63 protein-coding genes and 2 tRNA genes (1 of these 65 only partly in view) are annotated in these 52,986 nt (G+C 68.7%); 24 read left to right on the top strand and 41 right to left on the bottom strand.

The features are described from left to right. Both HALOF300_RS12160 and HALOF300_RS12155 read right to left on the bottom strand, forming a co-directional pair. A protein-coding gene (locus HALOF300_RS12160; RefSeq protein WP_156741206.1) for a Gfo/Idh/MocA family protein crosses the window boundary here: on the bottom strand, positions 1-33 show its 5' end (the start). Its footprint begins 1,092 nt before the window's first position; 33 of the gene's 1,125 nt are visible here — the first part of the coding sequence; its start codon is at positions 31-33; the stop codon falls past the left edge of the window. Continuing rightward, the gene (locus HALOF300_RS12155; RefSeq protein WP_156741205.1) at positions 30-764 is read right to left on the bottom strand and encodes a sugar phosphate isomerase/epimerase family protein; all 735 of its coding nucleotides are present in this window, start codon (positions 762-764) and stop codon (positions 30-32) included. Before HALOF300_RS12155 ends, HALOF300_RS12160 begins: the two co-directional genes overlap by 4 nt. 266 nt (positions 765-1,030) lie before the next feature. On the opposite strand from HALOF300_RS12155, the gene HALOF300_RS12150 reads away from it, so the two are divergent. After that, a complete protein-coding gene (locus HALOF300_RS12150; protein ID WP_156741204.1) occupies positions 1,031-1,183 on the top strand; it encodes a hypothetical protein in 153 nt (50 codons plus the stop codon). Between the two features lie 52 nt (positions 1,184-1,235). Then, on the top strand, positions 1,236-1,502 hold the full coding sequence (locus HALOF300_RS12145) for a GlsB/YeaQ/YmgE family stress response membrane protein (protein ID WP_156741203.1): 267 nt from the start codon (positions 1,236-1,238) through the stop codon (positions 1,500-1,502). 58 nt (positions 1,503-1,560) lie between these two features. On the opposite strand, the gene HALOF300_RS12140 is transcribed toward HALOF300_RS12145, so the two are convergent. From HALOF300_RS12140 to HALOF300_RS12125, 4 genes are all read right to left on the bottom strand, one after another. Further along, entirely contained in the window at positions 1,561-1,728 is a 168-nt protein-coding gene (locus HALOF300_RS12140; RefSeq protein ID WP_156741202.1) for an NPXTG-anchored protein, read from the bottom strand. Beyond that, a complete protein-coding gene (locus HALOF300_RS12135; RefSeq protein WP_156741201.1) occupies positions 1,725-2,201 on the bottom strand; it encodes a hypothetical protein in 477 nt (158 codons plus the stop codon). Before HALOF300_RS12135 ends, HALOF300_RS12140 begins: the two co-directional genes overlap by 4 nt. 58 nt (positions 2,202-2,259) lie before the next feature. Continuing rightward, complete coding sequence (locus HALOF300_RS12130; RefSeq protein WP_156741200.1) at positions 2,260-3,171, bottom strand: GNAT family N-acetyltransferase; 912 nt, start codon at positions 3,169-3,171, stop codon at positions 2,260-2,262. A gap of 112 nt (positions 3,172-3,283) precedes the next feature. After that, positions 3,284-3,356, bottom strand: a tRNA-Arg gene (locus tag HALOF300_RS12125). 171 nt (positions 3,357-3,527) lie between these two features. On the opposite strand from HALOF300_RS12125, the gene HALOF300_RS12120 reads away from it, so the two are divergent. The 3 genes from HALOF300_RS12120 (at position 3,528) to HALOF300_RS12110 (ending at position 6,242) form a co-directional block, all read left to right on the top strand. Then, positions 3,528-4,418 (top strand): ABC transporter ATP-binding protein, encoded by an 891-nt coding sequence (locus tag HALOF300_RS12120; protein WP_197522510.1) that lies wholly within the window; start codon positions 3,528-3,530, stop codon positions 4,416-4,418. Further along, on the top strand, positions 4,415-5,740 hold the full coding sequence (locus HALOF300_RS12115) for an FtsX-like permease family protein (RefSeq protein ID WP_156741198.1): 1,326 nt from the start codon (positions 4,415-4,417) through the stop codon (positions 5,738-5,740). Before HALOF300_RS12120 ends, HALOF300_RS12115 begins: the two co-directional genes overlap by 4 nt. Positions 5,741-5,879: 139 nt before the next feature. Next, positions 5,880-6,242, top strand: coding sequence for a hypothetical protein (locus HALOF300_RS12110; protein ID WP_156741197.1), 363 nt, complete (start codon positions 5,880-5,882; stop codon positions 6,240-6,242). A gap of 7 nt (positions 6,243-6,249) precedes the next feature. On the opposite strand, the gene HALOF300_RS12105 is transcribed toward HALOF300_RS12110, so the two are convergent. The 3 genes from HALOF300_RS12105 to HALOF300_RS12095 form a co-directional block, all read right to left on the bottom strand. Continuing rightward, positions 6,250-7,236, bottom strand: a complete 987-nt coding sequence (locus HALOF300_RS12105) for a bile acid:sodium symporter family protein (RefSeq protein ID WP_156741196.1) — start codon at positions 7,234-7,236, stop codon at positions 6,250-6,252. A gap of 228 nt (positions 7,237-7,464) precedes the next feature. Further along, positions 7,465-8,427 carry a non-homologous end-joining DNA ligase gene (gene ligD, locus HALOF300_RS12100; protein WP_156741195.1) on the bottom strand — a complete coding sequence of 321 codons (963 nt, stop codon included), beginning with the start codon at positions 8,425-8,427 and terminating at the stop codon, positions 7,465-7,467. 41 nt (positions 8,428-8,468) lie between these two features. Then, the gene (locus tag HALOF300_RS12095) at positions 8,469-9,623 is read right to left on the bottom strand and encodes an FAD-dependent oxidoreductase (protein WP_156741194.1); all 1,155 of its coding nucleotides are present in this window, start codon (positions 9,621-9,623) and stop codon (positions 8,469-8,471) included. A 179-nt stretch (positions 9,624-9,802) separates the two neighbouring features. Between HALOF300_RS12095 and HALOF300_RS12090 the strand changes: the two genes are divergently transcribed. The 3 genes from HALOF300_RS12090 to HALOF300_RS12080 all read left to right on the top strand — a co-directional run bounded on the left by HALOF300_RS12090 (position 9,803) and on the right by HALOF300_RS12080 (position 11,951). Further along, complete coding sequence (locus HALOF300_RS12090; RefSeq protein ID WP_156741193.1) at positions 9,803-10,462, top strand: hypothetical protein; 660 nt, start codon at positions 9,803-9,805, stop codon at positions 10,460-10,462. Next, on the top strand, positions 10,459-11,421 hold the full coding sequence (locus HALOF300_RS12085; RefSeq protein WP_156741192.1) for a hypothetical protein: 963 nt from the start codon (positions 10,459-10,461) through the stop codon (positions 11,419-11,421). Before HALOF300_RS12090 ends, HALOF300_RS12085 begins: the two co-directional genes overlap by 4 nt. A 68-nt stretch (positions 11,422-11,489) precedes the next feature. Then, positions 11,490-11,951: a VOC family protein gene (locus tag HALOF300_RS12080; RefSeq protein ID WP_156741191.1), complete on the top strand. Its 462-nt coding sequence runs from the start codon at positions 11,490-11,492 to the stop codon at positions 11,949-11,951. Positions 11,952-11,984: 33 nt separating this feature from the next. Here the strand turns inward: HALOF300_RS12080 and HALOF300_RS12075 are convergent, their stop codons facing one another. Next, positions 11,985-12,692: a TetR/AcrR family transcriptional regulator gene (locus tag HALOF300_RS12075; protein ID WP_156741190.1), complete on the bottom strand. Its 708-nt coding sequence runs from the start codon at positions 12,690-12,692 to the stop codon at positions 11,985-11,987. A gap of 102 nt (positions 12,693-12,794) precedes the next feature. On the opposite strand from HALOF300_RS12075, the gene HALOF300_RS12070 reads away from it, so the two are divergent. From HALOF300_RS12070 to HALOF300_RS12060, 3 genes are all read left to right on the top strand, one after another. Continuing rightward, positions 12,795-13,817 carry an NAD(P)-dependent alcohol dehydrogenase gene (locus HALOF300_RS12070; RefSeq protein ID WP_231955283.1) on the top strand — a complete coding sequence of 341 codons (1,023 nt, stop codon included), beginning with the start codon at positions 12,795-12,797 and terminating at the stop codon, positions 13,815-13,817. Between the two features lie 84 nt (positions 13,818-13,901). After that, on the top strand, positions 13,902-14,825 hold the full coding sequence (locus tag HALOF300_RS12065; RefSeq protein ID WP_156741189.1) for an ABC transporter ATP-binding protein: 924 nt from the start codon (positions 13,902-13,904) through the stop codon (positions 14,823-14,825). Between the two features lie 13 nt (positions 14,826-14,838). Continuing rightward, positions 14,839-15,693: an ABC transporter permease subunit gene (locus HALOF300_RS12060; protein WP_156741188.1), complete on the top strand. Its 855-nt coding sequence runs from the start codon at positions 14,839-14,841 to the stop codon at positions 15,691-15,693. Positions 15,694-15,774: 81 nt separating this feature from the next. Here HALOF300_RS12060 and HALOF300_RS12055 read toward each other — a convergent pair whose 3' ends face one another. Both HALOF300_RS12055 and HALOF300_RS12050 read right to left on the bottom strand, forming a co-directional pair. Continuing rightward, positions 15,775-16,044 carry a hypothetical protein gene (locus HALOF300_RS12055; RefSeq protein ID WP_156741187.1) on the bottom strand — a complete coding sequence of 90 codons (270 nt, stop codon included), beginning with the start codon at positions 16,042-16,044 and terminating at the stop codon, positions 15,775-15,777. Beyond that, entirely contained in the window at positions 16,041-16,367 is a 327-nt protein-coding gene (locus HALOF300_RS12050) for a MerR family transcriptional regulator (protein WP_156741186.1), read from the bottom strand. The genes HALOF300_RS12055 and HALOF300_RS12050 overlap by 4 nt, the downstream gene beginning before the upstream one ends. 316 nt (positions 16,368-16,683) lie before the next feature. On the opposite strand from HALOF300_RS12050, the gene HALOF300_RS12045 reads away from it, so the two are divergent. Continuing rightward, a complete protein-coding gene (locus HALOF300_RS12045) occupies positions 16,684-17,112 on the top strand; it encodes an Hsp20/alpha crystallin family protein (RefSeq protein ID WP_154796536.1) in 429 nt (142 codons plus the stop codon). A 321-nt stretch (positions 17,113-17,433) separates the two neighbouring features. Beyond that, a complete protein-coding gene (locus HALOF300_RS27730) occupies positions 17,434-17,901 on the top strand; it encodes a J domain-containing protein (protein WP_156741185.1) in 468 nt (155 codons plus the stop codon). Between the two features lie 59 nt (positions 17,902-17,960). Here HALOF300_RS27730 and HALOF300_RS12035 read toward each other — a convergent pair whose 3' ends face one another. After that, on the bottom strand, positions 17,961-18,932 hold the full coding sequence (locus tag HALOF300_RS12035) for an aldo/keto reductase (protein ID WP_156741184.1): 972 nt from the start codon (positions 18,930-18,932) through the stop codon (positions 17,961-17,963). 116 nt (positions 18,933-19,048) lie between these two features. On the opposite strand from HALOF300_RS12035, the gene HALOF300_RS12030 reads away from it, so the two are divergent. From HALOF300_RS12030 to HALOF300_RS12005, 6 genes are all read left to right on the top strand, one after another. Next, complete coding sequence (locus HALOF300_RS12030; RefSeq protein WP_156741183.1) at positions 19,049-19,681, top strand: TetR/AcrR family transcriptional regulator; 633 nt, start codon at positions 19,049-19,051, stop codon at positions 19,679-19,681. Positions 19,682-19,718: 37 nt separating this feature from the next. After that, the gene (locus tag HALOF300_RS12025; RefSeq protein ID WP_197522508.1) at positions 19,719-20,756 is read left to right on the top strand and encodes a zinc-binding dehydrogenase; all 1,038 of its coding nucleotides are present in this window, start codon (positions 19,719-19,721) and stop codon (positions 20,754-20,756) included. Beyond that, positions 20,753-21,481 (top strand): SDR family NAD(P)-dependent oxidoreductase, encoded by a 729-nt coding sequence (locus HALOF300_RS12020; protein ID WP_156741182.1) that lies wholly within the window; start codon positions 20,753-20,755, stop codon positions 21,479-21,481. Before HALOF300_RS12025 ends, HALOF300_RS12020 begins: the two co-directional genes overlap by 4 nt. A 289-nt stretch (positions 21,482-21,770) precedes the next feature. Next, the gene (locus HALOF300_RS12015) at positions 21,771-22,166 is read left to right on the top strand and encodes a hypothetical protein (RefSeq protein ID WP_156741181.1); all 396 of its coding nucleotides are present in this window, start codon (positions 21,771-21,773) and stop codon (positions 22,164-22,166) included. 66 nt (positions 22,167-22,232) lie between these two features. Then, positions 22,233-22,598 (top strand): sensor histidine kinase, encoded by a 366-nt coding sequence (locus HALOF300_RS12010; protein ID WP_156741180.1) that lies wholly within the window; start codon positions 22,233-22,235, stop codon positions 22,596-22,598. Positions 22,599-22,821: 223 nt separating this feature from the next. Further along, positions 22,822-23,832, top strand: a complete 1,011-nt coding sequence (locus HALOF300_RS12005; protein WP_156741179.1) for an NAD-dependent epimerase/dehydratase family protein — start codon at positions 22,822-22,824, stop codon at positions 23,830-23,832. 96 nt (positions 23,833-23,928) lie between these two features. Here HALOF300_RS12005 and HALOF300_RS12000 read toward each other — a convergent pair whose 3' ends face one another. Beyond that, the gene (locus tag HALOF300_RS12000; RefSeq protein ID WP_231955282.1) at positions 23,929-24,627 is read right to left on the bottom strand and encodes an alpha/beta fold hydrolase; all 699 of its coding nucleotides are present in this window, start codon (positions 24,625-24,627) and stop codon (positions 23,929-23,931) included. 54 nt (positions 24,628-24,681) lie between these two features. Continuing rightward, complete coding sequence (locus HALOF300_RS11995; protein ID WP_156741178.1) at positions 24,682-25,074, bottom strand: DUF7144 family membrane protein; 393 nt, start codon at positions 25,072-25,074, stop codon at positions 24,682-24,684. 390 nt (positions 25,075-25,464) lie between these two features. Between HALOF300_RS11995 and HALOF300_RS11990 the strand changes: the two genes are divergently transcribed. Further along, positions 25,465-25,824: a carboxymuconolactone decarboxylase gene (locus HALOF300_RS11990; RefSeq protein WP_156741177.1), complete on the top strand. Its 360-nt coding sequence runs from the start codon at positions 25,465-25,467 to the stop codon at positions 25,822-25,824. A gap of 70 nt (positions 25,825-25,894) precedes the next feature. On the opposite strand, the gene HALOF300_RS11985 is transcribed toward HALOF300_RS11990, so the two are convergent. From HALOF300_RS11985 to HALOF300_RS11975, 3 genes are read right to left on the bottom strand one after another with little or no spacing between them, the layout of a single operon-like run. Further along, the gene (locus HALOF300_RS11985; RefSeq protein ID WP_156741176.1) at positions 25,895-26,125 is read right to left on the bottom strand and encodes a hypothetical protein; all 231 of its coding nucleotides are present in this window, start codon (positions 26,123-26,125) and stop codon (positions 25,895-25,897) included. Positions 26,126-26,143: 18 nt separating this feature from the next. Continuing rightward, on the bottom strand, positions 26,144-26,803 hold the full coding sequence (locus HALOF300_RS11980) for a response regulator (protein WP_156741175.1): 660 nt from the start codon (positions 26,801-26,803) through the stop codon (positions 26,144-26,146). Continuing rightward, positions 26,800-27,939 carry a sensor histidine kinase gene (locus HALOF300_RS11975; RefSeq protein WP_156741174.1) on the bottom strand — a complete coding sequence of 380 codons (1,140 nt, stop codon included), beginning with the start codon at positions 27,937-27,939 and terminating at the stop codon, positions 26,800-26,802. Before HALOF300_RS11975 ends, HALOF300_RS11980 begins: the two co-directional genes overlap by 4 nt. Before the next feature lie 163 nt (positions 27,940-28,102). On the opposite strand from HALOF300_RS11975, the gene HALOF300_RS11970 reads away from it, so the two are divergent. Together HALOF300_RS11970 and HALOF300_RS11965 are read left to right on the top strand one after the other, a co-directional pair. Beyond that, entirely contained in the window at positions 28,103-28,591 is a 489-nt protein-coding gene (locus HALOF300_RS11970; protein ID WP_156741173.1) for a DUF6326 family protein, read from the top strand. A 92-nt stretch (positions 28,592-28,683) separates the two neighbouring features. Continuing rightward, positions 28,684-29,103 (top strand): cytidine deaminase family protein, encoded by a 420-nt coding sequence (locus tag HALOF300_RS11965; protein WP_156741172.1) that lies wholly within the window; start codon positions 28,684-28,686, stop codon positions 29,101-29,103. Between the two features lie 52 nt (positions 29,104-29,155). On the opposite strand, the gene HALOF300_RS11960 is transcribed toward HALOF300_RS11965, so the two are convergent. Both HALOF300_RS11960 and HALOF300_RS11955 read right to left on the bottom strand, forming a co-directional pair. Beyond that, the gene (locus HALOF300_RS11960; RefSeq protein WP_156741171.1) at positions 29,156-29,470 is read right to left on the bottom strand and encodes a hypothetical protein; all 315 of its coding nucleotides are present in this window, start codon (positions 29,468-29,470) and stop codon (positions 29,156-29,158) included. Positions 29,471-29,668: 198 nt separating this feature from the next. Further along, positions 29,669-29,757: transfer RNA gene (locus HALOF300_RS11955), tRNA-Ser, on the bottom strand. Between the two features lie 83 nt (positions 29,758-29,840). Here HALOF300_RS11955 and HALOF300_RS11950 point away from each other — a divergent pair. After that, the gene (locus HALOF300_RS11950; protein ID WP_156741170.1) at positions 29,841-30,461 is read left to right on the top strand and encodes a DUF4166 domain-containing protein; all 621 of its coding nucleotides are present in this window, start codon (positions 29,841-29,843) and stop codon (positions 30,459-30,461) included. 544 nt (positions 30,462-31,005) lie between these two features. Here HALOF300_RS11950 and HALOF300_RS11945 read toward each other — a convergent pair. The 4 genes from HALOF300_RS11945 to HALOF300_RS11930 all read right to left on the bottom strand — a co-directional run bounded on the left by HALOF300_RS11945 (position 31,006) and on the right by HALOF300_RS11930 (position 36,140). Further along, positions 31,006-32,553: an SEC-C domain-containing protein gene (locus HALOF300_RS11945; RefSeq protein WP_197522507.1), complete on the bottom strand. Its 1,548-nt coding sequence runs from the start codon at positions 32,551-32,553 to the stop codon at positions 31,006-31,008. 103 nt (positions 32,554-32,656) lie between these two features. Continuing rightward, the gene (locus tag HALOF300_RS11940) at positions 32,657-33,274 is read right to left on the bottom strand and encodes a hypothetical protein (RefSeq protein ID WP_156741168.1); all 618 of its coding nucleotides are present in this window, start codon (positions 33,272-33,274) and stop codon (positions 32,657-32,659) included. Between the two features lie 135 nt (positions 33,275-33,409). Next, positions 33,410-35,974 (bottom strand): AAA family ATPase, encoded by a 2,565-nt coding sequence (locus tag HALOF300_RS11935; RefSeq protein WP_197522506.1) that lies wholly within the window; start codon positions 35,972-35,974, stop codon positions 33,410-33,412. After that, positions 35,961-36,140 carry a hypothetical protein gene (locus tag HALOF300_RS11930; RefSeq protein ID WP_156741166.1) on the bottom strand — a complete coding sequence of 60 codons (180 nt, stop codon included), beginning with the start codon at positions 36,138-36,140 and terminating at the stop codon, positions 35,961-35,963. Before HALOF300_RS11930 ends, HALOF300_RS11935 begins: the two co-directional genes overlap by 14 nt. A gap of 651 nt (positions 36,141-36,791) precedes the next feature. On the opposite strand from HALOF300_RS11930, the gene HALOF300_RS11925 reads away from it, so the two are divergent. Further along, positions 36,792-37,412, top strand: coding sequence for a ribonuclease D (locus tag HALOF300_RS11925; RefSeq protein WP_197522505.1), 621 nt, complete (start codon positions 36,792-36,794; stop codon positions 37,410-37,412). Between the two features lie 11 nt (positions 37,413-37,423). Here the strand turns inward: HALOF300_RS11925 and HALOF300_RS11920 are convergent, their stop codons facing one another. The 17 genes from HALOF300_RS11920 to HALOF300_RS11840 all read right to left on the bottom strand — a co-directional run bounded on the left by HALOF300_RS11920 (position 37,424) and on the right by HALOF300_RS11840 (position 52,720). Continuing rightward, on the bottom strand, positions 37,424-38,242 hold the full coding sequence (locus tag HALOF300_RS11920; RefSeq protein ID WP_156741164.1) for a hypothetical protein: 819 nt from the start codon (positions 38,240-38,242) through the stop codon (positions 37,424-37,426). Next, the gene (locus HALOF300_RS11915; protein ID WP_156741163.1) at positions 38,220-39,203 is read right to left on the bottom strand and encodes a HipA domain-containing protein; all 984 of its coding nucleotides are present in this window, start codon (positions 39,201-39,203) and stop codon (positions 38,220-38,222) included. Before HALOF300_RS11915 ends, HALOF300_RS11920 begins: the two co-directional genes overlap by 23 nt. 613 nt (positions 39,204-39,816) lie before the next feature. Continuing rightward, positions 39,817-40,779, bottom strand: coding sequence for a hypothetical protein (locus HALOF300_RS11910; protein ID WP_156741162.1), 963 nt, complete (start codon positions 40,777-40,779; stop codon positions 39,817-39,819). 29 nt (positions 40,780-40,808) lie between these two features. Further along, positions 40,809-41,435 carry a hypothetical protein gene (locus HALOF300_RS11905; RefSeq protein ID WP_156741161.1) on the bottom strand — a complete coding sequence of 209 codons (627 nt, stop codon included), beginning with the start codon at positions 41,433-41,435 and terminating at the stop codon, positions 40,809-40,811. Positions 41,436-41,454: 19 nt separating this feature from the next. After that, the gene (locus HALOF300_RS11900; RefSeq protein WP_156741160.1) at positions 41,455-44,541 is read right to left on the bottom strand and encodes a LysM peptidoglycan-binding domain-containing protein; all 3,087 of its coding nucleotides are present in this window, start codon (positions 44,539-44,541) and stop codon (positions 41,455-41,457) included. Beyond that, the gene (locus HALOF300_RS11895) at positions 44,538-44,960 is read right to left on the bottom strand and encodes a pilus assembly protein TadG-related protein (RefSeq protein WP_156741159.1); all 423 of its coding nucleotides are present in this window, start codon (positions 44,958-44,960) and stop codon (positions 44,538-44,540) included. Before HALOF300_RS11895 ends, HALOF300_RS11900 begins: the two co-directional genes overlap by 4 nt. After that, a complete protein-coding gene (locus tag HALOF300_RS11890; RefSeq protein WP_156741158.1) occupies positions 44,957-45,394 on the bottom strand; it encodes a TadE/TadG family type IV pilus assembly protein in 438 nt (145 codons plus the stop codon). The genes HALOF300_RS11895 and HALOF300_RS11890 overlap by 4 nt, the downstream gene beginning before the upstream one ends. Next, positions 45,391-45,735, bottom strand: coding sequence for a TadE family protein (locus tag HALOF300_RS11885; RefSeq protein ID WP_197522503.1), 345 nt, complete (start codon positions 45,733-45,735; stop codon positions 45,391-45,393). The genes HALOF300_RS11890 and HALOF300_RS11885 overlap by 4 nt, the downstream gene beginning before the upstream one ends. 71 nt (positions 45,736-45,806) lie before the next feature. Further along, positions 45,807-45,986 (bottom strand): hypothetical protein, encoded by a 180-nt coding sequence (locus tag HALOF300_RS11880; RefSeq protein ID WP_156741156.1) that lies wholly within the window; start codon positions 45,984-45,986, stop codon positions 45,807-45,809. Between the two features lie 66 nt (positions 45,987-46,052). Beyond that, complete coding sequence (locus HALOF300_RS11875) at positions 46,053-46,943, bottom strand: hypothetical protein (RefSeq protein ID WP_156741155.1); 891 nt, start codon at positions 46,941-46,943, stop codon at positions 46,053-46,055. Next, the gene (locus tag HALOF300_RS11870) at positions 46,940-47,809 is read right to left on the bottom strand and encodes a type II secretion system F family protein (RefSeq protein WP_156741154.1); all 870 of its coding nucleotides are present in this window, start codon (positions 47,807-47,809) and stop codon (positions 46,940-46,942) included. Before HALOF300_RS11870 ends, HALOF300_RS11875 begins: the two co-directional genes overlap by 4 nt. Next, entirely contained in the window at positions 47,806-49,371 is a 1,566-nt protein-coding gene (locus tag HALOF300_RS11865; RefSeq protein WP_156741153.1) for a CpaF family protein, read from the bottom strand. Before HALOF300_RS11865 ends, HALOF300_RS11870 begins: the two co-directional genes overlap by 4 nt. After that, positions 49,368-50,243: a hypothetical protein gene (locus HALOF300_RS11860; protein WP_156741152.1), complete on the bottom strand. Its 876-nt coding sequence runs from the start codon at positions 50,241-50,243 to the stop codon at positions 49,368-49,370. Before HALOF300_RS11860 ends, HALOF300_RS11865 begins: the two co-directional genes overlap by 4 nt. Before the next feature lie 4 nt (positions 50,244-50,247). Further along, positions 50,248-50,793, bottom strand: a complete 546-nt coding sequence (locus HALOF300_RS11855; protein WP_197522502.1) for an SAF domain-containing protein — start codon at positions 50,791-50,793, stop codon at positions 50,248-50,250. 205 nt (positions 50,794-50,998) lie between these two features. Continuing rightward, positions 50,999-51,634 (bottom strand): RNA polymerase sigma factor, encoded by a 636-nt coding sequence (locus HALOF300_RS11850; RefSeq protein WP_197522501.1) that lies wholly within the window; start codon positions 51,632-51,634, stop codon positions 50,999-51,001. Then, the gene (locus tag HALOF300_RS11845; protein WP_156741149.1) at positions 51,627-51,968 is read right to left on the bottom strand and encodes a hypothetical protein; all 342 of its coding nucleotides are present in this window, start codon (positions 51,966-51,968) and stop codon (positions 51,627-51,629) included. Before HALOF300_RS11845 ends, HALOF300_RS11850 begins: the two co-directional genes overlap by 8 nt. After that, positions 51,965-52,720 carry a hypothetical protein gene (locus HALOF300_RS11840; RefSeq protein WP_156741148.1) on the bottom strand — a complete coding sequence of 252 codons (756 nt, stop codon included), beginning with the start codon at positions 52,718-52,720 and terminating at the stop codon, positions 51,965-51,967. The genes HALOF300_RS11845 and HALOF300_RS11840 overlap by 4 nt, the downstream gene beginning before the upstream one ends. Positions 52,721-52,986: the final 266 nt, after the last annotated feature.

The following is a 52,986-nucleotide window of genomic DNA, read 5'->3' as shown; positions in this document are numbered from 1 at the left end:
GGTGCGCACGGCGCGCACGGCGGACTCGCTCATGCCTGCGCCTTCAGCCACGTGAGGCTCTGCGCGAGGCCGTCGAACACGTCACCGTCGAAGTCGTCGAACTCGATGACCCGCAGCGCGTCCGGGGCGGCGGCGAGGATCTCGGCGACCGGTACCACGCCCTGCCCGGCGGGCAGCTGGGCCTTGGTGTCGCGGGTGGCCGGGCCGTCCTTGACGTGGATGTGGGTGACCTTGTCACCGAGGCGGCGGAGCAGGTCCGGGGCGGCGACGCCACCGACCTCGGCCCAGTACGTGTCCACCTCGAGGGTCACGCCGTCGTCGAGCGCGGCGGCGAAGATCTCCAGACCCGGGGTGCCGCCGACGGAGGCGACCTCCCACCAGTGGTTGTGGTAGCCGACCTCGAGACCGCGATCGGCGGCCTGCTTGGCGATCTCGTTCAGCCGGGCGGCGCTGGCCTCGATGAGCTCGCGGGTGGCCCACTGCTCCTCGGGGATGGACGGATCGATCACGGTGGTCATGCCGAGCGCCGCGGACGCGTCCAGCACACCCGGGACGTCGTCGGAGACCACGAGGCGGGCGTGCCCGGACGGTGCTCGCAGGCCGGCGGCGGCGAGCGCGTCCCGGTGCGCGTCGACGCGGTCGACGTACCCGAAGAGTTCGACGTTCTCGAACCCGAGGTCGGCGATGCGCCGCAGCGCGGCGGGCATGTCTTCCGCCATGGCGTCGCGGATGGAATACAACTGAACGGAGATGGCTCCGGGCATGTGAAGGGGCTCCTCGATGAGTGTCCTGATGGATAGACCGCGCGGACAACCCTACACACGCGAAGGCGAAAGCGAAACGATTCGATCCAGGTTTGAGACAGCTGTGGCGTGGGGCCGGCGGTCCTCGTCGGACTCGCTGCATCCGCCCGCCGGAGCGGCTCCGCCAGCCTCCTCGAGCGCCCGCCCTCCGATGGCTGCCACGCTGACGGGACGCAACCACCTCCACGCCTCCCGGTTGCGGCTCCCGTCCGAGGCGGGCACGCTGGGTGCTGACAGGCACCGTGACCATCGACCCGCAGGCGGACCTGCGGGAGGCCATCGCCGCAGTGCAGGAGGGCGCGGCGCAACTCGGCGGCCTGCGCGGACGCCCGGACCTGACCGGCCGCCTCCGCTTGATCGCGGCTCGCCGGACCCCTTAACACCGGCGGGCCCACACCAACTTGTCCCAACCCCAACGAAAGGAACGACCACATGGGTTTCATCGGATGGATCGTCCTCGGCCTGATCGCCGGCGCCATCGCGAAGGCGATCCTCAAGGACCGCGCACCGGGCGGTCTGCTCGCCACGCTGATCGTCGGCGTCGTCGGCGCCGCCCTCGGAGGCTGGATCGGTAGCGCGATCTTCAACATCGGCCTTGAGGAGTTCTGGAGCATCCAGACCTGGATCGTCGCGATCCTGGGCTCCCTGCTGGTCCTGGTGATCTACGGCGCGGTCGCGGGTCGGGGCAGCAGCCGCTGACCCGTGCACCACGTGAGAAGCCGCCTCACCCACGTCGGGGAGGCGGCTTCTCACGTGTTCAGCGGCGTGCCAGGCGGCGGGAGAACACCATGAGCGCGGCGCCGAGGAGTGCCATCACGGCGGCGAGGCCGGCCGGGGCGGTCGGGTCTCCGGCTCCCGTGTCGGCGAGCGGCGGCGGGGGCGGTCCGGCCGACGGCGGCGGCTCGTTCGGTGGGGGCGCGGTCACACAGGTCGGTGTCCCCGGGGGTAGGCGACCGTGACCGGTTCCGTGGTCGGGTTCACCTGCACCGTGATCTGCACGTCCGGGCGTGCCCAGGCGTAGGGGTTGGCGGGGTTCTCGAACCAGTCGCCGGAAGCGTCCTGGTCCCAGCCGGGCCAGTCGATGCCGACCCCGTCGGGGCCGACCACGGCACCGGGCCAGAGCACCTCACCGGTGCCGACCGGCACGGTGACCGACTCGGAGCCGCCGTCACCGGTAAAGATGATGGTCGCCGTCGTCCCCGGAGCATTCGTCCGGATGTCGTACCCGAGGTGCGGGGCGTCCGCCTCACAGAACGGGGTGACGGTGCCCGTGATCACGTACATCTGGACCGCCGCGTCGTTCGTGTCGGTGACGGGCTCACCGCCATCCTCCGGGTAGCCGGTCACCGTCGCGGTGTTCAGCAGGTCCGCCGTGATGGTGGAGTCGTAGGAGTACACCAGCACAACGGACGTCGACGGACTGCCCGATCAGGCAGACCTTGGCTCGCTCGCGGCGCTATCGGGAACCCGCACCGCTGCCCTGGCCGGAGATGCTCAGGACGAAGTCGGTCCGTGCGGAGCGGACGGCGAAGCCCGCGCCGGTCAGGGTCGCCCGGATCGGCTCATTGCCGACGGCCACACTTGCGGTGGCGCTCGGTGTGCCGGCCGCGGCGGTGGCGGTGAGCATCGCGCTCGTGAGAGCGCTGCCCACTCCCCGGCGACGTGCGCTGGGCGCCACCCCGAGGTAGCCGAGGCACCAGTCCTCGGGGAAGGCCATGATGGCGACGACGCCGTCCAGCCCGTCCGGCCCACGATGGGCCAACCATGGTGGACCGCCGGGTCGCGCCATCATGTCCCGGTACGCCACGGCCGCCGCGGCAGGGCCGAGCGCGGCCACCTGATCGCGGTCGTAGCCGTCGAGGCTCTGCGCCATGGCGGCGGCCATGACCGCGACCACCTCGGGGTCCGACGGGTCGATCTCGACGATCCCGTCGCCGCGGAGCGAGGCAGACGGCGTCGCCTCCAGCTCCAGACGGTCCTCGTCGACCTCCCAACCGGCGGCCGCCAGGGCGGCACGCTTCGCGTGCGGCTCGCCCTCGTCGGCATCGACGACCGTGGCGAGCACCCGCCCGAGCCCAGTGGACCGCGCGGCGGCAGCGACGCCGTCGAACAGCACACCGTAGATCCGCTCCGCATCGGAGCGGCCGGGAACGACCTGGAACGCGTAGGCCAGGCTCGCGCCGTCCTCGTGGGTGAAGATGCCGACCCGGGCGACGTCCGTGCCGACGTCGGCGTCGGTGGCGACGAGCAGGTGCTCGGGGCGGACCGAGCCGCCGGCGAGGTTGCGCCGCAGGCGGTCCAGGTCGGCGGTCGGGTCCGGGGCGAGAGCGCTGAAGCGCTCCGGTGTGGCCATCTCGATGCGGATCATCCGAGCCACCCTCGGGGCGTCGAGCGTCCCCGTCAACGTGATTGATCCGGTCCGGCTGGTACGTGGAATGCAAGAGACCCGCTGGATTCCGTGGAATCCAGCGGGTCTGCTGCGCGCCCGGAGGGACTCGAACCCCCAACCTCCTGATCCGTAGTCAGGTGCTCTATCCATTAAGCTACGGGCGCTCACGGTCACTAGGACCGACGGTCACTCTACCCGCTCCTGCCCGCTGGTTTCCAATCGGGGCATCAGACTGTGGGCGGACTCACCCTGACGACCACCGGTGGACCCGGGCGCACCCGGGACTCCCCCGGGGACCGATGCCGTGGCCCGGACGCAGGCGTGAGGCTGGTTCCATGACCTCACGAACCCCTCTCACCGCGCACACCCTGGTGAAGACCTACGGCGCCGCCGGCACCGGAACCACCGCGCTCGCCGGCGTCGACCTGAGCATCGCTCCGGGCGAGTCGGTGGCCATCATGGGACCCTCCGGATCCGGCAAGACCACCCTGCTGCACTGCCTCGCCGGCGTCCTCCCGGCGACATCCGGGCAGGTCATCTGGGCCGGCCAGGATCTCTCCTCGATGTCCGAGGGTGCCCGCACCGGCCTGCGCCGCACGGACTTCGGCTTCGTGTTCCAGTCCGGGCAACTGCTCCCCGAGCTGCCGGCCGACGAGAACGCCGCGCTGCCGCTGATGCTTGCGGGCACCCCGCGGGCGCAGGCGACCGACACCGCCCGACGGTGGCTCGCCTATCTCGGCCTCGGCGGCATGGAGTCGCGCCGGCCCGGTGAACTCTCCGGTGGTCAGGCGCAGCGGGTCGCGATCGCCCGCGCGCTGGTCGGCTCCCCCGGTGTCGTGTTCGCTGACGAACCGACCGGTGCCCTTGACCAGCAGACCGGCCACGAGGTGCTCGGCGTGCTCACCGAGGCCACTCGCGCCACCGGCGCTGCGCTCGTCATCGTCACCCACGACCCGGGGGTCGCCCGGTGGTGCTCGCGCACCGTGCACATGCGGGACGGCCGGATCGTGTCCGAGGACCGGACTCCCGCGGCGCCGGCCGCGCAGCCGGTCGCACCCGCCGCACAGCCAGTCGCGCCGGCGCCGCAGGCCGGACCCACCGCCCAGCCCGGCGCCCCCGTGGCGCCCGGGCCGTGGCCCGCACCCACGGCACCGTACGGACCGAACGGCACCTCCGCCGTCGGCGGCTCGAACCTGCCCGACGGCGTCACGGTGGTGCCGCGATGAAGGCCGCCCTGGACCTGTGGCTGCTGCTGCGCGGGCGCAGCGCGGGCCGGTCCGACCCGCAACGGTTGACGAGCGTGCTCGCCGTTCTTGCGTTCGCGGTGACGACCGCCGTCCTCCTGCTCGTGGTCGGCGGCTTCGCCGCCTTCGCCGAGCGCGCCGGCGGGGACCCCGATCCGTACGGCGACGCCGGCTTCTATGTGACGCTGGCCGGAACCGCCACGATTCTGCTGATGGTGCCGCTCGTGACACTGGGTGGAGCGGCCGCCCGCCTTGCCGTCGCCCGACGGGACGAGCGCCTGGCCGCGCTACGGCTCGCCGGTGCCACCACCGGCCAGGTCTCCCTCATGACCATGCTCGACGCGGCCGCGCAGGCCCTGGCCGGCGCGCTGATCGGCGTAGCCGGCTCGTTCCTGCTGATCCTGACCGTGCTGCCGCTGCAGTTCCAGGGCCGGTCCTTCGGTTACGCCGAGCTCATCGCGCCGTGGTGGGTGTACCCGACGGCGGTGCTCGCCGTGACGCTGGTGGCGCTGCTGTCGGCCGGGGCGAGCCTGCGCAAGGTCGCCATCACCCCGCTCGGCGTCGCCGCGCGGACCACCCCGAACCCGCTGCACTGGTCCCGGCTGGTCCCGATCCTGTTGTTCGCGGCTGTGTTCGTGGTCCTCTGGAACACCGGTCTGGCCAGCATCGTCGTGATCGTCATGGTGGTCGCTGGTGGGTTCGCGATGCTGAACCTGCTCGGCCCGTGGGTGATGTCCGTGGTCGGGCGCATAGTGGTGCGCCGCGCCAAGGACGTGGCCACGCTGATCGCTGCCCGTCGGCTCGTGGACTCCCCGAAGACCGCGTGGCGAAGCGTCGGCGGGATCGCGCTGGCGACGTTCATCGCGGGCCTGGCGGCCGCCGTCGCCATGTACGACCCCGCGTCCGCGAGCGACAGCGCCGAGGCCACCCTGTACCGGGACATGGCCACGGGCGGTTTCCTCACCCTGGCGATCGCGGGCGTCGTGGCCGCCGTGTCCACCGGCGTGATGCAGGCCGGGCGGGTCATCGATCAGGGCGGCGAGTACCGGGCCCTGCACCTGGCCGGCACCGACCTGCGGGTCATGGACTCAGCCCGGCTGCGGGAGACGTCGATCCCGCTGGCCGTCGCCGTCGGCGTGGCTACAGCCGGTGCACTGCTGTTCATGGTCCCGGCGCTCGGGTACGCCTTTCTGACCGCGACGTCGGTGCTGCTGCAGTTCGTGCTCAGCGTGGCTGCCGCGTGCGCACTGGTCCTGCTCGGCACGCTCGCCTCGCGCCGGGTGGTTCGCACGGTGCTGGCCTGAGGGCCGCCGCTCGCTGAGATCGGACCCGCCACCTCGAGATCGTCCATCGCGAGGGGCGATCTCGATGGCGCAGGTGCGAGGTGCCGGGGAGCGGGTCTGTGGTCCGCCGGGAAGGTCAGCGGCCGATAGCGTGGCAGCGATGGAACGCCACGAACCGAACATGGCTGGCGATCGGCCCGACCCACCCAGCCGGGCAGCGGCGGCCTGGGTGATCGTTGCCGCGTCGCTCATCCTGCTCTGGTCATTGGTGGCTACGTGGCTCCTGGCGATCCCCGCCACGGCCCAGGCAGTCTGTCCGGCGGTCCACCCGGCCCCGGCCGGCTGCAGTCCGGCCCGGGTGCCCGTGGCCGCGCTGTGGTCCGGCATCCTGATCGCGGCGTACTCGACGGTGATGATCCTGGCGGTCAAGGCTCGCCACCGAGGGTTCGGTGCCCTGATCGGCGGTGTGGTGCTGCTGGCCGCGCTCGCCTTCGCGGCCCACCGGGTCACGCTGCAGGTGTAGGCACGGGCTACGCCTGGGTCGCCACGACCCCGGGGTCCTCGGAGTTGCGGGCGAGGCGTCGGGCCAGTGCCGCGCACACCACGAGTTGCAACTGGTGGAAGATGATCAGCGGCACGGCGATCGTTGCCGCGGTAGCCGCGGGGAACAGCACCACGGCCATCGGCAGGCCGGTCGCCAGGGATTTCTTGGACCCGCACATCAGCAGTGCGATCCGGTCGGCCCGGTTGAGCCGGATGCCGCGTCCTCCCCACCAGGTCGCGGCGAGCATGATCGCGAGTACCACGGCGCTGATCACCAGCAGTGCCGCGATCATCACCCAGGAGACGGAGGACCAGACCCCGTCGGCGGTGGCGGAGGCGACCGCCCCGAACACGATCAGGATGATCGTGCTCCGGTCGAGCAGGGTGGTCAGCCACTTGTGCGCGCGCAGCCAGGTCCCGACCAAGGGCTGCAGGAGCTGACCGACGACGAACGGCAGCAGCAGCTGCAGCAGCACCGATCGCAGTCCGCCGAGCCCGCCGGCACCCGAGGCCCCCATGAGCCAGAGCACGAGCAGCGGGGTCAGCACCATGCCGAGCAGGTTCGAGATCGTCGCGGCGCAGATCGCCCCGGCCACGTTCCCCCGCGCCACCGACACGAAGGCGACCGATGACTGCACCGTGGATGGCAGCAGGGACAGGAACAGGACCCCGGCCGCGAGCGCATCGCCGATGATCGGCGCGGCCACCCAGGACACGCTCAGCCCGAGCAACGGGAACAGCAGGTAGGTCGATCCGAGGATGCTGCTCTGCAGGCGCACATTCTTCAGTCCGCCGAGGACTTCACGGGTGGACAGCCGCGCCCCGTACACGAGGAACAGGAGGAAGACGGCGACGTCTCCGACACCCTCGATCGCCCCGCGCAGCGCGTCCGGTACCGGCAGCACCAGCCCGAGGACCAGGGCGATCAGGATCCCGACGACGAACGGGTCCACCCACCGGCGCAGGACCCTCATACGAGTTGCTCGAGCGTGGGTCGGACGGGGCAGGTGGAGTTCGGTGACACGAGAGGCAAGGGTAGCCCGGGACCGTTTCGACCTGGTTTCGCGCGCCCTGCCCCGCTCAGCCCAGGGTCACGGCATGCCCGACGCTGCGGTACAGGTGCACCCGAGGGCCGCCGCGCCGGCGGCCTTCACCATCACCACGAAAGGGGGACCCGCGGATCGACAACCGGGGCGGGGCAGTCAGTCAGGGCCACCCGGATCCGGCTCGTCACGGCCATCCCGGTCCGCCCACTGAAGCAACTGATCGAGCCGGTACGCCTTCGAGTCGATGTCGGCGTGCAGGTCCCCGAGCTCCGCGAACCGGGCCGGGACGGTCGCGATCGTGAACACGGTCGGGTCCACGTCGTCGATCTCGTCCCACCGGATCGGGGTGGAGACGGTGCCCTCGTCCTTGCCGCGCACCGAGTAGGCGCTGGCGATGGTGTGGTCGCGGGCGTTCTGGTTGTAGTCGACGAACACGGCGGCCGGGTCCCGGTCCTTGCGCCACCAGGCGGTGGTGACGTCCTTCGGCGCGCGGCGTTCCACCTCCCGCGCGAACGCGAGCGCGGCCCGGCGCACGTCGTCGAAGCCCCAGTTCGGTTCGATCCGGACGTAGATGTGCAGGCCGGATCCGCCGGAGGTCTTCGGGTAGCCGGTGATGCCGAGGTCATCGAGGACCTCGTGGGCCACGTGCGCAACGTGCCGGACCCGGTCGAACGGGCAGTCCGGCATCGGGTCGAGGTCGATGCGCCATTCGTCGGGCTTCTCGGTGTCCGAGCGTCGGGAGTTCCAGGGGTGGAACTCGACGGTGGACATCTGCACGGCCCAGATCACGCTCGCGAGCTCGGTCACGCAGAGCTCGTCGGCGGTTCGGTTGTACCGCGGGAAGTGCAGCTCCACGGTCTCGACCCAGTCCGGCGCACCCCGCGGCAGCCGCTTCTGGTGCACCTTCGTACCCGCGACGCCGTCGGGGAACCGGTGCAGCATGCACGGCCGCTCGCGCAGGGCGCGCACGATGCCGTCGCCGACGGCGAGGTAGTAGTTCGCGAGGTCGAGTTTCGTCTCCCCGCGTGCGGCGAACATGACCCGCTCGGGGTGGCTGATCCGCACGGTGCGTCCGCCGACGTCGAGTTCGACGGCGGTGTCGTCGGCCTTGGCTGCCATGTCGCCGAGCGTAGTGCCCGCCTCGGGCGGGCGCCCGAGCGTCAGCCGGTGTACTCCAGCGAGGTGTCCTCGCTGCGGGAGTGCTCGGTGACATCGTCGAAGCGGTGGAACTGCTCGGCCATGAGGTCGGCGAACAGGTCCACGCCCTTCATCCGGCTGGTCTCCTCGGGCCCGTGGAAGCACGGCACACCGGACTCGTCGAGCAGTTGGGAGGCACCGCCGTCGGGCCCCAGCGGGAGCACGATGCGTTCGGGTGGCGGCTCGTACACGGTCGACGGCGCGCGGCCGGCGATCAGGTCCGCGATGTTCGTGGCGACCACCCGGCCGTGGGCACGAGCGGCGTCGGCGCGCTTCGTCTCGGGTAGGTCCGCGATGTCCCCGACGGCGAACACGTGCTCGTGCCCGGCGACGTTCAGGTGCTCGGTGACCCGGAGGGTGCCGTCCGGGCGGCGCGCGTCGAGCAGGCCACCGGCCAGGTAGTCGGTCACGGCCCGGTTGCCGTAGCAGCGGAACCAGACCTGGGCGTCGATCTCCACACCGGCGTCGGTGCGGACGGTGAAGTCCTGCAGGCGGCCGACGTCCATCGGGGGCAGGAAGCCGAGCGGTGCACCGAGGACCAGGTCGACGCCCCGCTCGAGGAGCTGCGTCCGGATCGAGTCGCGTACCTGCGCGATCACGTCGATCGTGGTCAGGATGTCATCGGCCTGGTCCACGAGCGTGACGCCCAAGTCCGGGAAGGCGCTGGTGAGCTCGCCTGCGAGTTCCACCCCGACCGGGCCGGCGCCCACCAGGAGCACCCGCCGTGCCTGCCCGAGTGCGTCGCGCAGCCGCGCCATCCGCGAGCGCACCACCCTCTCCTCGGACTCCAGGAACTTCGCCGGGAACGGGTACCCGGTGCCGGTGGCGAGGACGAGGTAGTCGGCGTCGACGAACTCGGTCCGGCTGAAGCTGACCCGGGTGGGCGTGACGGCACGGGCCGTGTCGTGGATGACCCGCCCGCGGGTCAGCAGCCGGTCGTAGGGCAGGAACACACGGTCCTCGAAGGCCGGGTCCGCGACGGCTCGGAGCGTGCCGACCGCGTGCACGAACGCGTCCTTGGACTCCACCAGGATCACGTCCGCGACCGCATCGAGCTGCTGTGCCACGGCGACCCCGCCGTACCCGCCGCCGACCACGACCACTCGTGGGTGTGCCATCGTCTCCTCGTTCCGCTCGGAGGGCCTGCCTCTTCCTCTGGTCTACTCCGAACCGTGGGCAAAGTCTCTAGATCGTGCGCTGGATCACCGTGTCGGCGGTCACACCGGGCCTCGTCCGTCGGGGCCGATACGGCCGGCGGATCCCTGCCCGCGCACGGACCGTGGATGATGGTGTCCCGATGTCTGTCGTGGAGTGGTTCGCCCAGGTGTTCGCCGCCGTGGGCGACGTGCTGTCCTTCCGGGTGCCGCCTGTGCTGCTCGACTCACCCGGCCACGCACTGTCCCTCGGCGTCGGCATCGCGGTGCTGGCCGGCCTGTCGACCATGCTCGGGCATGCCGTCGTGTTCGTGATCAACCGGATCCGGCGCCTGCGCATGGTGGCCGCGATCGCACTCGGAGCCGTCTACACCGTGCTCCTGCGGGGCCTCACCGGCGTCGTCATCGCCCTGGTCGCGTGGCTCGTCACGCGCGGCAACGTCGACGGCGAGATGATCACCGCCGCCTACCTGTTCGCGATCGCGCCGCACGTGCTGGCCTTCCTGGTGTTCATCCCCTACCTCGGCCTGCTGTTCGGCCGGGTCCTGGAGGTGTGGTCGGCGGTCGCGCTCGCGGTCCTCCTGGGTCCGGTGCTCGGCGTCGGCCTGCTCCCGGCCATCGCGATCTCCGGTCTCGCGTGGGCCGGCGCCCACCTGGTCTCGGTCGTCCTCGCCGGACCGCTGGCGCGCGCGACCTCCCGGGGCTGGACGCTCGTGACCGGCCACGCGACCATCCTGACCTCGTCCGACATCCTCTCCGGCGCCCCGTTCGTGCCGCTCGAGCACCGGGAGCACCACGCATGATCGAGGTGCTGTTCCTGGGGCTCGTGGCGCTTGCTCTGACCTTCGCGCTGCTCGCCCCGCTGGAGTCGCTGCGGTGGTGGTCACGGCGCAAGGACGCGCCGGCTCTCGAAGGGCTCGCCCGACCGGAAGCCGGCGACGGCGTCCCTGCGGCCAGGCGGGACGCTCGCCTTTTCGTGGTGTACCTGTCCGGGATCGGAGCCGTGGACGGCACCACCGACTCCCGGCGGGAGCAGGCTGTGCTCGCGACGCTGTCACGAGAGCTGCCGGACGCCGTCGTCACCGCGGACGTGTTCCCCTACGCCGTCGAGAACCGGGGTCTGACGCAACGGGCGACGAACTGGTTCTGGAAGCGGCTGCAGCGCCTGCAACGGGTGCCGGTCGCGAACACCGCATCCAAACTGATCAACCTGCGCAACGCGTTGCGGGTGCTGGTCTCGGCCGACCCGCGCTACGGCCCGACGTTCAATCTCGCGGTCGCACAGGAGATCGCGGAGTCGTTGTCGCGGCACGGCTACGACTGGGACGTCCGGCCACCGGTGACGGTGGTGGGGTACAGCGGCGGTGGCCAGATCGCGCTCGGCGCGAGCTGGTTCCTGGCCGCGCTCGACGTGCCGGTCTCGGTGTTCTCGATCGGTGGCGTTCTCGCCGCGGACCCGGCACTGGACCGGGTGCAGCACCTGTGGCACGTGTACGGGTCCAGGGACCGGATCCAGTCGCTCGGGCGTGTGGTGTTCCCGGGTCGGTGGCCCACGGCCCGGATCTCGCCCTGGGCTCGGGCGCTGCGGGAGGGGCGGATCACGATGCGGCGCATCGGCCCGATGCGGCACATGGGGAGCCGCGACTATTTCGACAGGCACAACAAGGACGCGGACGGCGTCGACTACCGCCGGCTCACGGTCGAGGCGCTCCTCGATGCGCTCCGGGCCGATCCGGATCTGCCGGACGCCGTCGGCCGATAGCGGACGGGATCTGTCCGGGGCTCGCGGCAGAGTGGGAGCCTGTACATCCTGAACCGAACGGAGATCTCATGAGCCGCACGATCCAGATCACCTTCGACGCCCACGACCCCGACGTCCTTTCGACGTTCTGGCGTGACGTGCTCGGCTACGTCCACCCCGGCCCGCCCGGAGTGGACCTGGCGCCCGGCGCGGACCCGCTCGCCGCCTGGGACGACTTCCTGGAGAAGGCCGGCGTGCCCGAGGACCAGCGCAACTCGGCCTCCGCCCTCGAGGATCCGGACGGCGTCGGTCCGCGCCTCTACTTCCAGCGCGTGCCCGAGGACAAGGTTGCCAAGAACCGCGTCCACCTCGACGTCCGGACCGCGTCCGACCTGCGCGGCGACGAGCGCATGGCCGCACTGGAGGTCGAGTGTTCGCGCCTCGTCGAGCTCGGCGGCACCCGCCTGAAGCGTTTCGAGCCCGAACCGCCGACGAGCATCGGTTTCATCGTGATGGCCGACCCCGAGGGCAACGAGTTCTGCCTGGACTGAGACCGGCTGCCGGCGGTCCCGGCCGGGCCGGTCTCAGGGATGGGGTCCTGAGCTTCCCGCTCCGGCGCCGTGGTCGCCGATCGCCCGCTGGAGACCGTCGAGGAGCAGGTCGAGCCCGTACTCGAACTCCGCGCCGTAGTCGTAACCGGGCGCCAGGACGTGTTCGGTCGTGAACTCGAGCAGGTGCGGATAGGCCGCCGGATCGAAGAGGTGCATCATCGAGTCCGCGACCTCGGTGACGGTCTCCGGCCCGTTGATCGGCAGCGAGGTCTCCGAGAGTGCGAACCCGTTGATGTAGCTGTCCAGCAGCGCGAAGGCGTGGGCTGTCATCACGACCGAGAAGCCGGCTTCACGCAGGCTCCGGATGACGGCGTTGTGGTGCCGTAGTGTGGCGGGACCGGGCGACGTGCGCGACTGCATCAGTGCCGTCGCCCATGGGTGGCGCCGCAGCACCTCACGCGCGGAGCGGGCTCGCTTGCGGTTCTCGGCCCGCCAGTCGCCGCCCGGCGTGGGCAGTTCTATCTCGCTGAAGACCGAGTCCACGATGCCGTCGAGGATGTCCTCCTTGCCGGCGACGTAGTGATACAGCGACATCGGCTTCACCCCGACGGACTCGGCGAGCGAGCGCATCGTGAGTGCGGCCAGACCAGCCGTATCGGCAACCTCGAGTGCGCCCTGGAGCACACGCTCCCGGCTGAGCGCAACGCGGACTTCGGACCTGGTGCTCGTTTCCTTCGACATGTTGGTGCCCGACCCTAGCACTTTCGTACTTAGTACGATACGGTTCCTTACTAAGTACGAAACGGCGATCCGAAGGGTCACCCCACCACGAGAGGCACCGACATGAGCACCGCCGACCACAGCACACGGGACCAAAGCACGACGCAGCGGGCGCCCAAGATGCGCGCCATCGTGCATCACGAGTACGGCACCGCCGACGTCATGCGGCTCGATCGGGTTCCCCGACCGGGAGCCAAGGGCAACGAGGTCCTCGTGCGAGTCCACGCGGCCGGGCTGGACCGGGGCGTGTGGCACGTCATGACCGGGTTGCCGTACCTCGGCAGGCTCGCGTTCGGGCCTCACCGACCGAAGCAACCCGTGCTCGGGTTCGACCTCGCGGGCACCGTCGTCGAGGTCGGGCCGGCCGTGACCAGGTTCTCCGCGGGCGACGAGGTATACGGGTTCGGGAAGGGAGCGTTCGCCGAGTACGCACTCGCGGGCGAGGACAAGCTGTCCCGCAAGCCCGCCAACCTCTCGTTCGAGCAGGCCGCCGTCGTGCCGGTATCGGCCGTGACCGCTCTGCAGGCTCTGACCGTCGGCCGCCTCGAGCGCGGCCAGACGGTCCTGGTGACCGGCGCATCCGGAGGTGTCGGCAGCTACGCCGTTCAGCTGGCGAAGGCACTCGGAGCCGAGGTCACCGGGGTGTGCAGTGCCGCGAAGGCGGACCTGGTCCGCTCGATCGGCGCCGACCGTGTCCTCGACTACTCCCGCGACGACTTCGCCGACGGCGCGCACCGCTACGACCTCATTATCGACATCGCGGGGAACCCGACGCTGTCCCAGTTGCGCCGGGCCCTCACGCCGCGAGGTACCGCCGTGATCGTCGGCGGAGAGCAGGGCGGCAACTTCTCCGGCGGGATGAACCGGCAGTTCCGTGCACTCCTGTGGTCACTTGTCCTGCGGCAGCGGTTCGCAATGGCCCTCGGCACGGTGCGCAGTGCTGGCCTCGAGCACCTCACCGACCTCATCGAGGCCGGCTCCGTCTCGCCGAGCCTGGAGGCGACCTACCCGCTCGAACGAGCCCCGGAGGCCATGCGCCGGTTCGAGCAGGGCCTGGTGCGGGGCAAGGTCGCGATCACTCTCTGAGCACGTCCAGCACGTCCAGCACGTCCAGCACGACGGCCGTTCCGCCCGGGACCGCCGACAGGCACGGACCAGAAGGACACCGTCATGATCGAGGCACACGACCTCACCAAGCGCTACGGCGACAAGTCCGCCGTCGACCACATCAGTTTCACCATCGCCCCCGGAACCGTCACCGGCTTCCTCGGCCCGAACGGGGCCGGCAAGTCGACCACGATGCGCATGATCGTCGGCCTGGACCGTCCCACGGCGGGCAGCGTGACCGTCAACGGCAAGCCCTACGCGCAGCACAGCTGGCCACTGCGCGAGGTGGGGGCGCTGCTGGACGCGAAGGCCGTGCACCCAGGCCGCAGCGCCCGGTCACATCTGCGGACCATGGCCGCCACCCACGGCATCTCGATCAAGCGCGTGGACGAGGTGATCGAGATGACCGGCCTGGCCGGGGTCGCGGGCAAACGGGTTGGCGGCTTCTCCCTGGGAATGGGCCAGCGCCTCGGCATCGCGTCGGCGATGCTCGGCGATCCGGGCACCCTGATCCTCGACGAACCGGTCAACGGCCTCGACCCCGACGGCGTCACGTGGGTCCGCCACCTCGTGCGTAGTCTGGCGGCGGAGGGTCGCACCGTGTTCCTGTCCTCCCATCTGATGAGCGAGATGGCGCAGACGGCGGACCAGCTGCTGGTCATCGGCCGCGGCAGGATCCTCACGGCCGGCCCCGTCCAGCAGGTCATCGACTCCGTCACCGGCACGACGGTCCGCGTCCGTTCCCCCCACGCAACCGAGCTCGCCGACCTCGTTCGCGCCGAGGGCGTCACCATCACCTCCGGCGAGGCCGGATCCCTCGAACTGCAGGGCATCACCGTCGAACAGGTCGGTGGGACTGCGGCTGCCCATGGCATCGTCCTGCACGAACTGTGTCTCCAGCGCGCCAGCCTCGAGGACGCGTACATGAACCTGACCAGGGATGCGGTCGAGTACCGCTCCGAACCCAGCCCCGCCCTCGCAAGCTAGGAGCACGAGACCGATGAGCACCCTCACCCTGCCCAGCACCGCCGTCGCCCACCATGCGGAACGAAGCCACGAACGCGCCCGATGGTCCTTCCCCGGCATCATCTGGGCGGAGTGCATCAAGTTGCTCTCCCTCCGCTCGACCTGGTGGTTCATGGCGCTCGCGGTGGTCCTCATGACGCTGTTCGCACTCGGCTCGGCGATGTCGCTGGACCTCACGGCGGCAACGGCCGAGTCCGCCGGCATGCTCGCCGTCATCCACGGTGCCGAGCTCATCTCATCCGGATACCCGATGGGGATGATCATGATCGCCGTCCTGGGGTCGCTCCTCATCACCGGCGAGTACTCGACCGGCATGATCCGGTCCACGTTCGCCGCCGTGCCGACGCGCGTACCCGTGCTCGCGGCCAAGGCGATCGTCCTCGTGGTGCTCACCGTCGCCGTGAGCGCGGTGAGCCTCGCCGCGTCGTCCGCCGTGACGTTCTCCGTCCTCAGCGACCTGGACCTGCTCCCCGCCCTGACCGACGCCCAGACCTGGCAGGTGTTCGGAGGGACCACGTTCTTCCTCGTCGCGGCCGCGCTGTTCGCCCTCGGCGTGGGTACGCTGCTGCGCTCGACCGCCGGCGCCGTGACGGTGTCCCTGACCGTGCTGCTGCTGCTCCCGGGCCTCCTGCAGCTGATCCGACTCGACTGGGTCCAGAGCCTGATCGATCACCTCCCGATGCCGGCGGCGACCGCGTTCCTCGCAACCAGCGGGGCGCTCGGTAGCAACGACACGCTCGAGCCGTGGCAGGGCGTACTCGTTGTCGCGGGTTACGCCGTCGTCCCGCTCGTAGCCGCCGCGTTGACGCTGCGTCGCCGCGACGCGTAGCAGCCCAGAGGCTCGGGCAGACGCGGGACGTCGCGGGCGGGCCTTCTGGACGCCACCGTCGACGACGATCGGTACCCGGGCTCAGGCATCCTCGACCGGCGCGTCCTCGCGGGGGCAGGGCGCCCGACGGCGACGCAACTCAGCGATGAGCTGGTCCTGCTGGCGCAGCAACTGGCGCAGTCCTTCCGGTCCGCTGCCGTCGTCGAAGTGACCGGTCATGCGGATCTGGTCCTCCGTCCGGGCGAGCTGAGCGATCAGCTCCCGCACACTCAAGGCCCCTCCGCCCACGTCGGCCTCCGGGGCCTCGTCGAACGAGTCTGCTGAAGGTACGTCCGTCCATGGTGTGGTCATCCCCGCTTCCTCCCGTTCTCATCGGTGGACTCCCGGTCCTCGCGTTCCTGTTGGCGCAGTTGATGGTGAAGGTCCTGGTTCTCGTCCTGCAGGTGCAGCACCATGGCGATTCCGGCGAGGTTCAGTCCGGCCTCGAGCAACTCGTCGATTCGCCGCAACCGGTACAGGTCGTCCTCGCTGTAGCGGCGTGTGCCACCCGCGGTTCGCTCGGGGTCGAGCAGTTCCTGTGACTCGTACCAGCGCAGCCGCTGGACACTCATACCCACCAGGTCGGCGGCCACGGATATCCCGTAGACGCCCCTCGCGGGGTCCAACGGCCTCATCGCCGGCCCCGACTGCGGACCCCGAGGACGTAGTGGTGGCTGCCACGCGTATCGCACTCGTGAACCTGTCGGATGCCGCAGCCGGCCGAGACCCTTGTCACGATCACGGGGCCGACCTCCTCTCGTCGGGTTGGCGCTGACCGACGCTGGGCAACGGCCGCGTGCGGGCGACGTGGACCGAGCCGTCAGGCACGAGCAACCATCTTCGATTCACCTCTTGCACCAGTATGCCGTCGGTGCTATACAAAATCTACCACCGCCACAGGAGGTCTGTGGCGAACCGATCCACAAGAAGGAGTGATTGGAGATGGCTCAACTGTTGATGCGCACCGATCCGTTCCGGGACCTGGACCGGCTGACACAGCACCTGTTCCGCGGCGACGGCACCCTGGCTCCCACGGCGATGCCGATGGATGCCTGGCGCGAGGGCGACACCTTCGTGGTTGAGTTCGACCTTCCCGGACTGAGCGCTGACGCGATCGAGCTGGATGTCGAGCGCAACGTGGTCACAGTCAGCGCTCAACGGCCGGTGCGGGAGAACACCGAGGACATGATCGCTGCCGAACGGGCCCGGGGCACGTTCAGCCGTCAGTTGGTGCTGGGGGACAACCTCGACACCGAGAGCATCGATGCTGCCTATGACGCCGGTGTGCTGACCCTGCGGATCCCGGTGGCCGAGCAAGCCAAGCCCCGCAAGATCGAGATCGCGAGCAAGGATCAGGACCGGCAGGTCATCACCTCCTGAGTCGCCGGAGCCCGTCGTGTTCGAAGACCGAAGAAGAGGTGGCCAACCCACGCGGAGCACCGATGAGCAGTTTCTGGCTCTGGTGCTCTGCGACGAGCAACTGGTGCGTGCGGAGTTCGAGGCGATCATCGAAGCCTCGTCGGACGGTCCGCCCTCGAACTCCGTGACCGCCGCCGTCGCGGACCGGTGGCCCGACCGGTCCTGGTCCGATCCCACCCGGGCGGGGCTGCCGCCCATTGGACCGCCCGGCGGTGGCGGCTCGGCTCGCCAACGCTCGCCGCCGGGCACCACACCCGCTCGACCGCATGGAACCTCGGGCGCATGGAACGGCGCATGGAACACAGTGAAGGAGGCGAGATCGCGGGCCGGCGGCAGCCATCCTCAACCACGTGGTCCCGGCCAACGCCGGGACCACGACCTCGGTACGGATCCGAACCCCCGTTTGCGACTCCACGACCTATGAACGAACCCAACCACTACGCCGTCCTGGGCCTTCCCCCGCAAGCGACCCAGGCTGACATCGGCCGCGCCTATCGCGCGCTGCTTCGGCTGCATCACCCCGACACTCGCTCTGACGGTGGCGCCTCCCAGGGGGAGCGTTCCGACGCGGCGTTGCAAGCGGTGTTCCGTGCCTACGCGGTTCTCGGCGATCCTGCCCGTCGCACCGACTACGACCGTGAGGTGGACTTGCTCTCGCGGCGCGCACGTGCGTCGCGGCCAGCCGTCCGCAGGATCGCCTGGCCCGTCCAGCCGCCGATAGTTGCGGGGCCCGTCCACTGGTCGCCATAGCCGCGCACCAGATGGTGATGGCGATGGTCCTGAGGCACCACCGTCACCGAAGTCCGGTCTCAGTCTGCGAGATCGGCGGTCAGGGCTGAGAGGTGCGCGACCTGCTCGGCTGTGAGATTGATATCGGTCGCTGACGCGTTTGCCTGCAGTTCCTCAGGCGTCTCGGCGCCGACGATCACCGAGGCCACCGTCGGTTGCGCCAGCAGCCAGGCGAGCGAGAGGTGCTGCATCTGCATGCCCCAGTCGTCGGCGAGGTCGGCGAGCGCGCGAGCGACGGCGACCTCTCGGTCGTCGAACCGCGACCCGCCGTAGCGTTCGTCACCCGCGACGGGCCGCTCGAGCACGGCCAGATCGGCGAGCAGACCGCCGTGGAGCGGCGCGAACGGGACGATGGATAGTCCGAACTTCTGGCAGGCGCTCGTCAGTTCGCGCTCAGCCTTGCGGTGCAGCAGGCTGTACTGCACCTGCGCGGCAACGGGAGCGGAGGCGAGCCGACGGTCGTCGGCGATCCAGAGCGCCTGCGTGACCTGCCACGCCGCGTGGTTCGACAGCGCGACCGAGCGGATCTTGCCCTGCTGGATCAGCGTGTCGTAGGCGGCCAGCGTCTCCTCCAGCGGCGTACTCGGGTCCGGGAAGTGCGCGTAGTACAGGTCGATCCGATCGGTCTGCAGACGACGCAGGCTCTGCTCGACCTGCTGGGCGATGTATCGACGTGACAATCCAGCGGTTGCGTCGAAGCGCCGCTCACCGGACTTGCTGGCGAGCACCACGTCATCGCGGTGACCGACGAGCGCACGCCCCAGGATCTCTTCGGCCGATTCCCGCTCCCCCGCCGGTGGTAACCCCGGTCGGTCGAACGTCGGCGTCGAGCCGTAGACGTCAGCCGTGTCGAAGAAGTCGATGCCCAGGTCCAAGGCAGCACCGACCATCGCACCGGCGGAGGTCGCGTCGGGAGCGACCCCGAAGGTCGCGCTGCCCAGGCAGATCCTCGATACCCGGATGCCCGACGTCCCCAGCACCGACCGTTCCATCGTCGCCTCCTCGCTCCGCCTTGGGCGGGCCTCGTCAAGGCTGTCGCCGGCCCGCTTGATCGTCTTCGGGAATGCTAACCGATCGGTTACAGTTGGGCAATGAGAAGGAGGCACTGATGATCGAGACCCCTCGCCCAGCGACTCGCGGGCCGTATCGCACCGGGATCGAACGCCGGGCACAGCTCGTCGCGATCGCGATCGAGGTGTTCGGGCAGCGCGGTTTCGCAGGCAGCTCGCTGCGCACGCTCGCCGAGCGCGCCGACGTCTCGCACGCGACACTCATTCGCCATTTCGGCACGAAGGAGGGGCTGCTGATCGCGGTGCTCCAGGAGTGGGAGCGGCAGTCGGCCGAGCATGACCTGGCCGACGTCAGTGGACTCGCCTACCTGCGCCGATTGCCCGACATCATGGCAGGGCACCGCCGCAACCGAGGTCTGCTCGAGCTCTTCACCACGATCACCGCCGAGGCATCGAATCCCGAGCACCGCGCGCACGCCTACGTCGTGCAGCGCTACGAGACGAACCTTCGAACGTTCGCCCGCCACCTGCAGGCAGCAGTGGATGCCGGCGACGTCGGCGCGCTGTCACCGGCGCAGGTCGCGCTCGAGGCGCGGTTGCTGACGGCGGCGCTTGACGGCATCGGGTTGCAATGGTTGCTCGATCCGAACGTGGACATGGCGCTCGCCACCAGGACCTACCTCGAGCGAGCGATCGCGTCCTGGCGGCGGGTCGCCCGACCGACGGCCTGAACTTGACTCACTCCACCCACGACGAGAGGAAGTGCTCATGCGAGCAGCTCTGATGTATGGCGCCGGCGACGTCCGCGTCGCCAATGTCCCCGACCCAACCATCCAGGAGCCCACCGACGCGATCATCCGCGTCACCTACGCGTGCGTCTGCGGCTCGGACCTGCACCCGTACCACGATCTCGAGGACACCCCGGATGGTCGCCCCATGGGTCACGAGGCCATCGGCGTGATCGAGGAGATCGGCAGCGAGATCAATCGACTCGCCGTCGGACAGACGGTGATCGTGCCGTTCGCGTTCTCCGACAACACCTGCTCGTTCTGCCGCGAGGGCATCACCACTTCGTGCAAGCATGGCGGATTCTTCGATGGGCTCGAGACCGGAGCGACCCAGGCCGAGCGACTGCGCGTCCCGCAGGCCGACGGCACCGCCGTCGTCATCCCCGAAGGCACGGATGAGTCGCTCATGCCTTCGCTGCTCACGCTCTCCGACGTCTACCTCACCGGCTACCACGCAGCAGTCCGCGGAGGCGTCGGGGCCGGCACTAGCGTCGCGGTTGTCGGTGACGGAGCCGTCGGGCTCTCGGCCGTGCTGGCCGCGAAGCAGCTCGGCGCCGAGACCATCATCCTCATGGGACGCCACGAGTCGCGCACCGATCTCGGTCGTGCGTTCGGCGCCACCGACGTCGTTGCCGAGCGTGGCGAGGAGGGCATCGCGAGGGTGCTCGGGCTGACGGATGGCGAAGGTGTGCACGTCGTGCTGGAGGCGGTCGGCCACATGCCCGCCTACGAACAGTCGTACGGCATCGTCCGCCCGGGCGGAACCATCTCGCGCGTCGGCGTGCCGCAGTATGACAACGCCGCAGTGGGATTCGCCTCACTGTTCGGCAAGAACGTCACGCTCACCGGTGGCCCCGCGACCGTGCGCGCCTACCTCGAGGCAGCGATCCCGCAGGTGCTCGACGGCACCATCGACCCCGGTCGCGTCTTCGACCGAGCGCTCCCGCTCGACGAGATCGCCGAGGCCTACCGCCTCATGGATTCGCGCGAAGCCCTCAAGGTCCTCATCCGGCCATGACCCGCATCCTCATCACCGGCTCCGCCGACGGCATCGGCCGCGAGACTGCGCAGACGCTGCTCGACCAGTCCCACGACGTCGTGCTGCACGCTCGGACTCGTGGCCGTGCATCGGCCGTCGGACTCGATGGCCTGGGCAGCGATGTCGTGGTCGGCGATCTCGCCGATGCCGACCAGGTCCACGACATCGCGAACCAGCTACGACAACTCGCGCCGGTCGACGTCGTGATCCACAACGCCGGAGTCATCGAGGGGCCGTCGCTGCTGGCCGTCAACGTCGTCGCGCCCTACCTGCTCACCACCGACCTGCCGACACCGAGCAGATGGATCGCACTGAGCAGCAGCATGCATCGTGGCGGCAGGACCACGGTCGACGGGCTCGACTGGAGCACCAGCACGGGAACGAGCTACTCCGACACCAAGCTGCTCGTCACCACCCTCGCGGCAGCAATCGCCCGCCGATGGGACGACGTGATCGTATCCGCCGTCGACCCTGGCTGGGTGCGGTCCCGCATGGGAGGAGCATCGGCGCCTGTCTCCATTAAGCAGGGAGCAACCACCCAGACGTGGCTCGCCGTCAGCGACAGCCCTGAAGCGACCATGAGCGGGCGCTACTGGCGCGACCGCCGAACCGAGGCTCCGCATCCGGCGACCCATGACTCGCACCTGCAACAGGCACTGCTGACCGCCCTCGAGCAGCACACCGGTTCGGCCCTACCCGGATAGCGAGTGCCGCCCTCCGGCGATCCCTCGTCGGCGCAACCCTAGTTCGCTGCGGGAACCGGGGCTTCGCGGCGGAGCGGGGAGTCTCATCCGCAACGCTCTGACCTGCGGCCGTGGTGGCAATGCCTGTGTCGATCGGCAGCTCGGTTGTGACGGTGTCGCAAGTTCAACCGGTCGCGAGTACGGGGCCAGTCGGTACCGCACTCCGATAGTCGCCCGATCACCCGAACGGGTGATCGCGAACCATCCTGGGGGAGGTGTCTGCATGGGCTCGGACCGCGATGATCGAGCCATGAGCGATGGCGGCGGGGGCGGGGAGGTTTCGCGGACCAGCATGCAGCCCGGCGCTCACCGTTGGCTCGCCGCTCTGGCCGACTCGGCGCCCAGGTGGCTGGCGCGGGCGTGGGTGTGGCTGTCTGCGGACCCGATCCGGGTCCTGGGCTGGGTGGTGGTCGGGGTCGCCCTGGTGGCGACGGCGACGTGGGCGTATACCGACACGATCGCGCCGTGCGCCTATGGCACGTTCGGCTGGGCGTGCGCGGTGGACCCGGTGGTCCCTGACAGTCCGATCTCGATCGAGTCGACGTTGATCGCCCGGCTCGACGCAGCCTTCATCGCGCAGGCGGGCCAGGTCTGGGCGGTCGGGGGTATCGCACTGGGGGTGCTCGCCATCCTGGCCGCTGCTTGAGGCAGGAGCCTGTCGATCCTGCTGGCGGCGCTGCCCATCCTGAGCGCGATCGTGTTCGGGAGCCTGATGTGGACCTCAATCGTCGCCCTGGTGGCGGTAACGTGGGTCCTGGCGCCACGGGCTACCGCGGCGTCGACCGTGGCTGGGGGCCTCGCGGTCGTGGTCGTATGGGTTCTGCTGCCGGACTCCAGGTTGTTCTACCGGGACGGCTCGGGGCATGTCGACGAGCTCACGAACCTGTGGTTCCTGACGGCGATTGTCGTGATCGGCTGGGTGGGCATTCTCGCGGTCGACGCCGGTTGGCGTGCGGCCGTCCGAATGCGGGAAGCGCGGGCGCTCAGGAGCCACGCGGTCCGGGTTGAGACCCGCGCGAGCGAGCGGGCCAGGCTCGCCCGCGATCTGCACGACGTCGTGGCGCAGCGAGGAGGTTGAGGGCTTGGTGGACGATGCGCAGGCGGCCCGCCCTGCTGCTCGAGCCCGGCGGTCCCGACGTGATGGCGTGACGATAGTCGGGGGATCCTGGGCATGAAGGCACGGACCCGGCCGCGCCGCTCCTAAGTTATGCCCTGCATGCGACATTCGACCAGCGGTCGGTTGCGGGCGCGTCATGCACATGGTCTGGAGGCGATACCGCGGGCTGGCTAGGGTTACCGCCATGGCAGCCTTGCGAACTCTCTTCATCGGCGGCAATGGCACGATCAGCGCGGCGTCGAGCCGACTGGCGATCGAACGGGGCCACGACCTCACGCTCCTGAACCGGGGCGTCTCGGCGGCGTCGGACGCTCCGGACGCTCGGACCCCGATCGAGGGCGCCCGATCGCTGGTCGGAGATGCCGGGGATCCGGACTCGATCCTGGCCGCCGTCGCCGGCCAGGAGTGGGACGTAGTGGTGAACTTCCGCTCGTTCTCGCCCGAGCAGGCGGCGGCCGATGTCGAGATCTTCGACGGCGTCGTGGGCCAGTACGTCTACATCTCCTCGGCATCGGCCTACGCCAAGCCGGTGGAGCGACTGCCGATCACCGAGTCGACGCCGTTGAAGAACCCGTTCTGGCAGTACTCGCGGAACAAGATCGCCAGCGAGGACGTGCTGGTGCGGGCCTGGCGCGAGCGCGACTTCCCGGCAACGATCGTGCGACCCAGCCACACCTACGACGAGCGCAGCATCCCGATCCCAGGACGCTGGACAGCGATCGACCGGCTGCGCCGCGGAGCGCCGGTCCCAGTGATCGGCGACGGCACCTCGCTGTGGACGCTGACCCACACGCGCGACTTCGCCGTCGCGTTCGTCGGGCTGCTCGGCGACCGCCGCGCGGTCGGGGACACCTTCCACATCACCTCCGACGAGGCGCTCACCTGGGCCCAGATCACGCGCATCCTGGCCCGTGCCGCCGGCGCGGCCGAGCCGGACCTCGTCCCGATCCCGGGACGGGCCATCGGGGCAGAGCTGCCGGACGAGCTCGACGGGCTGGTCGGGGACAAGGTGCACTCGGTGGTCTTCGACAACAGCAAGGTCAAGGCGCTGGTGCCCGATTACACGGCCGCCACCCGGTACTGGCAGGGCGCCGCGGAGGTCCTGGCCTGGTACGACGCCGACGAGCGCCGCCGCGTGGTCGAGCCCGACGTCGACGCCGCCCTGGACCGGCTCGTCACCCGCTTCGGGTCGTAGCCGTGGGCGGGAGCCACGCCATTGCGGGCGCTGCGGGCGCAGCGAGGGTGGGCGCATCGTCGTCAGCGCCCGATCGCGCGCCTGAATCGTCCTCGCCTACACCGCTCTGGACTCGCGCGAACAACCGCGACCTGCGGTGTCTGTCACGGCCGACCAGAGACTCGCAGGACCCGGCTGAGCCCCGGCTGATCGGGATCGTCCATGATGTCCACGCCATCTAGCCGCGAGCTGATCACGTGCGCGAACTCGCCGGGATGGCGGAAGTTGACTCGAGTGTGGGGCGACCTCGAGGAGCGCGACCGTCGTGTCGTTCAGGACCATGCGGCCGACCTCACGGACTCGGCTCGGCGTCGGCATGAGCGGGTCCATGCTTCCGAGGACGGTGCGCGCCGGCACAGGTGATTTGATCAGCCTCTCGAGCGACGGGTAGCGCGTCATCCCGCCAAAGAGCGTGAACGCGTTCACCACGCGGAACCGCAGGTAGTCGGGCACGGCGACTCGCGCCATCGCGGGGTTCTCCCTGACCGCATCCACGGCGAGCTGGCCGGCGGCGCGAGACAGTGGCTGGTTCTGGGCGCCGCCAGCAGGCGAGACCAGGACCATCCGGTCGACCCGATCCGGTGCCGCGTGCGCGACGTCGAGGATCACAGGACACCCCATCGAGTTGCCGACGAGCACCACCTTGTCCAGCTCGAGCCGGTCGAGGATCTCCAGCAGCGCGTTCCCCAGCGCCGGGATGCCGAGCGTGTAGGACCAGTCCTCGCGCTTCCCGTAGCCGGGCAGGTCCGGGACCACCCGGCGCTCGGGGAGTGACGCGCCGGCAGGCTATGCGGACCTGCCGGCGTCGCCTCACGCGGTGATGTCCCGACCGTGAGCCGTGAGGGCCCAGATGACGAACACGTCGAGCGCGATGATGATGAGGCTCCAGACTGGGTAGTACGGCAGCCATGCAAAGTTCACGATCACACTCAGTGCGGCGACGATGACGCCGATCGTGCGCGCCCAGACCGCGCCGCGGAAGATGAAGAAGCCCGCGAACCCGACGAGGATGCCGAGTAGCAGATGGGTCCAGCCCCAGGTCGTGACGTCGAACTGGAACACGTACTCCTGCCCGACGACGTAGAACGTGTCGTTGAAGAGGGCGACAAGTCCTTGGATGGCGTGCAGGACGCCGACGATGATCATCACCGTACCTGCGAAGACGGTGAAGCCGACGGCCGTGCCGCTCGGGTTCTCGCTCATCTGGATCAAGTCCTCTCGGGCTGAACGTGTGGCTGGATGCCTGCCCGACGCTACGGAGTGCACCGTACGCGTTTCATCACGCAGTGCGCGTGAACCGCATCAGGACAGCATCTGTCGGACCGCCGGTTCGGCACCCCGGAACCCCCGCTTCACGCAGTCTTGGTGACGACTTGGCCCGGCGCCACCGACACAGTGGCACCGTGACGTCCATCGAGCCGCCGCCTCCGAACCGTTCGCCCGCGATCGGGGATCGGCGCCCGCGCGCCGAGGATCGGCTGCCCATCGCCATGACTCGGCGGTAGCCGGCTCGTCATCACCCGGCCGGACGTCGGCAGGATCGCAAGACGCAGGCCCGACGGGCTCCGCGCCTCTACCCAGAAGGAGAACATCATGTCCGAGGAAGAGTTCAGCGACACCCCGGTCCTCGACCTGCTCGCGGCGATGACAGCGGACTCGCTCGATGCCGCCGGTGCCCTCGACATCGGCACGCTCATGCTCGTCCGTCTCGCCGCGTTGGTCGCGGTCGATGCCCCCGGCTTCTCCTATGCGGCCAACCTGGCCGTGGCGGGCGAGGTGGGGCTCGACGCCGAGCAGGTCCGCGGGGTGCTCGCCGCGATCGCACCCATCGTCGGCACCGCACGCATCGTGTCGGCGACGTCGGAGATCGTCTCGGCTCTGGCCGTCGCCATCGAGATCGCAGAGCTCGAGGCCGAGGCCGAGGCTGAGACCGAGACCGAGGACACCCTGTAGGTCCGCGTAGGACTGCCCGTCGTCGACGACCGGTGAGTGGCCGCCTTCACGCGCACCGCGTGATGGCTGCTCACCGCTCGGCGAGCAGTCTCGAGACGGGCGGTGGACGGTTCAGTCCTCGGATCGTCTCCGCACCCGCCGGACTGATGTCGAGCCGGGCGAGCGCGCGATGCGCGGCCGCCGACGAGCGAGGTGACTGACCGAGGTGAGCACAACCCAGACGATTGAGCACCCCACGGCCGAAGCGCGACAGGCGCGAACGCGAGACAGCCTGCAGGCGCTCTCCAAGCTTGCTGAGCATGTGGACGACACTCTGTACCTACTGATCGGTTCTCACGCGTCTGGTGTCGTACGCCCACATCGCGACCTCGACGCGATTGCGGGCGCCGAGCTTGGTCATCAACGATGCGACGTGGGTCTTGACCGTGCTCAGGCCGACGAAGAGCTCAGTGGCGATCTCGGCGTTGGTCCGGCCCCGTGCCACCAGCGCGAGCACCTCCTCCTCGCGCGCGGTGAGCGGGTCGATGGGCTGGACCGGTACCACCGGCGCCCGGTCGGCGAAGGTCGCCAGCAGCCGTCGGGTGACGTTGGGGGCGATCAGCGCGTCCCCGTCGGCTGCGGCGTGGATGGCCCGCACGAGGAGCTCCGGCCCGGCGTCCTTGAGTAGGAAGCCGCGGGCGCCGGCGCGTAGGGCGCCAAGGACGTACTCATCGAGGTCGAAGGTCGTGATCACGACGACCGCCATCGGGTCCGTCACGCCCGGCCCGGCCAGGCGCCGCGTCACCTCGACGCCGTCGAGCAAGGGCATCCGGATGTCGACGAGGAGGACATCGGGACGCAGCCGGGTCGCCAGGTCGAGCGCTGCGAGCCCGTCCGCTGCCTCACCCACGACCTCGAGGTCGGGTTGCGCGCCGAGGATCATCACCAGTCCGGTCCGGACCAAGTCCTGGTCGTCGGCTACGACAACACGGATGCTCATGCCAGCACCTCCACCGGCAGTACGGCCTCGACCACCCAGCCGCCCTCGGGCCCCGGCCCCGCGGAGAGCGATCCGCCGAGGATCTGAGCGCGTTCGGCCATGCCCAGCAGACCAAACCCAGGCTGCGAGGCTGGCCCCGGCTCGATGTGTCCATCGTCGCTGACACGCAGCCTGACGGCGTTGCCCTCCCGGCGTACGTCGATCCCGACGCGGGTCGCGCTGCGGGCGTGCCGTATGGCGTTGGTCAGCGACTCCTGCGCGAGCCTGTAGAGCGCGGCGTCCACGGGTCGTGCCAGCCCGGTCAACGAACCGTCCAGCGAGACCTCGACGGTGGGCGTCGTGTCGGCGCGCGCCAGAGCAGGCAGGTCCGCGACACCCAGCTGCGGTGAGTAGGCAACGGCTTCCTCCTCACGCAGCAACCGCACCATGGATCTCATCTCCGCCAGGGTTCGTGACGCTTCAGACTCGATGGCGGCCAGTACCTCGGCAGCCTTCTCGGGATGGGTGCCGGCTACCACGCCACCAGCCTGCGCCTGCACCGCGATGGCCGAGACGTGGTGGGCCACGGTGTCGTGCAGCTCGCGCGCCAGCGCCACCCGCTCCTGATTGCGGATCTCGCGCTGCTGGCGATGCACGAGGTCCGCGCGATAGCGGAACACCGCGGCGAGGGCGACGAACAACATCAAGAGGACGCTCCCGCCGAGAACGTCGACCCAGACCGCGGAGGAGGCGTACATCCCCAGCGCGACGACGACCGTCACGAACACCGTCCCCAAGACCATCTCCCGTCCCGAGCCCCACCGCACCAGGGAGTAGAGCAGGATCAGGACGGCCATCATGGAGTAGAGGCCGAGGTCCTCGGCGTTCGCAGTCAGCTGGAGGACCGAGAGCAGCCCGGCGACGCCCCACCCGACCAGGGCGGCCATCAGGGGGCGCCGACGCCGCCAGAGCAGGGTAGGCATCAGCGCAAGGGCGAGCACCGTCACAAGGGGTCGCCAGGCCAAGCCCGGCCGGACGAGGCCCTCGACCAAGGCGGCGGCCGCGAGGACGCCAACCAGCAGCCAGTCGAGACGGCCGATGGGCGGGGCGCCAGCGGGCCGCGGCTCATGCCAGATGGAGCGCCGGACAGTGACCACGACTCCAGCCTAGGGATCGGCACGCTTTCGCGTACCGACCGAAAGAACGAGACAGAGATCCTGCCATCGGCCAGGCGAACTGCGGCCTCCGGGCCGATGAGCCCGCCGCCGGGCTCCCGGATCGTGGATCTTCCCGATCCTCACCACGACAACGGAGCCCATCATGAGCACACGTCAACCCACCCTCACACTGGCGGACCAGCCCATCCCGGTGAGAGCGAAGCTCGCCGCAGCGTGGACGAGCCTGATGTTCCTGTACGCCTACGTGGACATCCTCAACTTCTTCACCCCGGGCGTCGTCGACGACATCCTCGACGGCAGGGTCTTCGAGTTCGACCTCTCCCAGACCTTCTCGACGGCGGCGCTGACCCTCATGGCCATCCCCAGCCTCATGGTCGTGCTGTCGATGACGCTGCCCGCCAGGGTGAACCGCATCGCGAACCTCACCGTGGCCGCGCTCTTCGTCCCCGTCACGGTGTTCAACGTGGCGGGCGAGTCCTGGCTGTTCTTCTACGGCCTCGGCGTCGTGCTCGAAGTGGTCCTTCTCGCCCTCATCCTGCGGTACGCCTGGACTTGGCCCCGCACCGCACCTTCGGCGAGAATGGTGACCGGCCCGGACCGTGAGACCGTTCGCGCTCCGCACCAAGCGTGAACCCCGAGAGCAGTCACAGTGCGTCCCCTGCGTGGAGCGCCCGACTATCCTTTCCGGGCGATCGTTGGACCAGCTCCGCCTACCCTTGGGTGATGGCGCAGAACGACGATCTCATCGCGGTAGCTCAGGCCAAACTCAATCCGCATCGCGTGGGCGATCGCCTCTTCGGGGACGTCGCCGCTGCGCTCGAAACGACTACCAGCGCGATCCATGCAGGTGTGTGCATCGACACCGGTTCCGGGACTGGCTTCTGCGCCGAGCACGCCGCTATCGCTTCGATGGTCACAAGCGGTGAGCACGCAATCGCACGTATCGTCGCCGTGTGGCGGGACGCGCAAGGGCGTCTAACCGTCCTCGCCCCTTGCGGCCGTTGCCGCGGGTTCATCAGGCAGATTGATCCGTCAAATATCGAGACAACGGTCCTTCTCAGCCACGGCAGGACGGCACCGCTTCGCGATCTGCTCCCGGAATGGGAGTGGCCCGAGCCGGAGCCGCCCTTCCTTTCCCAGTGACGACACGTCGCCCGAGCCGATAACGATCACGTGCACGCCGTGCTCGGTGCGATCACAGTTCGAGACCCGGCTCCACGGAACTGATGACCTTCTGCCTCTCCCGCGCGTACTCGATCTCGCGGCGTGTCGCTGCTCCGACGTAGCCGCCTTCGCTCACCACTCGAACCTCGTCGGCCAGGTCGATCCGCCTCAGGTGCAACTCGCCTAGAGCCTTGCGCATGGAAGGAGTCGGTTCATCGCCGATCGCTTCCGGAGCGAGCACGATCACGCCTCGTGAGGTCAGTCGTTGCCGCTCTGACTCGAAGAGCTGCTGGAAGCGCAGCGAGCCGCACAGGCACACCACCGTCGGTCGATCGACGACGTCCACCTGTTTACCTCCTTGCGGCGACAGGTCCAACGGTAGGGATGCTCACATGCCCCGCACCAGGGCAACGTCCGGAATCGGTCGTCCCCGAGCCCGGGCGCGGGCTGTCTGGGGCGCACTCCAGCACCTCGGGCCACCACTCGTTGGCCGCATGATTCAACGAAAGAACCCCGATTCTCAGAGGGAACCGGGGCTTCGCGGCGGAGACGGTGGGATTTGAACCCACGGACGGGTTGCCCCGTCACATCCTTAGCAGGGATGCGCACTAGACCAGACTATGCGACGTCTCCTAGACAACAGGGGACAGCGTACCCGCCCGGCGCGGCCTCGGCCAAAACGACGAGACGGTCCGGCCCGACCGTAGGATCGCCGGGTGGCCGGCCCGCAGCTCTCCCCCTACGAGTCCGTGCTCGGCGCCCGGATCAAGGAACTGCATCCTCGACTCCAGCAGTACTTCGCGACCATTCCACCCGGCCACGTCGGCACCGGTGCGGGCGTGTTCACCCATGCCGGGACACCGCGTCGATGGCTCTGGCCGCTGATCTGGCTGGTGGAGGGCCGCCACGTCGTGTTCGCCGGCTGGGCCCGTGACGTGACCTTCCGGATCCGCAACCGGACTGTCGACGGCCGAGCTGTGGCAACCCGGGAGTTCGACCTGCCGGGCCGGACCTTCACCATGACCGACGATGTGGCCCGCTCCCCCGGCGGCGGCGTGGTGGATCGGCTCGGGCTCCCGGCGACCGTCGCGGCCGCCTTCGATGTCACGACCGCCGACGGCGCCCTGGTCCTGACCAGCCGCACGGTCGGGTTCCGGTTCGGCCGGCTCCAGGTCCGGATCCCCCGTCCGATCGCTCCGACGATCCGGCTGCGTGAGAGTTACGACACCGACCGGGACCAGCAGTGCGTCGACCTGACGGTGGACCTACCCCTGCTGGGCCGCGTGTACGGCTACGGCGGGCACTTCACCTACCACATCGAGGCGGACCGGCCCTGACGGAGCCGCAGGGCCGGCTCGGTGGATCTGGCGGAGGGTAAGGGATTCTCCACGATACGTCTCTGACCTGCGCAGATGCGAAATCCGCAGCGACAGTCCTATTGTGGTCCTAACCCTGCATCTTAGGAATCGGCGCCTCGTCCGACGCTCGCGTTAGGAAGCGGCGCCTCGTCCGACGCTCGCGCATCGTACGAGCCTGACGCTCTCACGCCATGCACAACCGTACCTGTTTCGCCCGATCCGATCGGCATCCTCGCCATCCTCGAGGGCATCGGCCTTACCTAGGGCCGTCGACGGCACGGTCCGCCCAGGGCAAAGACGGTAGGCTACGAGCCGCTTGAACGACAGAGTTTGCGACCGCACCCGCTTGGTACTGAACCACGACGACACTCCCTGCGGGCGGCGGGGCTGGGTGGCACGCCCTTCTCCTGGGGCTATGAAGGCATCGAGCGGCCCCTAGCACCCCTCCTTGGGAACAGACCAGCCACCAAGGTCCTGGCCCCTAGATAGCCCGCCAGGTCCCCAGGGTTGGTTGGTATTCGGGCTAACCGGAACGACGAGCGCGTCCCCGCCGGCTTCGGCGGCGTGCAGCCACGAACAGGTACGCCGCTTCACGTCGCCTGCTGGCCCTCGCCCCCAGGTAGGGCGCCACGCCAGCAAGAAGTCCAAGAGAGCCCGCAGCGATAGCCGGAATGCCACCTGTGACGGTGCCGATCAGTAGGCTGGCAGTACCCAGCCCGCCCGGCAGGGCGGCTTGCCACAGTCGATCCGACGCAGCAAACTTCTCCAACTTGTGCGAAGAGGCCTCCAGTTGATGCGCCAGGTCCGTCAACGCGTCGGTCTGTTCTCCTGGGGCTCGAGCCGTGGTCAGAGAAGCGCGCACCTGGCGACGCAGATCTTCGACCGCTTCTTCGTTCTGAAGCACCTTCACGAGGTCGGGCCCAGAGAGCGACGGGAGCTGAGGAACATCCGCCCACAACGCCGCCTGGGCGGCCACGAGCTCGTGATCGCTCCTACGCCGGGAGAGGAGGCGAGCCTCAAACAAGGACGCCGCGACGTACTCGGCGCCATAGACGTCAGAGGTGACGGCCCGCTCGTTCGTGCGCTGAACGTAGTAGCCAACGGCGGAGTCCGACACCTGTTTGATCCACGGGGCGTAGTCAAAGTTCGGGTCGTATGGCTGGAGCATCCTCGACTCGAATCGGCCGTCACCGTTCTTGACCGACTCCGGATCAATGTGAGCGTGGAACCAGAACTTCTCGGCGTCCTTTGAGAAGTCGTCGGCGGCTCGGACGAGGAGAGCCTCTCTCGCGGTAGGACCTTCCAGGATGAGTTGCTGGCGGACCCACGAAACGAGGGCCGGATTGTTAAGGTCGGCGTCCGTGAGCTTGACGACGGCCGAGCCACCGACCGCCATGGCCACACCCATCGGGACCGGAATGACCACTCCCATCGCAACGAGTTCGCTGACGACGAGGTGCTGTTCGGCGGCTCGTCGAAGTGCCCGATTGCTGGCCCGCCGAACGAGGGACTGGAAGACATGGTCTGGCATGGCTATGTGATCCGCCAGCAGGAGGGTCCTGCCCAGGAACACCGCTGGATCGAGTTCTTCGTTCCAAAGGACGGAGGGCTTCGGCGTCGCTGCCGCTAGTGCGCTGACTGTCCGGAGCGATTCAGCGGCCAAGTGGAAGATGGCCTGCTTGATGGCATCGCTGGGGTCCTGGTCATCTTCCGGAAGCGCAGCAAGTCGGCGCATGACTTCGACGCGGAGCCGCCCGAGCACCGTTGGCGCCAACGGCGGGTCCGCCGAACTCGCACTCCTGACCAGCTCAGTGTCCCAGTTGGTGTACTCGACGGCCCTAGACCTTGGCGCACCGGTCGGCATCGTGATGGGTGCTCCACCTTTGTCAATCGTAAGCGCACCGTTGGCGATGGTCACCGTCGGGCTCACGTACGTACCGCCGACCGGGTCTGGCGGCACCGGCGCACCGGGCGCTGACGCGGGTCGGTGGTCACCGTGGCAGTACTTGTACTTGTCTCCTGATCCACACCAACAGCGCTCGTTGCGGCCCAACTTGGACAACGGATCCACGTCACACACTCCTCAGCTACTGCGCCATCATGCCTGACGAATCCGGACGTGCTAGGGAGGTCGCAGTCCCTTCGGGCTCGCGGCACTAGCTGGAGCGCGGCGACTACCCGACTGTCTGGGCGTTCTCCAGACCAAGCTTGCCCTGGAGGAGGGTACGCATCCGGTCCACAGCGCCGGGCTCATCGACCCATCCCTCGACTTCGAAGTGGGCGATGCGAAGCGTGGGTGCCCAACCGTGCGCTGGCGGCAGGAGGTCAGCCAGCATGTCCCGGAATGCCCGCTGAAGATGCCTGCCATAGTCCTGAGGGAACAGCGGCGGCTTCGCTTTGCCCCACCCGCCACCTCGCAACTTGGTGGGGGTCATGCACCGCTCGCGCCACACGGCGCTGTCGAAGGCGAGGAGCATTCCGGGTGGGTAGTGCTCCAGCGTCAGAGCACGATGCACGTTGAAGTGTTGTGCCTCGTCCACCTCGACCACTCGCCGCGATCCGTCCGGGTGCCCGACGACGGCATCGAGTGATCTCCTCTCCCTTGATGGCATGAACTCGGGCAACTCCAGTCCCGTCAATTTCCGGTACACGCTGCACACTGTGTCCCAGAGGTCCCCGCACTCTGCTCGTCCGGGGCGCCGGAGCCAGTCAGGGCACTGCTCCCGGGTGATGGGCAAAGCAAGTGCCTGATCCGCCAGGTCGAGCACTCGGTTCTGAACCTCGCGGGCCATCCGGAAACCTTCCTGCCGCCGTTCGGGCGACGCCACGACAGTTTGGGACCAGTCCGACACTCCACCTGTAGGAGTTCGTTCAGGAACCTCAAGACTTAAGGACGAACTACGGAACGGTCCGATACGGACAGCGCGCTACCGAGGCAAACCTCCCTGCCAGTGCTTGTCGTGATCCTTCCGGACCTTATTGATCTCACCCAGCGCCACGGTGAGAGATTGCGCTGCTGGTACCTCGTCATCGTGGGACCCAGAGTTGAGGGTGTTCTTCCAGGAGTTCCATCGGCCTGGCTCGTCTGGCCCTTGCACATGCGGAAGGATCTCCGGGATCAACTGCCCGAGCATCGCCTTGCCCAGCGATGCCACCGTGGTCGGGTTGCCGTTCGCGGTCCGCGCTGCAGCCATGATCTGCTTTCCCAGCCGCTCGGCCGAATCACGGAGCGCTGAGGTTGCGGCCTTCCGACCCTCCAAAGTCTGACTCTGGAGGTGCCCCCGGGCTTCAATCAGCTTGCGACCCACGAAGTCGTCCTCGTTGGTGACCAAGGTGCCCTCGACCGCAGAGTGCAGTGCAAGGCGATAGTGCAACAGACCTCGGTACTGGTGGCGGCCCACGACCTCCCCCTCCACCTTCGGATCGTGCGTTAGCAAGATGACCTGAACGCCCTCGTCCAACAACCTTGTGATCGTATAGGCGGCGAAGGTCACCTGGTGGTCCGGGTCATATCCCGGCAGCGGATCATCGAGGACCACGACCGGGCTCTTGAGCAACCGTTGCCGCGCCAAGAACGCGGCGAGGCCGAGGGCATTGAGTTGGCTGTCGCTGAACACCCCGACCGCATCGCGCACTTGCGGTGATGATTCGCTGGACACGGCCAATTCTGCGGTGAGGTTTACGTACCGGCGACCCGAGGCCCGTCGTCCGACTCCACCGAACCGGACCAACTCGTCTGGGCGCAGGGTGGCCCACCACCTGTCGATCTCGGAGCCCATCTTCTCGAAGCGGTCGTCGAGCAGCGCCCGCTCGGCGGCGTCTATCATGCGTCCGACAGCATCTATCCGTCGCTTGGCCCCCTTGCGCTGGGCTTCGAGGCACTGCTCATGATGCAGTTCCTCTCGATGCTCCAGGAGGTCGAGTATCTCCCTTGTGCCGGACGGGAGGGCGGCAGACTGCAGCCTCTCGCCAAGTTCCTCGTGCAAACCGTCGACCAAGGCCTTGAGCGCTTGGGCCTCCTTCTGCACCTCGGCGATGCACCCGTTCACCTGCTTGAGCAGCGGCGACACCCCGTCCTGAACCGGCGCGCGCTCGGCGACTGATCGTGAACCTGCGTCGATCAAGTCCTTCAACTGTGCCCGGATCTGCCTCAACCGCTGCCGTGAGGCCCCTGCCCTCATGATCATGCCGCGAGCTGAGTCCTCTGAATTGAGCGCGGGGACGTCAACCTCAGCTCCCTCATTGAGCGCCTCCCTATGCGCCGAGGTCTCGGCCCATTCCGGCTCACCCCAGTCTCCCGCCGAGGGCAGGACAGCGTTGAGTCCGATCCCGACCCTGTCCACCGATTGGAGTGCGAGCTGCAGTTCACTCGCCACAGTCCTGGCCGCCTCTTGCATCCCGCCTGACGCGGCGAGCTGTTCTCGGAGTTCCGCAATCCTCACGGTGGAAAGAGTGCCGTCATTGCAGACGGGGCACCGCGTTGGCTCCGTGAGTGTTCCCAAGTGCGAGTGCTTGAGAACGGCATCGAAGATCGGTGTGAGCCGCGCCACTTCATCGTCAACGGCGCCAAGCCGCTCGCCGTAAGTGGTGATGGCGTCCCCGAGGCGCGTAGGGTCAACGTCCGCCGGGATCTCCGCCAGATTCGGGGCAAGGGCGCCCATCGGGAACACCTTCTCCTCAGCCTTGGCCTTGGTGGCCCGCAGGTCCGCCGTGACCGCCTCTGCATCCTTGCTTACGACGGAGGGACTCAGCGCGTTCGCGGCCGCGATGAGGTGTTTAGTCAGCATCGGCTGGTTGGACGCTCTCGCCGCCTGGCTGATCGCACTAGCCGCCGTTCCGTTGCCCTGGATCGAGTTGTGGAGGGCTGACAGCATGGCGACCCAAGGAAGAGTCGGGAGATCCGCCATCCTCTCCTTCGCTCGCTTGACGGCCTCTCCTACGGCATCCAGATCCGTCAACTCGAGTAGCGCGCGGAAGTAGGCTGCTCGCTTCTGCGGTTCCGTCGACAAGACGTAGCGCAGGTTGTGCTGCAACAGGACGGGCGCAGCCAGCGGCGGTTCGCCGAACGGGATTCCGAGAGAGTCCATGTCGGCGTCCTGACCGTCGATGAGGACCGTGCTCGCACAGTCCGCGGATCCCGAGTAATCAGTGGTCAAGGTACGACGAACCGTGCGGGTCACACCGTCGGGACCCCTCACCGCGGCCTCGACCCATATGTCATTGTCGCCCAACGGCAGATGCACGTTGGCGAGCATCCGCTCGTACTCCACCTTCGCGCCACCGAAGAGATCACGCCGACTGATGCACCCCGTGAAGAGGAACTCCAAGGCCTCGGCTGTGGCCGTCTTTCCTTGGCTGTTGTCGCCCCTGACAACGGTGACCGGCGAATCCAGTTCAATCTCACGAGTCTCGGTCCCATAGGAGCGGAAGCCCCGGATTCGAAGTCGCACGATGCGCGGTGGCAGCTCGGGCACGCTCTCAGTTGTTCCCATGGGGCACCTCCAGCCAACGGTCGACCAATGCCCCGACATTGGCCGTCACCTCAGTGAAGGACTGGCCCTTCGCCACCTCTCCGAGGAACTCGCGCGCATCAGCTGCCGTGTCATCGACTGGTAGGTGCGCGCGAAGGTCATTGAGGTTCGGAATCAACTCGCTCATGTCATCACTCCATCCCTCAGAGATCGTATGGAGTGGATCGGACCGACGTGCCCGGAACGGGTCGACCGTGCGGGCAAATACTGCGCTGGTCTTTCGGACACAGATGACGCCTCGCTGAACTCACGCGAGCGTCGCAGTGGAGGGCGGCGGCTTGGGGTCCACGCCCAGGCGCCGATCGCACTCCACGGCGGTTCCGGTAGCGAGAGGGTGAGAGCGGACGGCGCCGCGAACTGGGCAAGGGGGCACTCCCACGCGACCTTGCCGATCCGCTCGGGACACTTCGCGGGCGCCGCCAAGGATGCGGAACTGGTTCGCTCACGAAGTCCAGCCGTGGAGACTTGGTGGCGGATCTGCTGTCAGACCCAGCCAGCCGCTGGATGTCCCTGCCGACGAGTCAGAATCTCCAGACCCGTCTGATAGCAACGAGAATCACGGTTCATGCAAGGGCCGGGAACGTCGTGGAGACGGTAGGAGTCGCACCCGCAGTGCGCTGACCTGCTGCGATGTAGCCCCTTAGCGCGGCCGCGTCAGCGGGGTGACAAGATCTCCCACCGCAGGCATGCCTTCCGATGCGAGAGCCGCGCCGCCACGATCGCGTCGTTCAGGTGGCTGTCCGCTCACACGCCAACGTGAGCCGGTAGGTTGTGGCCCGTGAGCGCGACAGTCCGCAGCGGTGATCTCGACCGTGACGCGCTCGCCGTCTTGCTCCAGCAGGACTCGATTGCCGTCGATACGGAGACGAGCGGCCTTGACTGGCGTGCCGATCGCCTGCTCCTCGTCCAGATCTACTCTGAACCGACCGGCGCCCTCCTTGTCCGCTTGGGGGACGAGACGCCACCCAGGCTTTGCCAGTTGCTTGAGAACGAGCACGTAACGAAAGTGTTCCACTTCGCACCGTTCGACCTACGCTTCCTCATGGCGCAATTGCCCGCGAGGGTGGACCCCGTGGCGTGCACGAAGGCGGCGTCCAAGTTGCTCGATCCGACGCGTTCACCCAGCGCGTACAGTCTGCAGTCGCTGTTACAACGGGAGTTGGGCGTCAAGATCAACAAGGGTGCCGTTCGAATCAGCGACTGGGGTTCCGCCGAACTGAGCGCCGAGCAAGTCCAGTACGCCGCCGACGACGTCACGCACCTACTCCAGCTCCACGAGCAGCTCGAACGAGAACTCCGCACCATCGGACGCTATGACCTGTACCGCGAGGTCTGCCGCTACCTACCCGTCGACGCGACGCTCAGGACTCAGGGCTTCCCCGATCCACTCGAGTACTGAACTGTTCCATCTCAGGCCGTCCGCAGTGGCTCCCAACGGCCTTGACGGTCAAACTCAAATCCGTCCGGAGCTGGAACATCGAGCCCCACCGTCAGCCGCAGGTGAGGCGGGCCGTTCGCATCGCCGAGTCGGACCACTCGAACGGTTACGTCGCCCGCTCCCAGCAGTTCTTTGAATGCACTGGCGAGGACACGGGGAACCCGCGCCACGGGCGTCTCGCCGGCCAGCAGGAGGCATGCATCAGCATCAAACGCATTGCCCTCGTCGCGCCGGACGCTCAGCGGGTCACCTTCTGTCAACGAGTGCAACGCCCGCTCCTGCTCCTCAACGGAAACCCGCCGCGGGACGCCGTCGACCCGAAGCTCGTTGCGCGCGATCCAGCGGACAGCGTTCCCGAAGAAGGTTGCCTGGGCGCGTCCCTCTCGGACCCTGGGCAATTCCATGACCTGCAGCGTGTCACCCTCGCGGTGTCCACCAGAGCGGACGATCTGCTCCCACGGGGTTGCGAACTCCGGATCCAGTCCGAGGGAGCGCACATACTCGTCGTAGTCGGGCCGCGCACGAACGAGGATGCGCTGGCCAAGCACGAGCGGGAGTTCGCCGGAACGGTACTGCCGTTCGAGGTCAGGAAGCCCCGGAAGCGGGCGGAATCCCTCGATCTCGCCAGCGGCAACGGTATAAGCAAACTGGAACTCGTCGCGAACGTGCTCAAGACGCCCGATGGGACAAATTTCGCGACTCGTCGGGTGCTGCCACAGGACGAGCAGGTCGGTGACCTCATGTGCCGTACGGTCGACGGCTCGCGGGTCAGTCAACAGTGCCGAGGACATGGCGCAGCCTCTCTAGGTTCAACGTGAGCGATTCTATTGCAAAGGTACGCGCGAGGTCTGACATTGCAGCGACACGCCCCTCCCGGACGACGTCGAGCACGGACGAGAGATCGAGGTTATCAACCTGTCCACGCCACCAGGCGCGCGCCGCAGGACTGGCCAACGCCAGCGCCGTGCCTGCAGCTTCCACCAAGGTGGGTCGCCGTTGGCCCACCGTGTGCTCCAATCGATGCGCAGTCCCCTTCCGAACCCAGGACTCGACTCGCGACTCGTCGAGGAATCGTCTCCGGTCCTCGTCCTTCACATTAAAGCCGAGGCTGCCACCGTGGTCGAAGGACGGAGCAAGCATCGTCGGATCGGAACCGACTTGTGGCTCCAGGACCGCCCAGTTCTCGGTGTGCCGGTCGCGGTTGGCGACCAAGGCATCGAGAACGAAGTATCCAGCGAGCACGTCGAACCCGTTCGTCGCCTCACCCCGGAAGTCCGGTGGAACTGCCGTCTCGGAGAGGGCATGACAGAAATTCTTGAGGGTGTGTCCTGGCCGCCTGACGCCTGGTCGGCCAGGATCCACGCCAGGAGCCCCCTCCTTCTGTGGGACATACCCCGTAGCTCGGCCGTAGAGCCAGACGTTCGCCGGCCAGAAGGAGTATCCCCTCAACCGAAGATCCCGCGAGAGTGATCCGCGCATCCCGTGCCGCGTGCAGAGACTGACCAGAGCGCACGGCACTCCGAGCATCACAGCTACCTGAGTGGCGATCGCTTCTGCCCAGTCCTCACCCTGCTCGATCCCCGTATCCGGGACAGTCGTGTACTTGTGCAGCCACCCGTCACCCGTCTCCGGGTTCTCGAGCCAGCGCACCGACATCGACCCACCGGGCTCGATCTGCAACTCTCGCCAGTCGGAGACATCGATCTGCCGCCACCATGGCGCGGTTGCGACTCCCTTGCCGAGTTCAGGCACGTGCCGTCTCCTTGTCCGCGTTTCGGAGGGCTACGTCTCGCGCCGCAGCCGCGAGTTCGCTTCGAAAAAGTACTCGACTGGTTCCACCGTGACCAACTCGTTACTGTACTCCCGGCTGGCGCGCGCGAACGCGCACCCACGCCCAGGCCGATCAGTTCGGCAAGCAACAAGTCCCACGGTGGACGATACGGATCTCCGTCGAGAAGTCGGCGTCGGAGTTGGCGCGCCACAGTCCGGCAGGCAATGGGCGAGTCCATGACCCGTCCTATCGTCACGATCTCGCCGTGCAGGCGTCGTCGGTTGAACCCAGTAGACGACTGAAGTTCCGCGCTGAGGTGCCAGCATGCGCCCAGTTGAGCGGGACATGGTGCTCACGGCGCCGCTGAGCGCCGTAGTCGAGGAGCAGCGATGGGCTGAAGCGCGGCTGAACACCCGAACTGTGCATGAGTCCGTGTGTAGCGCAGCCGGATCTGCCCCAACCCACCGACCGCGCTACCCCCTCGATTGCGAGAAGTTGGCTTGCCCGAGTCCGGATGGAGCGCGTCGAGGCGTCGATATTGCGCCTTGCCCCGTTAGTGCCGCCTCGACCCGGGACAGTTGGCTGTCCTCGTCATCAGCCACCGGCGGTCCTGATCGACTGGACCTCACCGACCTCCATTTGGATGGAATTGTCGACCTCGACGGGGATGGTCCCGGTCTGCCCGCCGCCGGTCCACTGTGCTGTCCAAGCTGCGGTGCCGGTGATTGTGTGGGATCCGGTGTGCTGGTTCTGCCCGGCAGGGATGCCGCAGGTTGGCGAGGGCGAGGCACCGTAACTCGGCTCGTAAGCCGTGCCCGGTGCGGACGTGCCGGCGCAGGTCACCTCAGCGACTGTCGTACCAGTGCCGCTCATGGAGTACACGATCTGGTCCAGGGTCGCGGTCACCGTCACGGTGAGCCCTGCGTTGCTCGCCGAGGCAGTGCTGGGGCCGGTCGTGTTCGGCGCGGGGTTGGTCACCCAGAGCCAGATCGGCATCCCGACGATCGACTGGCTTGTGCCCGCCGGCGGTGTTGACCCGATCGAGCCCATCTGCAACTGCATCTGCGCGATCACCTGGCGGGCGAGCGTCTCCGGTGACGGCCCAGTGCCCGGGGCGCCTTGCCCCCAGACATACGACACGCCGCTTGGGCAGCCGGTGTCGGCGTCGCAGTCCGCCCGCACGGCGTCGTAGCCGGTGCACTGCAGGATGACCCCATCGGTGCGCCCGCCCCACGCGGGGTGCTCGGGTGCTGGCTGAGGATCTGCCAGCTTCACATAGCAGGATCCGTTCCATACACCGGCGCTCGTCTCACACTCGATCGTCAGGTGGGCACCGTACGTGCACTCCCATGTCTCGCCAGGACTAACCTCTCCATCGGGGTTGCCCTCGTCCTGGTCACCGTCGCCGGGGCCCTCCCACGGGCATTGGACGGTCACTCGGACGTTCCCTTGATCGTCGACGTACTCCACGGGCCAGCAGCCGGGCGGGATCTCGACGTCGGCCGCGGCGGGGCGCACACCCGGCACGATCATGGCCACAGCGGTCAGCAGTAACACGACCGGAGTCAAGTCGGCACGTCGCAATGTCAGCATTCCGCTGGCCCGTCTGCCTCAAGCTCCATGAACGACCATCCCAGATCGGTCTCCGGCTGGCCCATCACCAAAGCGGTAGCCGGGTAGGGGTGATCGACGGGGGTTCGGTCCGTACGAGGGCTGCCGTCCTCGTTGAAGGTGACCACGCTGCGGGAGTCCAGGCACATGGTGAAGGTCACCGTGTCGAAGCCGCTCTCCGTGGGATCCGCGGCCCAGTCGGTGGCCGTGATCGAGACCACTTCGGTTGCACCCTCGGTGTGGATGCCGGCGGCTTCGTCTTCCTGATACCCCGTTGAACGCACATCCCACAACTCAAGGTTGCCGGCGTAGAAGGGGAAAATGCGTTCCTGCCAGCCCTCGAACCCGTTGTGAGCGACGTCGGCCGCCACGACGTAGTAGTCGATGACGAAGGCTTCCGCCGCCGCGATCTGCTGGTCCTCGTAGCTAAGCGGCGGTTCGGTCGACGGTTCCGTGGGCGGTGTGGTCGTCTGGGTGGTTCCGGTGGTGGGTGTGGGCGTGGGGTTGACGTCGGCTGGGTCACACGCCCCGAGGCCCATCGTTGCCGTTACCGCGACCGTCACGGCCGCGATGACAGCCTTCGTGTCTCGTCGTGTGCGCATCCCTGGTTTCCCCTCCCGGTCAGCCGGCTACCCGGCGTGAGCGGTCTAGTTCGTCGAGCAGTTGATTGGTCTCGGGCTCGGGGTCGACTTCGAGGTCGGTGAGTTGGGTCGTGAGATCTTCGACGAGTTCCTCAACGCTGACATGGTCACCGAGTTGGATGTGGGCGCGAATCGCGTACCGCCAGGTCCGTTCCTCGTCCCGGGTGGCGCGAAGGCCGGCGCGGGCGGCCTCTGCCGCGAGTTTCGGCTTGCCTTCCAGGAGTGCCCGACGTGCGGTTTCGCAGGCGACGTCGGTAATGCTGGCGGTCATCTCGTAGGCGAACCGGTCGGCCCACAGGTACCGGTTGGCGCGAACCCGGCCCTGCCCCGCGCGGACCCGGCTGAACGGTGTGCCGCGAACGAGCGCCAGCGCCTTACGGAGGTCATCCAGCGGCACGGTCGTGGGATCGTCGCCGCGCAATTCGTTGAAGTTGTCCCAGTCGCTGCGCACTTGCGGCAGGACGTTGTAGGAGTTGCCGAGCGGGTCGGTGCCGGTCAGGCTCAGGTACGGTTCGCCGGCGTCGTTGGTGCCCAGGAGTCGCCTGGCGCGGGAGACCGCCGATTGCCGGGTCGATGCCTTCGCCTCCCTGTCCGGCCAGAGGTCGCGGGTGAGTTCCGCAGTCGTCGCGCCGGGGTTGAGCACCATGTAGGCGATCATCTCCACCGCCTGGCTCAGGTGGGTTGGCGTTCCAGAGAGCACACTTTCGTCGACCCCGGTGATGTCGACCCCGCCAAGCAGCCGGACCACTGGTGCACCTGCTTCGAACCGGACAGGGTCAACGACCGGGGCTAGGGTCGGTTGGACCTGCTCGGCGGGATCGGGCGCGGGCAGCTCGGCCAAGTCCGGCTCGGTCGCACGGCTGAGTGCCTGTGTCCATGCGGGGCCTGGGGTGTAGCGGTCGGCGCCAGCGAGGATGTTCAGGATCCCGGCGTACTCGGTCGTGGAGATCTGCTGTGGCCGCAGCCGCAGACCCGCCGGGCGCAGCATCGCCTCGGTCGGGCGGGCCGGGTCGAGTTCGATCGCCCACTCCCCGCTGTTGGCCTCTTGCGTGATGGCGGCGATACCCACGCGGGGCAGCGTGCCGACGAGGGTCTCCACCCGGGCGAGCACCTGCGGGTCTATGTCGGTCCCGGTGATGATGATCTCCGGGGACCACGGCGCCGGCCCAAAGTCCGAGTCCGGGGCGTGTTCTCGCAGGTGCTGTGCCCTGGCCTCCAGGGTGTCCAGAACCGCGGCAAGGTCCGGGACGTGGCGGATGCGGCTGGTGTCGATCGCCTCCACCAGTTCTGGGAGCACGCCGACGAGGGTGACCTGGATGTCGTCGGCCCACTCTGAGGTCGCGAGTTGCACGGCCAGGGCCGCGAGCGTGGCGTGGGCCGCCTCTGCTTCGCCTCGGATGTCGAGCTGCCCCAGGTGCTCGAGGTCGACGAGGAGGTGGGCGTCCTCTTCGTCCTGGCCGATGCTCACCAGGGCCGGCCAGGGCGCCGGGACGCCGCGGCCTTCAGATTGCGCGGTGACGTCGGCTAGGTCCGTGTCGCTGATCAGCCAGATCTGCCGGTCCGCCGATGAGCGCCATGGTGACGGTAGGTCGGTCGCTGTTTCGAGGTAGAGCTGGAGCTCGCTGCCGTCGCCGGCGAATCGAGCGGCGCGGATCTGGGGGCGCGGTAGTCCCTGCTCCTGGCACAGCATGGCCAGGTCCCGAAGGGCCAGGTTCACCGTCGCTCGTCCGTCGGGGCCTGCCACCGTGCGCAAGTCCTTCTCGACTGCCTCCTCGGGGCTGCCCGGCTCGGGCATGGCTACTCGGGTGCCGGTGGGGCGGGTGCGGTGTGTGCGGTGGCGCCGGTACACGATGGCCGTCACGATGCCGGCGGCCAGCAGTGCCCCTGCTCCGCCGGTCGTTCGTTGGACCACGCCGGCATCGTCCGCATGCTCGGTGGTGTCGGCCTCGTGATCACTGTCCGCACTGGTCACCGCACCCTCGGCTTCGCGGTGTTGCTGTTCTGCTGTCTGGTCGGGCGCGGTGTTCTCGTTTGGATCGGTGGACCCCGGCTGTGTGGTGGAGGCCTCCTGCGGGTAGGTCTCGGTCGCAGGCACTTCTTCGCCGGTGTGCCCCTCGCTCGTGATCTCGGCAGCGGCAGCGTTCTCGATTATCAACGCGGTTGGCTCGGTCGCTGCTGGGATGAGGAGGTGCCAGCCGACGTCGATGACGTCCGGGTCGACAAGGTGGGCGCCGCCTGGTTGAGGAAGGTCGCGGGACGCGTCGAAGATTTCGGGGTAGCGATTGCCGTCCCCGAGGTGCTCGGCCGCGATCTCGAAAAGGGTGTCGCCGGGCTGGACCATCACCTCCGTCGCGGCGTTCTGGACGGTCTCGGCACCTGGGAACTCGGTGCCGGGAATGCGCAGCTGCCAGCCGACCTTGAGCCAGTGGGCGTCGGTCAGGGCGTGCCCATCCGGTTGCGGCAGGCCGTAGTTCAGGTCGGCGATCTCGCGCCATCGCTGGCCATCGCCGAGTCGGCTCTGCGCGATGTCCCACAGGGTGTCTCCAGGCTCGACCATGTGGGTCTGCCAGCCGGGGCTCGGCGCGTCTGGTTCCTCCTCCTGGTCGGTACTGCCAGGATCTGGTGTGCTTGGCTGGTCGGCCGGCAGGTCCGCATAGATAATCACCTGCGAGGGCTCGTGGACGGTGGCGCTGGCTTGCGCCGCCGGCGCCAGGGCCGGGGCCGCCATGCCGCTGAGGAAGATGGCGCCGAGCAGTGCGGCCGCCAGGCGCCGTTGCGGGCGGAGGCCGCGTATCTGCCGTGTGGGCCGGTGGCCAAGGGCCGCCGGGACCTCCATCAGGACCCCCGCGAGGAACGTCGCCCACGCGATGGCACCGACGAGGGTGAGCAGGCCGGTGAGGAAGCCAGCGGTCAGCGGGTGTGCCAAAGTGGCGAGCACCTGCTCCCAACTCGGCACCCGGGTGGGGAGGGAGTCGCGTCCAAGCACCCAGAGCACGGCGGGGATCCCGACCAGCAGTGCCAGGAGTGCGACTGCCGCGCAGAGAGCGCGCACATTGCGAGTCATCATGGTCCTCCTGTCGCGAGTCTGACCTCGGCCGAGCCGGTGCCTTGCACGGTGGTGATGTTGATCAGGCTGAGGAAGGCGGTCGGTCTGGTGCACGTGGCGGTGACGAGGACACGATCGCCGTCCACCAAGACCACTCCGGTCATCCCGGCGGCGGCCAGGACCGCCTGCCCGGCGGCCTGCGCCTGCGCGGGATCCACGATGGCGCCACCACCCAGCAGCACCGTGCCCGCGTCGAGCTGCTGGGCCGCCACATGGGCTGCCTGCGCCGCCACGTCGCCAGCCTGCGCGACGGCGTTCAACTTCCGCCCGCCGTCGACCACGAGACCGACGATCAGCAGCAGCACGATCGAGAACATCACCGCGGCCGGGGTGATGCTCCCCCGCTCGGTGTCCACACCGGCGCCGGCCGCGTGCCTCATGATCGCTCCCGGTAGGTATCGATCGCCCGGCTGGCCGTGGCGGTGAGTGTGACGGTGCCTGGGGCGAAGGGCAGCAGCAAGTCCGCCAATGGCACCGCGCAGGTCACCACCACGTCCACCTGCGCTGGCGTGCCCGCGGGGCTGGCGAACCCGGCGGTGTCCACGTCGACGGTCAGCGGCGAGCAGGCCAGGTCCTGATCCGTGATGGATTCCGCGGCCGCGGTGTGAGCGTCGAGGGAGGCCTGCTGGCCGGTGCGGGCGATGCTCGCGATCCGGGCGGCGTCGTGTGCCACCTGGTCGATGGTGTTGCGTGCCAGACCGACGCGACCGACGCCAATGACGGTGCCTAGTAACAGCACGAACGCCACGGCGAGGATCGCCGACTCGACGGTCATCGAGCCGCGGTCACGCCCCAGGTGGGCGCGCCGGTTCATGGGGTCCACCTTTCGATGGCCGCGGTCGAGCTCTGGGTGATGGTCGGCAGCGGCATCCCGGGGACGATGGAGGGTGCCTGTCCGCTGACCGTGACTGTGACCGTTTCGGCTGCGCTGTCGATGGTGATGCTGACGTCGCCCAGCGCGCCAACCTGGTCCACGAATCCTTGCGCTGCGGTGGCGCCATCCGTGTTGGTGGCGTTCTCGGCGCTTGCGGCCGTGCTGCCCGCGGATGCGGCGTGCATGGCGACCTCGCGGGCGTGGAACCACAGGCCGGCTTGGATGGCCACGAAGATGAGCAGCAGGACGGCTGGCAGGACGATGACGGCCTCGAGGGTCATCGCGCCGCGGTCCCCCTCACGCCGTGGGTGAGGAGGTCGGACTGCCCGCCTGGTCATGCGTCGGTGCCCAGTCAGAAGATGCCTGCGGAGCGGTTGTTGACCACGGAGGTGATCAGCACCACCAGGCCCACTGCGATCGCGACCAGGCAGGCGGTGATGATGACCCATTCCACGGTGCTCGCCCCACGCTCGGCACGGGTTCGGACCTGATCCAGGCGCCGTCGAAGGGACTTGGTGATCCTGCGATACATATCGTGTTCCCCTTTTCCACTGGGTGCCGGTGCCACGGTGGCCCCGGCTTAAGGTGTTCGGGTTTGTCAGAGCATGTTGGCGGCGGCGGGATACAGGAGCATGAGTATGAACACCACGCCGGTCAGGGTCGCGGCGGCGGTCAATCGTTCGGATCGCTGGACGGCGCGGGCCTGCTCGGCGGCAAGTTGGGAATCGCGCAATGCTCGGGCTCGTTGGCGCAGCGAGTCGATCACCTGGCCGCCGCCGCCGGTCAGGCGCATGATGTCGGCGATGTCGCCAAGTTCTGGGACGTCCAGGCTGGTGCGTAGTTCGAGCACGGCATCCCAGGGCGCGGTCCCGGCCCAGGTGGACTGCTGCAGCGCTTGGGAGATCCGGCGGAACGTGGCGTTGCCAGAGATCTTGGCCGCGCGGACCATGGCCTCATTGGCCGCGTCCCCGGCGACGCGGGCGATCGCGACCAGTTCCAGGTAGGCCGTTGCCGCGGCGGCGAACTCATACCGTGACTTCGCCGCTTGCTCCCGTGCCGCGAGGTCGGGGTAGATCCAGGCTAGGCCCGCCAGGGCAAGCGAGACGATCCCCGGCAGCAGGAGACTCACCGGCACCCCGCCTGCGGTCAAGATCACTGTGATCACCGGGCCCATCAGGAAGGCGATGATGGCGCAGATCGCCTTCTCCCCGAGTAACTCGCTGCGGGGCTTGTCCAGGATGGCCAAATCGGTGTCGCTGACCAATACCAGGGCATGGGTACGGGTGCCGAGGCCTCGTGCCAGCCTGGTACCGACCCGCTGGGACATCGGCGCACCGTCGGGCAGGACCAGCACCGGAACCGGCTCACTGTCCAACCGCTCCAGGGCCTTGCCCAAGGCCGGCACACCCGGCACCAGAACCCGGACCAGCAGATACGCGCCGGCGCCGACGGCAGCGCCGGCGAGGATGACTCCCAGCAGCAGGCTCATGGGTGTGCGCTCCCGACGACGTGGGCCGGGTCGGTCAGGAACCGGGGACGTGGGGGCAGTCTGCTGAGCACCGTCATCCAGCGCAGCATCGCCGCGTAGGCGAGTCCGAAGACCACCAGCAGCAGCTGCCCGAGCAGATCACGGTAGGCATCGCCGAACGGCCCGGCCATGACCAGCGCGAACATCACCACCGAGATGCCCGCCACAATGCGCGCGACCGTGCGGGTGCCGGCCCGGTCGGCCTCGATCCGTCGCATCATGCGGTTCTCCTCGGCGACCGAGGTCGACAGATCCGCCAGCGCCCGGGACAGGCCACCGTGCTGAGTCTCCGCGCCCATGATCAGCACCCCGGCAACAAGGTCGCAGATCCGGTCGTCCGTCTCATCCGCCCACCGCCGCAACGAAGCGTCCAGCGGCTGCTGGGACTGCAGCCGCGCCACCAACCGCGTCACCTCCGGCCTGATCGCCGCCGGCGTCGAGGGCAACGACGTCCGGATCGCCACCTCGATACCGACCCCGCCGGTGAGCATCCCGGTCAGGGCCCGCACCCACGTCTCCACCGCCTCCTGCCGGGCAAGCACCCGCACCGACGTCGGCTGGCGGAACAGCGGCGGCCCGGTCACCCCAAGTGCGGCGCAGACGATCACCAGGACCGGCAACCCGGACACCGCGGCCAGGACCACGCCGACCACCGCACCCACCATGGCATCGCGGAACCGGGCACGGGAGCGCCACAGGCGTGAGGTCCACGGCACGCGCACCGCTTCCCGGGGCTCTTGATCGTGCCGGGGGCGCAGCCCCACGACCAGGAGCACCAGGCCGCCGGCGACCAGGAGCCCGAGCAGTGCGCCGACCATCTCGGTCATGGCATGCTCCCGCCGGTTGGCCACGCGCCGGGACCGGACAGGTCCCGCGTCTGGAAGCCGTGCGCGTTCAGCTCCGCTGTGAATGTCGGCGAGACCCCGGTGGGCACCGCCCGCCGGTCCGGTCCCGGCATGAACACCTCGTTCACCGCATACGGCGCCGTGGCCACATCATCGGGCGCAGTGACCTCGATGATCTGGCTGATGAACCGGTACCGCTGCCCTGTCACCGGATCGTAGGTGGCGTCCAGGAACACGATCAGGTCGATGTGCTGGTAGACCTGCCGGTAGGCGAAGATCTCGGTCACCGAGGCGTCCTCGACCGCGCACGTGACCAGCCGCTCCACCACGTCCCGAGCGGAGTTGGCGTGGATGGTCGAGAAGGACCCGTTACCCATCTGCATCGCCTTGAACATCGGGATCACCTCGCTCCCCCGCACCTCGCCCACCACAACCCGGTCAGCGTTGAACCGCAACGCACCGTAGACCACCTCGTTCAGGGTGTACTCCCCCGCGCTCCTACCATCGACGCCAACCTCCCCCGTACCCGGGCGGGCCACGAAGGAGGTGACCCGATGGTGGCGCTCGGGGACCTGGTGGATGCGCAGCTCGTCGATGTCCTCGGCGGTCACGATCGACTCCCACGGGTCCATCTGCCCGATCAGCGCCCGAAGCAGCGTCGTCTTGCCCGAACCCTGACCCCGGCCGGAGACCACGATGCTCTTGTGCGCCCGCACCGCCGCCGACAGGAAGTCGTAGATGACCTCGTCCAGCTCGCCGAGGTCGCGCAGCCCGGCAAGGTCGATGGCGGGCAGGCGGTCCTTACGGATCACCACCTTCGGCCGCGGGGTGATGAACGCAGACGCCTGCAGGCGCAGGTCCGGCGGCAGCGACAACGACAGCATCGGGTTCGCGCGGGTGAAGGAGCGCTCCCCACTCGCGCTGCGCCGGCTGGCCAGGAACGCCAGGTCCCGGATCAGCCGCTCATCGGACTCCGCCACCGGTGCCGCGCGTTCCCGGCGACCATCGGAGTGCAATACCAGGACCTGGTCGCAACCGGTGATCTCCACGTTCTCCACCGTGTCCGCCTCGACCAAGGGCTCCAGCCGGCCAAGGCCGAACAGGGCCGCCATTACGGCCTTGTTCAGGGCGTCGGCGTAGTCCGGATCCCAGCGTTGGTGGCCCTCGCGCATCAGCGCGCCCTGGTGCTCGCGAAGGTGGCTCGCCAACAGGCTCCGCCCGATCTCGCGCTGGGTATCCTCATCGCCGCGCAGGGCCGCCTCGTGCCCGGCCAACGCCGTGCTCACCTGCGCCCGCAGCGCCTCCACCTCCTGCCAGAACGACTCGCCGCCCCCGACACCCCGAGGCGTCGCCGCCGCGTCCAAGTGCCCGTTGCCCGCTCTGGCGTAGAGGCGGTGGCCGCCCGCGGCGCCCTCGACGCCCGGCCGCTCCGGCTCGGTCGATGTCGCCGGAATCGCAACCGGCTGGACGTTTGCGGGCGGCTTGAGCAGCGGGAGTTCGCTGAGCGACCTGCGCTCCTGCTGCGGTGGTGACGCGGTGCTCATTCGTCGCCTCCCGTGCGGGTGCCGACCAGGTGCGCCCGCCGCGTACCGACACGACTGCGGAGGGTGTCGGTGAGCGCGGTGAGCGAGCGGTTCAGTGCGGCACCGGCGAACTTTCGTCCCGGCCTCGCCCCGCAGCTGTAGACCTCCGCGCTGGAGGGGTCCCACGCGAGAGTCCCTGCCAGTGGCAGCCCGCACAACTGCGCGATCTCACCGGCATCGAAGGGACGGCCCGGGCCCACCACCACGATCGCCAGCGGGCTCATCTCCGCCGCGGCCGGCGCATACCGGGCCCGCAGGTGCTCCGCGAGCGTCTTCGTCGCGTGGATCTGCGGCAACCGTGACCCGGTCACCACCACGATCTGGTCCGAACGCGCCAGCAGCCCGTGCCGGTCCTCCTCACCAACACTGAAGCGCCCGAGATCGACGATGGCGTCCATCCCCCCCTCCTCCAGTGTCTGCAGAGTGCTGGCCAACTCACCCCAGAGGGATCGGACCGCAGCGGACTGGGTGGCGTGCGGGATCCCGGGCAGCAGGTACTGCACCGGGCTCTGCGCCACCGGCCCGGACGCACCCGATGTCGCACCAAACAGCCCACGGGGGGCGGGCTGGTCGTGCGAGGGCGGGGCGAGGGGCAGCGTCTGGTCCCATAGGTCGGTCATCTCCAGGCGGCGGGTATGGGCCTGCGCGACGGCAAGGGGCAGGACACCGTGGTCCTGGTGCAGCTCCCCACGCAGGTACCCGGCCAGGATCGCCGAGCCCGCCACGTCGGCCTCAACCAACAACGCCGGCGTGGGCCAGCGCAACGTGAGCCCAAGCGCGGTGGTCGTGCAACCCGGTGCACCCTTCGCGCTCAACACGGTGATCAGCGCCATCGTCTCAACCGACCGTGTCGATCACGAGCGCGATCCGGGTCGTGCCTGCCAGCGCAGCCAACTGCGGTGCGGACGAAGTCGGCAGCTCCACATTCACCAGCCAACCCGCGTCGGTGGCCTGGGCGTTGACCACCACCGCCTCGATCGTCTCCGGATCCCCGGCTGGCATCTCACCGCCGACCGGTGGGGTCGCCACGAACCGCACATGGTCCCCGGAGCCGATCGGCTGGCCCGGCATCTGCGTCCACGTCAGAGCCACACCGACCACCGAGTTCCCCGGCCCGGGCACCAGTTCCTCGGTGATCGAGTCCGGTGTCAGCACCGTGCCCGCCACCAGGTCGGCCGCGGCAACCGCGCCGACCACCTCATCCAGACTGGTCGAGGGCACCGTGCGAAGGTTCAGCACACCCACCGGGAGCACGGTGGTCGTCAGATCAGTCGCCGTCACCGCCTCGCCCCGTGCCACCGACTCCGCCACCACAAGGACCGTCTGGGTCTCGCCCGAACGGCTCAGCAGCCACGCCCCGGTCAGACCGCCAAGTGCGATCATCGCGACAGCCAAAGCGATCGTCGCCGGTCGCCGACGCCGCGGAAGTGGCTTCGGCAAGGGCCGGTGCGGCTGTCCTGGAATCTGGCCCGCCGTGGGGTGGCCATTGGACGCGGCAGCCACCGCGCCCCCCGTCGCGGTCGTGCCGCGCCCGGGCGGTGCCATCGGGCCGTCCTCGGTCCGGTCGGCATCTGTGGCTAAGGCGCTCCTACGAGGCCACATCCACCACGCCCCCGTCCGCTCCTGGCCACCACGTGCCCGTTCGGTAGCCGGCCGCACGCCTCATGGCGCCATCGGGGTCGACGACCTCGAGCAGCACCTGCAACGCGGCCCGTGCAGTCTTGCCCCGTACCTGCCCATCGGGGGTCACCATCCGCGCCCACTGCGCCGCACCGCCCGGCTGCGCAAGCATCGCCTCGCGCAGGCGGTCAGCGAGCTGCCGCCGCATCAACTGGGTTGTCGAGGAGCCTCGTCCACGACTTGGGGGTTCCTCGATCTCGGCGCCGACGTCGGCAAGCGCCTCGGCGCTGACCAGTGCGCTCCCACCAGGCCCTCGCCCGGCGCCCGGGGAGCGGAGCCACGAGTAGAACGTGCGCACCGCCACGCCATGAGCCCAGGCACCCAGGCACGGGTGCTCGGGTGCAGCCGCCCAGCGGGGAAGCGACTTCAGCAGGTCCAGCGCGAGTTGCGCCATGACATCGTCTGCCTCCCACCGGCGGCTGCCGAGTAGGTGCATGACGAACCCCCGTTGCTCATCACATGCCGCGACGAAATCGCCCTCTGTGATGCCGAACTCGGCGACGCCGCCGCGGCTCTTAACTCCGCACCCTCTCACGTCAGTCAAGACCACCACCACCCCTATTCTCTGATCCGTTCTCGATGTGGGTCCGGGCTGCGGCAACCACCTGGCCCATCCCGGCCGCGACCATTCCCAGCAGGAGGCCGCCCCAGCCGAGGAACAGCGCAAGGAGCGCCCAGCCCCAGGACACGCACAGCAGCGCGGCCAGGCAGACGGTCAGCCAGGCGACACCGGCCCGCTCCGCCAAGAGCAGACCGCCCAGTCCGAGGACGCCTAAGCCGGTGCCGGTCACAGCCCACCTGCGGGTGCGACCGAGCAGTTCCCGTTTGCGGCCCTCCAACTCCTCGGAGCTCGGCACCGGCCAGCGTTCAGAAGTCATGAGCTGGCCTCTAATCCGCCGGCCGGGTCGCCCCACGCGAGGAGTGGACCGATCGCCTTCTGCAGGTCCGCCCACGCGGAACTGGCTCGGTCGGCCTCAGTGAGTGCCCCCAGGATCCGGGCCAGTTGCTCCACGAGGCGCGCCGCCCCTGGCAACAACACCGCGACAGCCGCCTCGTGCTGGGCGTGATCGAGCCACTCGTCCGAATACACGACCTCGTCCAGGATCACGGCCAGCGTCCCGGCGAGGTCGATCAACGGTTGCTTCGACATCCGGGCCAGGTCACGTCCACCGGACGTCTGCACGCCGAGGTACTCGGCCACCGCAGCCACATCGGTACGTCCGGCCTCATCACGGGCCTCCTGCAGCACGCCGGTGAGCCCGGCAACGCCGGCCGCCCCCGAGATCGCGGTCAACTCCGCCAGATCAGCCGACACCGTGGCCTGCGCGACCCTCAGCTCAGAGGCGATCCGAACCTGGCTCAGTCCGAGATTACGGAGCCGCGCGACCTCCGCACGACGCACCAGCACATCACTCCTGGTCGGGCGCCTGCTCGGGTATTGCTTGCCATCCCGGCCAGCCACCCGGCTCCGGCCGGAAGCACCCCGGCGTGCGCCGGGCTCACCGTCGGGATCCGACCCCGTCTCGCCGGCATCGGCATCGGCATCGGCATCGGCATCGGCATCGGCGAGGACACGGCGCACCGTCGTCGAATGCAACCCAGTCAGCGAGCCGATTGCACGGGTGCTCATGCCTGCCGCCGACAACGGCGCCAGCACCTCCTCGCGGTCCTGACGCGGGACCCGTATCCGACACTGCCCGAGTTCACGCGTGCAGTACTCATCCCACGAGGCATACCCGAGAGCGATCCACACGCGCCCCTCCCACGCCCTGATCGCCAACTGCCACCCGCCCTCAAGCGCAACACGCAGCTGGTCCGTGAGCCGCCGCGCAGCCACCTGATCCAAGTCAGCATCGTGCGCAGCCACCGCCGTCATCGCCCCCCACCCCCGTCGAC

Origin of the sequence: Occultella aeris (assembly GCF_902703175.1) — a bacterium.
GTDB classification, from domain to species: domain Bacteria; phylum Actinomycetota; class Actinomycetes; order Actinomycetales; family Beutenbergiaceae; genus Occultella; species Occultella aeris.
Note: the sequence above shows the minus strand (reverse complement) of the source record. Positions and strands in the feature narration are given on the sequence as shown.

What these genes read in the sequence shown, in the direction of transcription:
- HALOF300_RS12030 (WP_156741183.1), top strand. Translation starts at nt 19,049, where the DNA reads ATGATCGAGACCCCTCGCCCAGCGACTCGCGGGCCGTATCGCACCGGG.
- HALOF300_RS11845 (WP_156741149.1), bottom strand. Translation starts at nt 51,968, where the DNA reads ATGACTTCTGAACGCTGGCCGGTGCCGAGCTCCGAGGAGTTGGAGGGC.
- HALOF300_RS11895 (WP_156741159.1), bottom strand. Translation starts at nt 44,960, where the DNA reads ATGAGGCACGCGGCCGGCGCCGGTGTGGACACCGAGCGGGGGAGCATC.
- HALOF300_RS12075 (WP_156741190.1), bottom strand. Translation starts at nt 12,692, where the DNA reads ATGTCGAAGGAAACGAGCACCAGGTCCGAAGTCCGCGTTGCGCTCAGC.
- HALOF300_RS11970 (WP_156741173.1), top strand. Translation starts at nt 28,103, where the DNA reads ATGAGCACACGTCAACCCACCCTCACACTGGCGGACCAGCCCATCCCG.
- HALOF300_RS11965 (WP_156741172.1), top strand. Translation starts at nt 28,684, where the DNA reads ATGGCGCAGAACGACGATCTCATCGCGGTAGCTCAGGCCAAACTCAAT.
- HALOF300_RS12155 (WP_156741205.1), bottom strand. Translation starts at nt 764, where the DNA reads ATGCCCGGAGCCATCTCCGTTCAGTTGTATTCCATCCGCGACGCCATG.
- HALOF300_RS12105 (WP_156741196.1), bottom strand. Translation starts at nt 7,236, where the DNA reads ATGAGGGTCCTGCGCCGGTGGGTGGACCCGTTCGTCGTCGGGATCCTG.
- HALOF300_RS11885 (WP_197522503.1), bottom strand. Translation starts at nt 45,735, where the DNA reads ATGACCCTCGAGGCCGTCATCGTCCTGCCAGCCGTCCTGCTGCTCATC.
- HALOF300_RS11870 (WP_156741154.1), bottom strand. Translation starts at nt 47,809, where the DNA reads ATGACCGAGATGGTCGGCGCACTGCTCGGGCTCCTGGTCGCCGGCGGC.
- HALOF300_RS11935 (WP_197522506.1), bottom strand. Translation starts at nt 35,974, where the DNA reads ATGGGAACAACTGAGAGCGTGCCCGAGCTGCCACCGCGCATCGTGCGA.
- HALOF300_RS12130 (WP_156741200.1), bottom strand. Translation starts at nt 3,171, where the DNA reads ATGATCCGCATCGAGATGGCCACACCGGAGCGCTTCAGCGCTCTCGCC.
- HALOF300_RS11865 (WP_156741153.1), bottom strand. Translation starts at nt 49,371, where the DNA reads ATGAGCACCGCGTCACCACCGCAGCAGGAGCGCAGGTCGCTCAGCGAA.
- HALOF300_RS11995 (WP_156741178.1), bottom strand. Translation starts at nt 25,074, where the DNA reads ATGAGCGAGAACCCGAGCGGCACGGCCGTCGGCTTCACCGTCTTCGCA.
- HALOF300_RS12050 (WP_156741186.1), bottom strand. Translation starts at nt 16,367, where the DNA reads ATGAGGCCGTTGGACCCCGCGAGGGGCGTCTACGGGATATCCGTGGCC.
- HALOF300_RS11880 (WP_156741156.1), bottom strand. Translation starts at nt 45,986, where the DNA reads ATGTATCGCAGGATCACCAAGTCCCTTCGACGGCGCCTGGATCAGGTC.
- ligD (WP_156741195.1), bottom strand. Translation starts at nt 8,427, where the DNA reads ATGGCAGCCAAGGCCGACGACACCGCCGTCGAACTCGACGTCGGCGGA.
- HALOF300_RS27730 (WP_156741185.1), top strand. Translation starts at nt 17,434, where the DNA reads ATGGAACGGCGCATGGAACACAGTGAAGGAGGCGAGATCGCGGGCCGG.
- HALOF300_RS12080 (WP_156741191.1), top strand. Translation starts at nt 11,490, where the DNA reads ATGAGCCGCACGATCCAGATCACCTTCGACGCCCACGACCCCGACGTC.
- HALOF300_RS11855 (WP_197522502.1), bottom strand. Translation starts at nt 50,793, where the DNA reads ATGATCGCACTTGGCGGTCTGACCGGGGCGTGGCTGCTGAGCCGTTCG.
- HALOF300_RS12035 (WP_156741184.1), bottom strand. Translation starts at nt 18,932, where the DNA reads ATGGAACGGTCGGTGCTGGGGACGTCGGGCATCCGGGTATCGAGGATC.
- HALOF300_RS12085 (WP_156741192.1), top strand. Translation starts at nt 10,459, where the DNA reads ATGATCGAGGTGCTGTTCCTGGGGCTCGTGGCGCTTGCTCTGACCTTC.
- HALOF300_RS12145 (WP_156741203.1), top strand. Translation starts at nt 1,236, where the DNA reads ATGGGTTTCATCGGATGGATCGTCCTCGGCCTGATCGCCGGCGCCATC.
- HALOF300_RS12120 (WP_197522510.1), top strand. Translation starts at nt 3,528, where the DNA reads ATGACCTCACGAACCCCTCTCACCGCGCACACCCTGGTGAAGACCTAC.
- HALOF300_RS11890 (WP_156741158.1), bottom strand. Translation starts at nt 45,394, where the DNA reads ATGAACCGGCGCGCCCACCTGGGGCGTGACCGCGGCTCGATGACCGTC.
- HALOF300_RS11900 (WP_156741160.1), bottom strand. Translation starts at nt 44,541, where the DNA reads ATGATGACTCGCAATGTGCGCGCTCTCTGCGCGGCAGTCGCACTCCTG.
- HALOF300_RS12025 (WP_197522508.1), top strand. Translation starts at nt 19,719, where the DNA reads ATGCGAGCAGCTCTGATGTATGGCGCCGGCGACGTCCGCGTCGCCAAT.
- HALOF300_RS12015 (WP_156741181.1), top strand. Translation starts at nt 21,771, where the DNA reads ATGAGCGATGGCGGCGGGGGCGGGGAGGTTTCGCGGACCAGCATGCAG.
- HALOF300_RS11905 (WP_156741161.1), bottom strand. Translation starts at nt 41,435, where the DNA reads ATGCGCACACGACGAGACACGAAGGCTGTCATCGCGGCCGTGACGGTC.
- HALOF300_RS11860 (WP_156741152.1), bottom strand. Translation starts at nt 50,243, where the DNA reads ATGGCGCTGATCACCGTGTTGAGCGCGAAGGGTGCACCGGGTTGCACG.
- HALOF300_RS11840 (WP_156741148.1), bottom strand. Translation starts at nt 52,720, where the DNA reads ATGAGCACCCGTGCAATCGGCTCGCTGACTGGGTTGCATTCGACGACG.
- HALOF300_RS12095 (WP_156741194.1), bottom strand. Translation starts at nt 9,623, where the DNA reads ATGGCACACCCACGAGTGGTCGTGGTCGGCGGCGGGTACGGCGGGGTC.
- HALOF300_RS12010 (WP_156741180.1), top strand. Translation starts at nt 22,233, where the DNA reads ATGTGGACCTCAATCGTCGCCCTGGTGGCGGTAACGTGGGTCCTGGCG.
- HALOF300_RS12055 (WP_156741187.1), bottom strand. Translation starts at nt 16,044, where the DNA reads ATGACCACACCATGGACGGACGTACCTTCAGCAGACTCGTTCGACGAG.
- HALOF300_RS12065 (WP_156741189.1), top strand. Translation starts at nt 13,902, where the DNA reads ATGATCGAGGCACACGACCTCACCAAGCGCTACGGCGACAAGTCCGCC.
- HALOF300_RS11920 (WP_156741164.1), bottom strand. Translation starts at nt 38,242, where the DNA reads ATGTCCTCGGCACTGTTGACTGACCCGCGAGCCGTCGACCGTACGGCA.
- HALOF300_RS12115 (WP_156741198.1), top strand. Translation starts at nt 4,415, where the DNA reads ATGAAGGCCGCCCTGGACCTGTGGCTGCTGCTGCGCGGGCGCAGCGCG.
- HALOF300_RS12020 (WP_156741182.1), top strand. Translation starts at nt 20,753, where the DNA reads ATGACCCGCATCCTCATCACCGGCTCCGCCGACGGCATCGGCCGCGAG.
- HALOF300_RS11990 (WP_156741177.1), top strand. Translation starts at nt 25,465, where the DNA reads ATGTCCGAGGAAGAGTTCAGCGACACCCCGGTCCTCGACCTGCTCGCG.
- HALOF300_RS12110 (WP_156741197.1), top strand. Translation starts at nt 5,880, where the DNA reads ATGGAACGCCACGAACCGAACATGGCTGGCGATCGGCCCGACCCACCC.
- HALOF300_RS11930 (WP_156741166.1), bottom strand. Translation starts at nt 36,140, where the DNA reads ATGAGCGAGTTGATTCCGAACCTCAATGACCTTCGCGCGCACCTACCA.
- HALOF300_RS12060 (WP_156741188.1), top strand. Translation starts at nt 14,839, where the DNA reads ATGAGCACCCTCACCCTGCCCAGCACCGCCGTCGCCCACCATGCGGAA.
- HALOF300_RS11875 (WP_156741155.1), bottom strand. Translation starts at nt 46,943, where the DNA reads ATGAGCCTGCTGCTGGGAGTCATCCTCGCCGGCGCTGCCGTCGGCGCC.
- HALOF300_RS11940 (WP_156741168.1), bottom strand. Translation starts at nt 33,274, where the DNA reads ATGGCCCGCGAGGTTCAGAACCGAGTGCTCGACCTGGCGGATCAGGCA.
- HALOF300_RS12070 (WP_231955283.1), top strand. Translation starts at nt 12,795, where the DNA reads ATGAGCACCGCCGACCACAGCACACGGGACCAAAGCACGACGCAGCGG.
- HALOF300_RS11985 (WP_156741176.1), bottom strand. Translation starts at nt 26,125, where the DNA reads ATGCTCAGCAAGCTTGGAGAGCGCCTGCAGGCTGTCTCGCGTTCGCGC.
- HALOF300_RS11980 (WP_156741175.1), bottom strand. Translation starts at nt 26,803, where the DNA reads ATGAGCATCCGTGTTGTCGTAGCCGACGACCAGGACTTGGTCCGGACC.
- HALOF300_RS12090 (WP_156741193.1), top strand. Translation starts at nt 9,803, where the DNA reads ATGTCTGTCGTGGAGTGGTTCGCCCAGGTGTTCGCCGCCGTGGGCGAC.
- HALOF300_RS12005 (WP_156741179.1), top strand. Translation starts at nt 22,822, where the DNA reads ATGGCAGCCTTGCGAACTCTCTTCATCGGCGGCAATGGCACGATCAGC.